Raw genomic sequence first — 57,671 nt, 5'->3', positions numbered from 1 at the left:
TGAAAAAGGAAAATTTATCACCAAAAAGTAGCTCATATTACATTCATTAATAAGAGCTACTCGTACTATTTATAAAGAGGGAAGTAAGCTTTTACCTGTGACTGGCTGAGTGTAAACGCCACTCTCATATTGTTGCCAGTTTGCGGCAGGTTTAATACCACACTTTTTTGAAACCATGTGCCATCCCGGTTGATTCTTATAACAAGCTGCCTGGATAGGTCCAACTGCCAGAATCATGGCAGTAGCGATTATTAATCCAGCTGCAGATGATTTTATCTTCATTTAAATCTCCTTATAACTTGTCACATTAAAAGACTCGATACGAGTCAATATGATTATATTATGCACAACGAAGATATGCAAATTGGTTCCATTTATTATCATATTATCCTGAATAGCCCTTTTAAGATTGATACAGTACCAATAAAGCAGAATCCGCCTTTAACACTTTGTTAAAGAGATTGGATTATGCTCTCTTTTTCTGGCGTTACAGCAGGCAGTGACGTTTGTACTTTTTTGAGGTATCTTTTGAATTTTTTAACATAAAAATAAGCCGAATTACTGGTTATATCAACAAGCATATAAATACCTGCAATGCCGCAAGGCGTCACTGATGTTGGGATGTAGTTAGGATGATTGCCTAGAGCAAAGTAATAAGACCACGCCAAAGACATAGTACCTAGAAACTCTAAATAGTATGTTACGGCAAACATAGTCAAATAAAATAAAGGTTTTTTTCGTTTTCTAAGAATAACAAGAAAAAACAGATAGCCTAAAAAACCGGCGACATCATTTAATAAAATTAGAGACATAAAACAGACAATAAAAGCAAATTTATGCAAAAATCTCTCAAAATCGACATGATACTTCCATATAAATGGCTGATGGGATATTTGAAATACTATGGCATAAGTGACTGCATGTCCTAGAGGAATAAAAGGAGGAATATTATCCAAATGATACCGATATAAGGTTAATATTTTTGACCCGATTACTTCCGCACAAAAGCTCGTAACGATCATAATTAACATCAACCAATGCAATCTACGGCCAGCAAAATAAAATATCCAACCATACATAAGGAACATGATTACATTATTTATATCTTGTCCCACAAAAAAATGATTAGCAAACCAAGGGCTATCCAAAAATACAAAAGTAGGAGCACCCAATAAAACTGCAGCAATTTGCATTTGAATGATGATATTTTTATTCATAATTTGACAAGCCCTCGTATGAATAATACAAACCCTAATTCACTTCACGGCGAAAAAAATATCCTATTATCACTAAGCGCATAATACAAATCAAAAGCGGATCAAATAGATTTGTCAAGGATCACGCATCAATATCCAGAAAAGATACTGTCTAGTATAGAACACCGCTTGAATTGAATAAAGCAAGAGAGTTCCTTCGATAAAGATTAGATTGTCAATAGTTATCATTATTGTTAAATTAACCTGAGTTTTGTATCAGCGAACGTGGCTTTACTTCGAACCATTCAGACTGAGGAACACTGCCATTGACTTAAGGGGTTTGTCATTTCCGCGAAAGCGGAAAACCATTTCTAAAGAGGCATTAAGCCTCCATCAACATGGCTCCCCCAGCTTTTGTGACGACGACTTTAAGTTCATTATATTAATGGCAGTGCTCCTCAGTCCAAATAGTTCGAGATAGGTACTGAATCTAAATAGATTCTTTAACTGAAACTCACGTTAAATTAATAACTTTAGAATGTATGGGATTTCTGGCTATCATGAACATGAGCATTAAAAATGGTTTTCTATTTCTTCTAAGTCTTTTGAAAAATCCTAATTTATATGTTGCAGCCGTCGTAGGCTCAGTTCCTGGAGGAATTACCGGGGGGGCAGTTGGTGCTTTATCTGGTGCTTTTATTACCCCTCTCTTTGGATTGTTTACCGGATATAAAGATTTACAGTTTGGCATTGATGTAAATTTCATTGTTGGGGGGGCTTTTGGTTTTATTATTGGAACATTCCTTGGAGGTGCTCTAACTGGAAGCATTGCAATTTTTAAAATCTATAAAAGCAAAAGTGATATTGAAACACTTTCTAAAGACAATATTGCAGATATTTTCCTTCCTGCGCTTGGAATTAGCATTGAACTATCCATTGGTATGGCTATAGGTGCAGTAATAGGTAGTTTAAAGTTACTCGGTATAGGGACTGCTGTCGGGGCAGCAACAGGTACTATATTGATTCTTATCACAACAGAAATAATAAAGATGAATGAAAAAAGAAAATTAAAAAAGCATTGAAGGTGAAATTCTTTTTCCAGGAAAATATCACGTTTGTGACATTAAATTTTTGGATTCAATGCAGCACAATGTTTGATTGTTAAAAGCCAAACCTAATGAGTAAGTTGTTTATATTTCTCAACATGTCATCGCTCTAATTATATTTTAAATGGAAGATACATTGTTAAAAGAGTATTTGTTGTAATTAAACGCTCACTCAGTACTTTTGCGATATTATAAGAAATCAATAATGCATCCAGTTCCTTTGAATAAATACGTATCCTGAAGTCCTCGCCTTCAATTTTTAATAACTGGGAATCAACCAACGCACGAACTGATGCGGAACGTTTTCTTTGACCAAATACACATAATTCCCCTATTAAATCTCCTCTTTCACGCGTACCAATCACATGCGGTATCTGGGGATCCGATTTTACTATGCCTTGATATAATACAACTTCTAATTTACCCTGTTCCACAATATACATTGCATCACCAATTTCATTTTGATGAAACAGAAACTCACCTTGACGAAGTTGAACAGGCTCACAACTTGCTAAAAATTCATCAATATATTTTTCATCTACTCCCCTAAATAAGGAACAATTATGTAAATCAAATTCTTCCATGTGACAATCCTTAATCTTTAGCTAATCCAATATTGACCGATTTTCAATTGGATTTAAAATTGATAATATGTGCCTAATGCAATCGTTCTATTGTAAGGTAAACGATAAAACTGAATATCAGGTACAGCATTGCGTATCATGAGAGAAAATAAGTGTTTTTGCCATAAGCACATACCCTTTAGTCTTTCTCTTGTCATTTCTACAAAAACAATCTCTATAAAATACATTAACTTATTTTTATTGATTTCAAACGGTAATTGAACCCTTTGAAACAATTCGTCTAGGATGTTAGGTAAATTAATATTTTCAGTAAATCCAAAACGAATATGGATGAGATAAAATCCTTTTGCTTTCGTAATGAGTTCAAATTTATTTTCGAAAGGTATATAAGGCTTATTTTCAATTTTGACACTTAAAAAAACCATATGCTCTGAAAAAATCCGGTTAAGTCGGAGATGATGTAAAAGACTTTCACCATCATAATCATAAGGATCAATAATATATAACCCTGTTCCAGGTTGTCTTGAAATTTTGTTTTGGTTTAATTCATCAATGATAAATGTATCCATTAAAGCATCCCTATGATGTAATTCACGTAGCTTCTCAAAGCCAAAATGCCATGTATACATCACAAGAATGCCAATTAATGCAATTAAAATTGGAATCCACCCCCCAGTCAAAAACTTGGAGCTATTTCCTGCCAAAAATCCAAGTTCAATAATCAAAATTAAAGGGAAAATGATTAACTTGAGCACATTCCAATGCCAGCAGCGATACGCAATAATCCCTACTAAAATAGTGGTGAGAAGCATATCTAAATTAACAGCAATACCATAAGCATCCGCCAGGCTTGATGATGATCTAAAAGTTATTACAAGTGCACATGTACCTGTAGCTAATATAAAATTTATAAAAGGCAAATACACTTGGCCTTTTTCAATTTTGGATGTATATACAATCTTAATCCTTGGAATGAGGTTAAGTAGTGCAGTTTGCTTTAAAATGGAAAATGCCGCAGAAATAATTGCTTGTGAAGCAACAATCGTTGCAGCCGTAGCCAAAATCACCATTATGGGCAGAAACCAATGCGGGGACAAACTGTAAAATGGATAGCTAATATCTTCTGGATGCATTAATACAAGAGCACCTTGGCCAAAATAACATAAAAATAATCCAGGAAGAACTATAGTAAACCATCCTATTCGAATAGACTTTTTGCCAAAATGTCCTAAATCAGCGAATAATGCTTCACCTCCAGTCATCACTAAAAATATTCCACCCAATATAAAAAGGGCAAAGTCCTTATGTAATATAAAAAAATGAATCGCATAATAAGGATTAACAGCCATAAGTACTTCTGGGTTCTGAATAATTTGTAAAAAACCCAAAGTTCCTATTGTGACAAACCAAATCAGCATAATAGGGGCAAAACAAACGCCAATTTTCCCAGTACCTACTCGTTGCAGCTTAAATAAAAGGACTAAAATAATTAAAGTGACTGGTAGAATATACTTGGCTAAATGTGGCGATAATGGCTCAAGCCCCTCTACCGCACTTAATATGGATATTGCTGGAGTTAATATTCCATCCCCTATAATAAGTCCTATTCCAATAAGGGTAATAAATAACAGCCAAGGCCCTGTTTTTTTCATTTTCTGCCTTAGGATGCCTGCTAAGGCCATAATGCCGCCTTCACCATCATTGTCTGCGCGAAAAACGATCATAAGGTATTTAAAACTGACAATAATGAACAAGGACCAAAAAATGAGTGATAAAATCCCGTAAACATTATAATCGCTAATCGGTAAATAGGTTATTACTTGGCTAAATGCATAAAGTGGGCTTGTCCCTATATCGCCAAAAACTACTCCCAGGGCCGCAAATGATAAACTGAATTGATTTGTTTTCTCTGGTGAGGATTCATCCATCATTTAGGCCTACTCCAATATTAATACCAGATCCTTTGTTATTAAATTGAGTATAGTACTATCTAAAGTAAAAAAGTAAATTTTCTTCACATATCATATACCTAGTGAATTATTTATTAATTTCTATGCCTTCGCCAAGGTTTGCATTCGGTGTTTGGTCGCAAGGATCGGGAGCTCTTTCTCCTTTTTTCATTTTAATCAGAGCTAATGTACTTAAAGACAGAACAGGTATAGCTAGAATTAATGGATGAGGAGTCCATTGAGTTATCAGAATACCAACTAAACCTGAGAGACCAAACTGACAAGCACCCAACAAAGCAGTAGCAATACCCGCTTGTTGCTTGTAGTCCTTTAATGCAAGAGCGGTTGCAGCCCCCATGCCAAGGCCAATACCAAAGGTCAAACAAAGCATTGGCATCATGAAGCGAATTGTGCTAACTTCATGAAAATTAAGAACTATCATCAACAAGCATGAAGTCATCATCAAAATGAGACCACAATAAACTGTCTTTTCTAAAGGAAAAGAATAAGTGAGTCGGGCAGCAAGAAGGTTTGTGAAAAATACCGTCATTGCATTTAGGCCAAACCATAAACCATATTGAGTTGCGCTAAGATGAAGTTGTGTCATGAGAATACCCGAAGATAGGGCACAAAATAAATACAGGCCAAGCAAGTTGACTGCGGCAATGAAAGTATAAAGCCGAAAATCAGGATGCTTAAAGATATTTTTTGTACTACTGACCAGAGAAAAGTTAGATAAATTCTGCTTACAATAGTCATAATCAGGTATGTAACGAAATGCAACCAGACTCATTAAAAGACCAAGTATGATTAAAAAATAAAACTCACTGTGCCAATCGTGAGTCTGATCCAGTAACAATCCACCAATGACTGGAGCAGAACTTGCAATCAATGAATTAGTTCCACATAAAACACTAAAGAGGCGTGCACAAACCGTAGTTGAGTAATTATCCCTTACTATAATAAAGCACAGTAAATAGGTACCACAGGCACCTGCTGCCTGGATGATTCTTGCAATAATCAGAAAGTGTATCGATAAGGCAAACACCGCAAGAACAGAACCGATCAAAAAAAGGAGTGCAGAACATAAAGCGGTTCGTCGACGTCCAAAACGATCGGCTAAAGGTCCTACAAACAATTGCACCAAAGCAACTGTAATCATAAATACATAAAGGCTTGCCTGCATCACGGCACTGTCTGCTTTAAAAAAATAACTCATTTCCGGGATTGCAGGAACAAAAACATCCATAGCAAAAGAGATACTAATAATCAACGGAAATAAGTGCAAAAGACATTGTCTTTCAGTCCAACGAATTGCATTCAATTAATGATAATCCTGTAGCATATTGTTTAATAACAAAATCAGAACAAATAGAATTTAATTATAACAGATTACATTATAATCTGAATACGCCTTAAACGAGTTACTTAAAACTCACAATTTTTATAGTTGTTCCATTTTTGACATAATAAGAGTAAAATTTAACCACTGTGATTCATGCAATGAAGTACTATGCCAACAAATATTAAAAAATTTAATTTAACCTATGATTTAATTCCCAAAGTATTTTCCTTGCCCAAACAACTCTATCTAAACTACGAAAGAATAGCTGCATCAACCCCCGAGGATGTTTTTAAGCAAACCTCAGAGCAAAAAGAATATATAGCTTCGACGATAAAACAACTCAATCTGGATGCAGATAGAACATGTTATGTAGATTTTACAGGCCTTAAAGCATCTCAATTAAAAGCAGAGTGGTTAACAAGAACCCTTGCTGATGAAACAAGAATAACACAAGGAGTTTTTCCAACATTCACTCAAGGGGATAACACGAGCGCGTGCATAAGTGAAATTCTCCATACAACACAAGTTATATCACCGCTTTTTATAAAAAAGAGCGACTCCCTGGCTCAATTAATGGCTTCCACTAAAAGAATTTGTTTTGCTTATCGAACTGATAATGGTGAATCCGCTGGTTTCTCATTAATTGCGTCTCCAGGTGGTGATGCGGATGGAAACCATAAGGGTTGGATCATCTCCACTATTCAAAATACCACTGGCCATTATAAAAATAGAAAAATCACTGTATTGGCATCCTCTAATTATGTGAGTAGTAAACCCCATAAGATGATCGCAATGGACAATCCTACGAGCATCGAAACTGAGTTAAACGATGCGATACATAATGATAAAGTAGTTAAATTAATCAAGCGCATTTTTAATGAAGACGGCTCTCTCAATGAAATTGAGATTAAACGATTAAAATCCAGGATTAAATCATCCATCATTATTGATGATCGCAACAGAAAAGAAGCTCAATTCAACTGCTTACATGAATGGTTACAACAACGAGGCAATACTGACTTACAAGTTGATGTCGCTATGCAGGATATTGATTTTTTTCAAGATGGAATATATGAATTCCATTTAAAGAAAAAATTAGGGGCTCTTGCTGCCGTACTACACCAAAATTCAAAGGCAACCAAAACGAATAGTGAACTGGCACTAATTCTAAACCGCATCTCTACGCGAGTTGCCAGCCTTGAAATGCTCGCAGAAGAATCTTATAGAAACATAGAGTTGGCTAATACTTACAAAGCACTTGCAAATCGTATTAAATTAGAAACAGCAAACTTAACATTTGATGGGACTCGCGCAGATGAAAATAAAATAATATGGCTCAGCCAACTGGATATTGACCAATTAGAAAACAAAATAAAAAAACTTTATGCCACAGATCCTGCCATAAAAAAATATTTCGAAGATAAAAAACAATTAAACCAAGAAATACAAGAACAACTCGCCCAAATCCCTAATCCAGAGAATTATAGTTTTCTTAAACGAAACAGTTTCTCGCTAGGGTTTGGCGCGTTAAGTGGATTATTCACTGCAGCGGCACTGGGGTTTATTTTCTTTGAGCTATTTCCCCCATTAACACTTGCAATAATTCTTGTTGGAGCAGCAGTAGTTATTGGTGGAGTCTTATCTGCTGTTGATATTTACATCAATGAAAAAGAACATGCTGAGAGCATCATTCAATATCATGATAAAGTTTCAAAAATCAAATTAGAACAGAATCAACAATTACAAATGGCGGAACAAAATCTTCAAAAAAGTATTAATTTTGATGAATTATTCGAGCCTGACAGACCTGAGTTTTTATCAATCATAAAGTTCTCTAAAAGAAAACCACTAACCCCTGAGAAAGTAGCCCATGCTTTATGGCTCAATGATAAAGATGCAAAAACCACTTCCATAGCAAAAAATAAATTCGCCCTATGGGCTGCAACGCATGAAGAACTTGGCTTTGGAATTGTAGAAGTAGATAGCGTGATTCAAAGGCAATATAAAATGCAATCTTAAATTAGCATCCCCTAACCCGGTACTATAATTTAAGGATCTGTATAGACTCTGCTTGCGGTAGTTAAAAATATCATCCTTATCCAAAAGCGGCGTTGTTACGTAGTTCAAATACGAATCGTGAACGCTCCTATTGCGTACTATCAGGCACACCTAATTTGGTAAATTTGTTAACAACTTTATCTCTAATAGCTAACTTAGTTAGTGAAACAATTGGATTTATCCATCACATTCCGACAATTCACACCTCCGTTTTAGATGGATTAATTATCTTTTTGATGATATAATGCTCAGTTCGTGCGTTTGTCTGTTTTTCCAAGGAGTACAGTAATGTGGTTTACCTTTGCAATTTCTGCTGCCATTTTATGGGGATTCAATTACGCATTAGCTGAAAAAGTATTACGCAGTATATCACCCGTTACATTATTAGCATTGGAAATGATCATTGGCGCATTATTCTTTACCGGTATTTCTTTTTTTACTACGATGAAAAAAGATGTTCAGGTTTTAGCTGCTGACTCCGGTCTTTTATGGTTAACGATCGCAGAGATCGCCGTATTGCTTCTTGCAAGTTTTTTTATTGCGACATCAATTAACCTAAAGAATGCTACGATTGCAGGTATACTAGAGTTAATCTATCCCTTATTTACCATCATTTTTACCTGGTTTTTATTTAATGAAACTCATGTAAATTCTTCAGTCATCATTGGCGGTTTTTTAATTTTTGCCGGAGTAATCGTAATAAGTCTGGCCTAAAAACGTAATCCGTCATAAATCATTTCGAAAGCGGATCCCTATGTTGATGGAGGAACGATCCTCCGATAGACATGGATTCCCGTTTTCGTGAAAATGACGGAACCATTAAGTAAATAGAACCAGATCCGCTTTTACTACATATAGGCACCTTAGTATGCTTGAGTTGGTGTTTCAAAACATCATAAACGCATCTAAATATTTTTCTAACTCCTTGCTAATGTTCTAAAGCAACAGTAACCGCTTGAGTAAGGATTTTAATCTAGCCGGGCTTGGGAACGCTACTTACATCCTCTACTTGTTTCACGGGCTTTCGCGAAAAAAAAGAACCCATATAATTCAAAATCGACGAGCGACTAGAGCTTGATTCGACTTTCTTTTCAAGTTCTGTTGGTTCTAATGGAGGATACACACTCTCCTGCACCATTTTAAATCCTGAAAAAATACTTTTTAGAACCAGAGGTAAAAGGCTCAACATAATGACCATACTACTTAAATTGGTAGACTCATTAAAGAAAACATAATTTGCCAATGATTGAAAAACAGCGATAGTCAAAGCAATTGCCATAGTATTGGAAATCAGCCTTGAGGCATTTATATTTCGATTATCCATAGGCAAATCAGCACTTTCATTAATTTCATAAAATGAAATCCACAACCATAGTAAATCAAATACAACGCTATACCAATGCTGATGATTCATTTCTGTAACATTTGCGCCTACAGTTTTAGCCAAATCGAAAGTCATTTTCCCACTTTTAAGCGCCAAAGCCATTGTTGGCTTTTCTTGTGAATTAGCTAAAGGAGCAAATTGTTGCACAAACAAACTTTTTGGAAGATTAATATCAAAAAGCTCATAGAAAGTTTTCTTGGAACCAAACAATCTTCTTAACTGCTCTTCGCTTATATTCGATAAAGAATCGACCCCAGGAGCAAAAGTCCCATCATCTGAATGATGTGCTATTACCATATTTGAATTTTTCATCATCATTACATCATTGGTACCATCGCCATTGGCAACAACAAAATAATTATGGTCCTTAAGATAACGAGCGAGTATCCCTTTACCCTCGGTACTCATTTCTGCAAAAATAATTACAGGCCGCTTTGTATGCTCCCTATCCATCAGTTTCTGAAATCGTCTCAGGATCGCTTCATTAATACCTGAAAATATCACCGTCGAATCTGCTGGATAATTTTCTTCGTTTAAAAACTCAAACTCTCCTTTTACTTCCTTTGCACGAATAGTAAGGATGTTTTTTGCATTTTTTGGGCATAATACCTTGGCAATATTTTCTGCAGCCTTGGCAGTATCACCAGTAGCTACAAATACAGGAACACATACTTCCCGGCATTGGGAAATAAATTTTTCCGCACCTTTTTTTATGGGATTATCAATAATAAAAGTACCGTAATACACCATACTCTTAAGTAACGCTGGCTTTTTTAAAATAAATTGTTCAATTTGCTCCTTATCATCCTTTTCCATTAATTCTTGTAAAGCAGAAAACTCATCGCCACTGATTTTACTTCTAGCAATACACCAATCACGGGATAATACCTCCGTACGGCTTTGCATCATTGTATAGGCTTGCAACACGGAAGATTCCTTGAATGAATCTTGATTAGGAACGCCGCAAAAGACTAGAAAATAATCCATCCCCTCCTTTGCCAAGGTAAAACGTCCACCAAACGTACGGTATAAACCTAAATGATATGTCTCAATCTCTTTCTTCTTGTCTTTAATTGTAAGTACTTTTTTAAAATGATTAGTACTAAAAGTAGTTACATCCAAGCATTGTCGATTGTCCAATAAAGATTTGAACAGCTCCAGGATGGCATGCTCTTCGGGCTCCAACTCTTTCTTGTTATTGGTAAATGCCTCGCAAAATACCTCCAGAGAGTCAAGCCATTGATTTTCTGGAGGTAGAAGCAAGCCATCCTTCTCTTTCAGCATCCGTTGCACATCAGGAGCCATATCCGCCGTCCATAAACCTAATACATCCATTCTAGTTGTAGTAAGCGTTCCTGTTTTATCAGAAATGACAGCGACACCATTTGGAAATCGGTCTCGATAATATCCACCCAACGCATTGCATAAATCCACTACACGAAGTGCATCTATAGTTTCTAAAGGTTGATCCCCTAAATTATTGTTTAATACTTTCATCAAACGGCTGTTTACTGTTTCCCTTAAAAAAGCCTCAGAAAATGGAATCATTGTTTGAAAGAGTGTAAACATTAGTTTTAATGTTTCCGCAGGCATTAAACTAATATCTCTTTGCAAAAAAGCGGCCATGATGATGGAACCTAAAATAGAATATAAAACACTCCTTTGCTTGCGTTCCGCAATAATTTCATTAATCACAGCCTTTTTCTCATAGTTACTACTTAATAAAAGCTCTTTTTCAGGTTTAATTTGAATAAAAATATTGTTATTGCCATATAAATTTAATTTATCTCCGACTAAAACCCCTGCCTGTTTGCCCTCTCTAACCGCATATAAATCTATTTTCTTATAGTTCGAAGTAAAATTTAGTTTGGTTTGATGTTCGATCCAAACATCCTCACCATTTTGCGCCTTAAGGTTTACACTAAATTTTTTCTTTTCTAATTCCTGGGTGAAATTATTTTTCCCATCTTGTTTTAAGGCAACAAGCTCCCCAGATACAGGCACACAAGCCAAATCAATGCTGCTGTCACAATAAACCAAATCTCCCGTACGTAATTGATATCGAGGAACGCTGACAAACATTGGGCCATTTGATGTAAATCTTAAAACTTGGTGTAACTTATGATTATATTCATAATCATGATCAAGCTTTTCTTGCTGCACCCCCATTTTTTTTAAGGTAGATGGCGTTAAATCAGCTAATAATGCAGGCAAATTACGGAATTTCTGGACTATTTTATCGGCATGGCGAATATTGTGAGAAATCAGTCCCAATTGAAAAGTACGAGAACTCACCATAAGCTCATTGGCAATAAAATGATTGATTTGAAAATACAAATTCGATATTGGAGTTAGTCCTGCAGAAATAAGTGCCGTATCTGAGCGTTGTGCCCCCCGATTGTATTGAAATCGAACAAGTAATTCCTGTAATTTTTGCGCCAGATAAGAAATTCCACTTGGAACAACCAAGGCACTTGTTCCAAGTGATGCTATTAATGAATATTCATCAGATAATGTGTTATTTAATAAGAACTTAGTCCCTTTAAATACGGAGCTATACATATAAGTTATTGCCGTAACCTCACTAGCTACAGCCAGGGACAATTCTGCCTGAGACGTAAATTTTTTATCTGTAATACGATTCAAAGCACAATAACCTAGTATGGCTGCTCCAAAAAGAAATTTATAGATAAAATCATATTCTGAGCTACCCATTTGGTATTCACTGATATTTTGAGTAAGATAATGACCAAGAACTAAGGCCGCTCCAGAAGAAATCGTAGGCCAAATATATTTTTTAAAACTACTCCAATCCATAGTGTCCAAAGAAAACGTCATAGCCAAAGTATGATACAACTCTTTCACTCGAGCAGAAAAAAAATTTCCTATCCCTTCCACTGTGCTTCTTAAATAAAAAGTGCGATCTGGCTCAATATGCTGCACCAATTGTAATGGTAAGGCTCTATTCCCTTTAGGATTTGTTTCTTGTGAATTTTGTGAGGTGGATTTTAATTTCTTCATGTTGTAAATCCCTTGATCGCGCATAAAATTTTATTGGATAGTTTAATTTCCCATTAAATTCGGGTAAAAGAGATCGCCTACCTTCTGCGGACAAGCCGCAAGACGAAGGAGGAAGTATCTGTCCGGACTTATTGAGAAATTGCTGGATATTTAGATATCATGTTGATAATTAACTTATCTGTATAAAAGGTTCAAGAGGATCTGAAAAATATTATACTTAGGATGAACTAATTATATGAAAAAATTTAGATTATTTGCTCTATATCTACTTATGTTTTGGGTATTAGGTGGCGTGCTTTGGCTCATTATCTTTGGATATAGGGCATCAGTATCTACACTTCTCGCATCACCATACTCAACCCTCAGTGGTATTTCAATTTTTATTTCTACCCTTATTGCTTCAGCTTTGTTGTTTGCATTCAAAAGCAAAACACTTGTAGACCTACCCTATCCCTACTTTATTTTTGGATTTCATATAGGCAACCTTTCATTATTAATACTCTTTATATTCGATGCTTTTATCCGCCAGCTGATTGCATGGAAGTTGCCCGAGTTTTTCCTTATTTTCTTAGCGCCGTTCATTGAGCTATTTTTCTCTTATTTATTTGGTTTTGCATTCTTAGCAATAATTCCAGCAATTACCAGTGCATTTATACTCTACTGGATTCAAAAAAAAACAACATAAGCTCCGCCAATAATTAAAATCAGAGTATTTTTCTGTTTGGAACTAAGGATGCTATTTTTTCATCCACATTAAGTATTCTATCAAACCCAGTATGTATATACTGCGCTCAGTTTACATAAAGTGTATTCTTTAATTGGTTTATGCACGTTTTGGTCTGGAGTAAAAATTGAACAACGATCTCATTAATTTAGCTAGGAGTATCCTTGAATTTAACAAAACAACAAATGCGGTAATCCAATCCGCTAAATCGATTAGTACCTGGGTAAAACATGCAATCGTACAACAACACATCAATGAGCTCACTATGCCCTTTAAAAAGCTTGTGGAGCATCAAATAACACAATATAACAAAATTGCAGAATGTACCCCGATTACCCTGGAGTTTAACGAAGAATACTTAAGTCGTTGTACAAATGAAAGCGAATTGCTAGACAAAATTAATGCGTTTATAGAACATTTAGTAACGAGAGTTCACTCAGAGTTTGGCGCATTATTTCTTGAGCCAAGTAAAATGGTCGCTGTGTATTACGAATCAACTATGAGGTTATTTCAGCCATCGCTACAAGAGTTTAAAAAAACAATGATATATAATGCACTATTAGATGGACTGATTCACCCAATGCAACATCTACTTAAAATGCCTTTATTAATTAAAGAATGGAAAAAAATAAATCACCCTGATGTACATTTACAAAAAATTAAGCAATTAGACAGCGAACTGAAAAAATATACTGAGGATGCAGATAAAAGCACCTTATTTTTCCATTCAATTTGCACCCTAATTCTTGAAGAAATATTTATCCAGAGACTTCATGAAGCTTGCTTTACACTGAACAAGTCACTACAAAAAAAAAGGGGGGGAGCCCTCAACAGGTATCACCAAAGCAGGATTAGTTATAGAAGGTAAAACCATTAAAAATTCTAATCAATTTACTGATGTACTTAATAAAATTATCAGTAATGATAATGATACTGTAGGGAATAAAGTAAATGATGTATGTGTCTTATTATTAAAGGTAATTAATAAACTATCAAAACGCATAACGCTACTGAAGCCAAGCAATACTTTGATCGAAACAAAAAGCGTCTTGGAGAATTTAATCAAAAAAATAAATGAAGACATCAAGAATATAGCGGATATTGATCCTTTATTTACCGAGTGCTCACTTAAATTAGAGCCTGTGAAAATATTCGCGCTTATAGGGTTGGAACAACTCGCGAACAAACTTCAACAAAATAACTTGTCAAGCCAAGTCGAGAATGTATGCTCACGTTATTCGTGATTTTATAGTTTATATTCCACTTGATGATGAAAATATTTGGTATTTTTATGCTTGATAAAAATGCTTTTCAATTTAAAATCAAGTAATTTTCTGCTGATGTTGCCTCTTTATACAAGAAAGAATTCTTTTTTTGCCAAAACTCCCTAATTATCAGTTATAATTATGAATAAATAAGGACAGTGGGAATAATAAGCATGGGCAGAAAAATTAAAGAAGAAGCATCATCAAAACATCATAAAAGCCCTTTATGCCGAATTAACAAGCCTACAGCCTCTTTAAAAAATACCAAACAAACTTACGAAAGAATTGCCTGTGTATTTCAGGGAGGTGGTGCATTAGGGGCATATCAGGTTGGGGCATTTTGTGCTATCCACAAAAAAGGCTACAATCCTAATTTTCTGGCAGGAGTTTCGATAGGTTCCATTAACAGTGCGATTATTGCCGGTAACCCAAGAAACAAGCAAATTGAAAAATTAACCACGTTTTGGGAGACCATTGTACCCAAAATATGGACAGATGTATTTTATGATGGGGACATTCCAAATTTTTTACATCATATGCACAATCAAATGGGTGCGATGCATGCGGTTCTCTATGGCCTCGATGGTTTTTTCAAACCCCGCCTTATTCCGCCAACCCCCATAACTTATGATACACCTGATAACCTCAGTTATTATGATACATCCATTCTCAAAAATACGTTGGAAAGTTTAATTGATTTTGATCGCATCAATGATAAAAAAGTTACCCTATGTCTAGGAGCAGTCAATTTATCATCCGGTGAAATGGAGTTTTTTAATAATCAAAAAATGACCATTACGCCAGAGCATGTTATGGCAAGCGGAGCACTTCCACCAGGCTTTCCAGCAATTAAGATTGGTGATGATTATTACTGGGATGGTGGTATTTATGCGAATACGCCTCTTGTAACCGTGTTGGATGCATTACCAGAACTTGATACATTATGTTTTGTAGTCGATTGCTTCAGTTTGCGTGGACGATTACCGCAAACTATGGATGAACTTGAGGAGAGACAAAAAGACATTCGTTATGCCAGCCATTCGCGGCGGCTCACAAATGTTTACACCAGTCGCCAAAATTTGCAGGCAGCCATACAGTTTTTAGGTGAAAAATTAAGCCCAGAAGCAAAAAAAGATCCTGAAGTTAAAAAAATACTGGGATTGGGACATAGCAAACATTTCAGCGTGGTACATATCATTTATCGTGGGACCCCTTTTGCCCATTCATTCAAAGATTACAACTTTGTTCGCTCAGCGATCAATTATCGCATGAAAACTGGCTATGAAAATGCAATGGAGGTTCTTAAAAATCCTGATTGGGAAAACAAATCCAGCAAGGCCTTGGCATGTTCCATTTACGGTGTACCGCCTGATTATTTTGAACAACATTAACCACTTTACAAATGAACTAAAAAGCCCCTTACTGATATGTCATAAATTTACAAAACGAGCTTTTTAGACTATTACTAAATGACAAGGCAACGGAATACAGTTAAATCATTATGAAAAAATGGATTGGGTATCTCCTATCTCTAGTAGTCCTGGTTCTTATTATTTACGATCTCATGGGGCTGATGGTGCAAAACACCCTGGGTAATATCATCAATAAGATCCCTAAAAACCCAATAATGACTACAAAGATTGATAAATTTCAACATGGTTGGTTCTCATCTAAAGCTCTATGGATATTCAAAATGCATATCCCAGCCCAAACGATTACGGATAAAAATGGCGTCCCCAAAACAGAACCACCTCTTGATTTTGAAATGACGTTACCTATTACTATCAAACATGGCCCTATCATTTTTACTAATGATGGAATACGTTTTGGAATTGGTACAATTACAACACAACCTGAAACTCATTATGGAGCATTCATCAATTATTTAAACCGGATCATTATAGAATACAACCTCCCATCTTTTGGGACGCATGTGAAGGAAGTATCCAATAATGAAGAATTTCAATTTAATTGGATGGGATTAAGTGCTTTACTGAGTATTTCTTCAAATATAGATAAATTAGACAGCTATTTAAAACTCTATGGAATTGATGGTTCTGGCAATAATTCTGTCTTTAAAATAGGCGAAATAACTTATTCATTTAATTCTAAACGCATACAAGAGTGGTTATGGATTGGGAAGTCCCATTTTAATATTTCTTCTATTTCCGTAACCTCAAACAACCAAAATATATTAGACTTGCAAGAATTCGACTTCATTTTAAGTTCTGACATCAAAAATGAAGCACTAAATTTTTATTGTAAACTTTCATTGCAAAAATTATTGGCTAACAATCAAAATTACAGTCCGGCCATCTTGAAATTGAGTCTAAAAAACTTAGATCCAGAAATTATGGCTAAACTGAATAAGCAAACTTTCAATATGTTGCAAACCAGTGATTCTCATCTTGTGGGATTAAGCCTAGCTACTGAATTACCGAAGCTTCTTAGCAAAGGCTCTGTATTGGAGCTTTCTGAAATGACTATCAATTTACCTGAAGGGAAAATTGTAGGTAATTTTAAAATATCACTTCCAAAAACGGAAATAAATGACTTATCTAAAGCGATGCAACAAGCTCATGGCCAAGGTTATTTTAAAGCACCAACAACAATAGTAAAAGAGCTGATGACTTCGTCCATTAAAAGTAATTTAAGCAACGTTAGCCAGCAAATAGAACAGACTTCTCCAACCCAAGACGTATCAGCTCAATCTCCTGCGAATCCAACATCAAGAACACCTGATTTAGATGAAGAAGCAAAAAAGCAAACCAATCAGATATTAAAAAAGTTGGTCGAAAAAGGCTTTTTAAAAATTAAAGACAAAGATTATGTCCTTCAATTTAAATTAGAAAACCAGCAGCTTATTGTGAATGGAAAATTATTTACTCCAGATATGTTGAGATAAGTTTCCTTTCTTTCTTGAACAACGGCTTTAAGATTATTAATTAAATTTCTAAGCTATAATTCTTAAAAGACATGCTTCAAGGAAGCAGCAATGAATATTACTCGAGACATCATTAATAAAGCTGTTGAAGCAAAGATCATCACCCAAAAGCAATCAGAAGAGCTTATCGCATTCATCAGAAAACAACCAGGTCAAAACAAAGGATTTGGGTTAACTAATGTTCTCTACTATTTAGGAGGGTTAATAGCAATTGGTGCTATGAGCCTATTTATGACCCTAGGTTGGGAGCTTTTTGGGGGGTGGGGTATATTATTTCTCTGTATCTGTTATGCCATATTAGGATTGTCATTATCCGATATTTTTAACAAAAAAGGATTTATTGTCCCTGCTGAAATATGTGCCACATTTGTTGTATTCCTTACCCCCTTAGCCATTTATGGATTGCAAAAGGGAATGGGATGGTGGCCACCAGATGATACTGTTTTCCGTGAATATAATTACTATATAAAATGGCATTGGATATTCATGGAATTAGGTACTCTTGCTGTTGGCATAATCATGGCCTGGATTTATCGCTATCCTTTTATGATAATGCCAATAGCAGTTACCTTATGGTATATGTCTATGGATTTTACTGCCATGCTTACAGGGGGAGAAAGTGATTTTGAATTAAGTGAGAAAGTGTCCATGTATTTTGGATTAATTATGCTACTCATTGGATTTTGGGTAGATTTTCGATCGAGACAATCTGAAGATTATGCTTATTGGCTTTATCTATTTGGCGTCCTTACATTCTGGTGTGGCTTAAGCGCACAACATTCAGATTACGAATTGTCTAAATTTATATATTTATGTATTAATTTAATACTCATATTAATTGGAATAATTCTTAGCAGAAAAGTATTTACTGTTTTTGGTGGAATTGGGGTTTGTTTATATTTAGGACATCTGGCTTATGATATCTTTAAAGACAGTTATTTTTTTCCCATAATTCTAACCCTTATTGGATTAGGTATCATTTATTTAGGTATCCTTTGGCAAAAACACGAACAAAAGATGACTATTGCAATACGAAAAATATTACCTAAATCACTACAAGAACTTTTACAAGCGAGAGATCAATTAATTTAATAGCCACCAAAGGTTACCGCCATTTTCTTAGAAAAATAATTTTTCTAATAACGATAGCTTTTTTCAAATGAGCAGTTTACATTAGAAATATATTCATCATTCTGGAGAATCATTTATCATGATTTCAATGACAGCATATTGGCAACAATTCAAGGAGTGTATTGAGAGCCTTCAAATGTCGACTGAAGATATAGAATACGCAAGGCAAATGTCTACAGCTAAAAATTTGATTGAAACTGGCTTAATCATAGAAAAACTTGGGCTCTTGGAAATTCAACAAGTGTCAGAACAATTACATGAAAAAGCAAAACTTTTTCAAAATGAAATTTGTTATACAACTGATAACCACGAACATAGATTTTATTTACCCAAAATAACCAATACACAAAGCTTTATTTTTGCTATCATTTATTATCAGCATTTGCTCAATTATCAGAATGTAAGTTATCAGGGAACCATTAATTGGTTTCGACCAAAAGTAATTGATGGCATTAATCAAAAAAAAATCACCACGGCCATCCAAGCACAAGCGTTACTTCAAGAAATTCGCCAATATTGCCAGAAGATAAGTTTAAATGTAGATGAACTCTTATTTTTAAAAAAAGAGGAAGAATCAATAATCGAGTATACTTCAAGACTCATAAAAACTTTTGGTTGCCAGGTTAAATCGCCTAAGACTGAAAGAAAAGCCCATTTACCACCGTTGGATGATATAACTACTCTCGAAAAATCACTTGAAAAGTTAAACCATAAATGGAATCAGTTAAAAATAAAAGCAGATTTAATTGATCAAAAATTATCTGCTTTTAAACATGCAAAACAAGACTACTTTCAATTAAAGAAAGAATGGAAAAACAAGTGGTTTTTTACCAAAGCATTTTATTGGTTCATTTCCTTATTTATTGAAGTATCAGAGATCAAAAATTTAAAAGCAGCACATGAGCATCTCACTCAAACCCAAAATGATTTGAAGCAAGAATTACAGAATCATACCTCAAAATCTTATTGTTCCAAATTACAAAAACAACTGCGAAAATTAGAGCATGAGCAAACCTGCCTTAAAGGTGAAATTACCCTTAAAAAAGAAATACAAAGACAAAAAGAACATAAACCGAAGTTTGAATTACTTACCGATAAAAAATTAGAAAAAGATATCGTGGCTACATCTGATTTTAAAGAGAACGAGTCCTCCTACTTTGAAACTTCGTCCAGCAATGATTATTATGGATTTTTTAAAAATAATCTACCTAGCAGATATACTCTACAGGCTGTTGCCGTGGGTGTTGCCGCCATTGCAATCCAGAATTTATTATAATTTAGCGTCATCCATTAAGCTCGAGACAAGATATGCAAGTAAACTGAGGAAAGGAAGTGTTCTAAAGAACATGACCGGGCTGAAAGAGCTTACAACGGTGTATAGAACTTAGTAGCGCAGTTAGTAAAAGAATTTAAGACTTTATGTACCATACTTATATGCAGGATATGGTACATAAATCTCTAAAAAACACGGTAGTTAATAGCTTAATTTTAGAATTCTTTTACTTACAAAATGAGGCTTTTGTATTCTCTAAAAGGATCGATGTATCAGATTCAGACGTACAAGACTGGCCATTTCCTTTCATAACGCCGTTAAGAATACTTACTAAAAAATTCACCTGATCTGAAGGAGAAAGATCGCTTGATAGTACCTCATGGGTAATTCCAGCAAACGCTTCGGATAAAATGGATGAACTTTTAGATTGGATCTTTCCATTTGAATGTTTACTAATAAGAGCTTTGCCTATTCCTTCAAGTGCTGAACCAAGCATTAATGCATTTGGATTAGATAACGGCAGATCCATTGTTACATTATCTTCCACTTGTTTATCAAGTACCCTAACTTTGGTTTTTTTCCTTGGAGAAGAAGAGAAGAAGCTCATTTTTTTCTCTACAGAAACTAGGGGTTGTTCTACAGAAGCAAAGGACTTGCCTACTGAAGTAACTTCATTTTCCACTGATACTCCAGCCTGTTTTGGTGGATGGCTTCTTTTAAAATTAACTTCTAGCCAATTTACTAAACGGTTAGGATTATCAGTATGAATGCTATATTCATTATGCTCACACTCTTCTATAATATTTTTTCCCTGGGAAATTCGCGGAACATGGTTTGGAACAACAAAGAACTCTTTTGTTGCTTCAAAAGGGGGTAAAATCTCGCCAGGGTAAACTATAAAATTGTATCCTAAAGAAGCTGCTAACCACATTACTGCAGGGCTTTCCTCAATAAGGTAATCATGGGAACGAAGTTTCCATAACTCTTCATCACCGTCTTTGCCGTGGCGCTTAACAAAATTATTTTGTGTTCTAATAACAGATTCTTTAAGCCCCTCTACTGAATCATAAAAACCCATCATTTTATTGATTTTTTCTTGACTATCATTTTGAGCCACCCAGGTTTTCCAGCGAACTATTTCGAAGTTTTTTCCTTGTTCATCAGCTAATTGATTGATAATAGTAATTATCTCATCAACCGATTTCTCAGGATACTTTTCATTAAACTGCTCGATAGTCATATCCAATGGAGTTAAAAAAGCTCCTAAATTAGTTAAAAAATAGTCAGCTCCTATTTTAATTGCCTCCTGCTTAAGTATCTCAACCTCTGATTCGCTAGATATCATCTGCTTAATATTATGCCAATAAATTTCATCAGCGATTAAGAAAGTTGCTTTTCCTTTCGCACCAGAATGATCAATAGGTGTTTGATGAGTGGCAACAGCTTGTTGCACAATTGCTCCTAGATATTCGCCTGTGCAATATTCATTTCCTCGAATACTCAGTAAAACTAAATCTTTTGTAGTCTTCAAGGAAGGAAAAAGACTTTTTTCTTTTCCATCAAAACTGGCGGTAATCAATTTACCGTCTCTAGGGCCTCTAACTTTTGGCATTATATAATCCTCTGCGCTTTTGATTCGCTACGCTCATAATTCATTATTTATGTTATATTTACTCAATTTATTATCTATTTGCTCGTTTTGAATAAATTCAAAAATCTAAGCATATATGAAATTTTAACAAGATTATTGCATAGTATAAATCAAATTGCAAAAAATATAGACATTCTTCCCATAAATTGGTTTATAATCACAATTATCTAAACATAGGGAGCTAAGAATATTTAACTTCTCTTGACTATACTCAATACGTAGGGTGTTCATTTATATGTTGTTTGCTCTTAATATGGGGCACTATTTACTTATAATGCAATACTCTAAAATACACTTTCCTAACATCCAACACGGTGAAAAATGGATTCAAAAGAAACAAATGAATTGCAAAAAATTATTGATGAAAAAAATAATGAAATTCATCAACTCACTCTAAGCTTAGAGGAAGAACGATCAAAATTTAAAAATGAATTACAAGCGATTCACGAATATTACGATAATATCATTGCTTTAATGCCAGGACATGTCTATTGGTTGGATAAAAATAATGTCTTTTTAGGATGCAATGATTTGCAAGCTAAAAATGCACAATTGAAATCAAGAAAAGATATTGTGGGAAAAACAAACTTTGATATGCCGTGGAGAGATCAAGCCGAAGAATTAAACAAAGTTAATCAATTAGTAATGGAGACAGGTATACCTCATACCGCAGAAGAGTATGCGGTCATGGCGAATGGAATGGGGATTTATTACTCACAAAAAGTCCCTTTACGCAATCAAAAAAATGAAGTCATTGGTGTGTTAGGGATTTCCCTGGACATTACTGAACGTAAAAAGATGGAAGTTGCCCTGCGTCGAGCCAAAGAAAATGCGGAAGTTGCCAACCAAGCAAAGAATGAGTTTATCGCCAATATGAGCCATGATATTCACACACCATTAAGTGGGATTGTAGGAATGTCAAAGCTTTTAGAAGAAAAGGAACAAAACCCAGAAAGAAAGCAATATGCACGTTGGATTCATGAAAGTGGTGAGCAATTACTGGAGTTACTCAATGGCGTCATGGATATTGTGGCTACTGATAGTCTAAGAGAAGACGATGTTCATGAAGAATTGTTTGAATTACGCAAAAATATTCAAGATATAGCTCATCTTGTGCAACCCACTTTGCAAATGAAAAAAATTAAATTAAACATTGAAATTGATGAGGCAGTCCCTAACACTATAATCACCGATGCTACAAAAATCCATAGGGTGTTATTAAATCTGGTGGGAAATGCCATTAAATTTACTGATAATGGTTCCGTCACCATCAAAGTGGAAGTACTTTCACTCGAAAATAATTACACACAGCTTCGGTTTAGCGTCATTGATACGGGAATTGGCATACCAGCTGAATTACAAAGTAAAATTTTTGACCGCTTTTTTCGTGCTATTCCCTCTTATAAAAGTACTCATAGCGGATATGGTGTTGGATTACATATCGCCCAAAAATACTTGAGCCTGTTAGGAGGGGAAATCAATCTGGAAAGCGAAATTGGCAAAGGTTCAACTTTCTATTTTACACTTACTTTGAAGATTGGCTATAATGATAAGCCAACATCCAATCCTATTACTGGGTCTGATTCTCAGAAAGCCGCCTCTCCTCTTTCACCTCTTGTTCTATTAGTTGAGGATAATATCCTTTCCTTGCATATGATAGAAAATGTCGTGGAACAAGCAGGTTATGAGTTTTATTCTGCAATTGATGGGGAACACGCACTGGAATTAATTGAAACTAATGATTTCGATCTAATCATTACTGATACAGATTTATCAAATCTTTCAGGAAAAAATCTTGTTCTATGCATTCGAGAACTGGAAAATCAATTACAAAAAAAGCCCATTCCGATAATTGGATTAACAACAAATACATCAATCGAAGCGGAAAAAAAGTATCTTCGCTCGGGTTTCAATAAAATACTCTCCAAGCCAATTCATTTAAAGGTGCTTCAATCTGTGGTTAATGACCTTTTTTCACCTAAAAGCAAATAAAATTAATTCTAAGCCGGCAACGTATATTGCAGCGAATTAGGGAAATAATCTTATTGGGTCATTTAATGATCCAGTTTTTAAGGTTGAAGAACTTACAGAATACTCCTGCTTTTCAATGTGTTCATTTATCGATTTTATCTATTAAAATAAAACCATTATCTGCTTTGTGGCATTATGGAGTTTCAAAGTAATTGGTATCATAAGGATAACAGATCCAGGTCATACTAGAACCCCTGTAATTTACGTCAATAGTTTTAGTATTTAACGCGGATAAAGCAGGTTGTTTTTCCATATAACAAACTTGTCTTTGTCCATCCAATATAACATAGTAATAAGAAGTGGTTACCGTGTAACGATTGGATAAATAATAAACACTTCCTTGTTTTTCCAGAATAACTGGATTGCCTATAATGACAACTTTACCCGCATAGGAGGCCATACTAAAAATCATAAACAAAGAAATAGCGAATAATAGTAATTTTTTCATAATAACTTCACTCCTTGAAATAATTTGGCAACTATGACAAGTATAGAACAATTATTTTTAGGTTAAATATTTCATTTAAATATGAGAAATATATGAATACAATAGATTGGCTTACAAAACTCATCGCTTTTGATACTACCTCTCGGAACTCGAATTTATCGCTTGTAGAGTTTCTGGCTAATGCTTTGAATGATTATCAAATAAAACCCATTATAATTCATGACAGAAAAGAGCCGAAAGCCAATTTATTAGCTACTATTCCTGCTTATAATGCTCGTTTTGATGGTGGAATTATCTTATCAGGACATACTGATGTTGTCCCTGTAGATGGACAAGACTGGGATAGCGATCCCTTTCAAGCCACCATTAAAGATGATCGCATTTACGGAAGAGGCGCTTGTGATATGAAGGGATTTATCGCTGTCATTATGAGCCTCATTCCTCAATTAAAGGCATTAAAGCTTGAGTTTCCTATACATCTTGCTTTTTCTTATGATGAAGAAATTGGTTGTCGTGGGGCACCACACATCATTGACAAAATAAATGCACTTAATTATAGACCCAAAGCATGTATTGTTGGTGAACCAACCTCTATGCAACCCGTTACAGGACATAAAGGAATACACTCTTATCGTTGCCAAATTCATGGGGTTGCTGCCCATTCATCACTTACTTCCCAAGGATGTAATGCCATAGAACATGCTGCATCTTTGATCCGTTTTCTTCGTGACTTAGCAAACCAATTTAAGTCCGAAGGACACAAAGACGAATCATATGACATCCCTTATACTACAATTTCAACGAATCTTATCCAGGGAGGAAATGCTTATAATACTATTCCAAACTTATGCGAATTTGTTTTCGAAATTAGAAATTTAGCACTAGATGATTCGGATAGGATTAATAAAAAAATAATGAATTTCATCGAAAATGAATTACTTCCCAGTATGCACCAAGAGCAACCAAGTGCCCAAATAATTTTAGAAAACATTGCTAATGCCCCTGGTCTTGAGATACAGCCTTCTGAAGCAATTGTCCAAGGAGCACAATCTATTTGCCAAAGTCAAAAACAATCAAAAGTAGCCTATGCAACAGAAGCGGGACTATTTCAAAATGCCCATATTCCGACTATTGTTTGTGGTCCTGGAAGCATCGAACAAGCTCATCGCGCCAATGAATTTATCGATCTTGAGCAATTATACCGTTGTGAACGATTTGTTATTGAAATGCTTAAATTGCCTTTTCTTAAATAATGACAATGAGGAATACAAAATGAATTATTTTTATCCTTTTTTTGAAAAAAGGACGCCCTAACTGTATAATCGCGACTCAAAGACTTAATTAAAGAATGTTTGTATGAAAATATTGTATATACCCTTCCATGAAGAAAACGATTTGTGTATTGCTGCGATCATGTGGAAAAGAACGCTTAGTGAGGAAAACATACTTATTATACAACATGGTCAGCCGATTAATTATAATGCGCTTAAAAATGCAGCGGGAACAATCACCCTTTATGTACTTGCGCACGGAATAGACAGCTTGAGCCAACCCTTTCATTTAGCAAGTCATTCTATTATTACCAGCAAAACAAGTCAGCTTGATATTGAAAAAATTGCTGATCGCTTCAATTCTGATTTTGTATATTTACATCATAAAATAAACCATATTAAGCTTTTTTTCTGTAACAATAAAGGAAATCAAGAACTCATCGCCAAACGATTCAATGATAATTTAATATTATTTAATTCACCCATCGATTATTATGCTGGCAATATAACCGCCCCATGGCAGAATAAAATAAAATACTCCTTTTTCCACGGTATATGGTATAAAACATCCAATGTTCGTAAGACCCTATATCAAAAAATAGAACCCATGGATTCAGATATTAAGCTTAGCGTAAAAGAACGGTCTATGCGTGAGTTTTTAGCGAATGCAAAACAAAAACGCATTGATGCTGTATTTCAAAGACAATGTAAAGCACGCCAGGAGCGTATCATAAAAAACAGACAAAAATACACAGACAAACTCAGATTAGATCTTAAAGATACAGTTGAAGAGGCAACTGATGAACTGTCAAATCCCAACCCCCAATATTTAGGATAAAGAAATTAAAGCTAAATAGTGTCCAAAGGTGAGTTTTTGTAAACAATATTTAATTTTTTTTCCTTCTTAATATTTCCTTAATAAATTTTATTTACCATTCCACAAAAAATTAGTAGAGGTATTTACCATGCAAGCAAAAACAGAAAATAACCCAGGTAATCAAGGGCTACCTTTTTCGCCAACACCTTATTTTTTGGCAAACTTAGGAGTTAAAACAGCAGCAATTTCTTTTTCTGTTTCAACGCTTACACAACCATTTCAAGCGATGCTCACTCGGCTTCAGCTAAATGCACCAAGTGGTTTTAATGGAGGGCTTTTTCGCAGCATGTATCGTGGTTTTGTACCTTACGCTATCGCTGGTCAAAAAAGAGGAGCTGTGTCCGTAACAGCAAAGCAAGCAAATAAAGAAGTAATTGAAGAAGAAGAAATCGAAATACCTGGTCGTCAACGTTGGTTGGGCACATTCGTTTTTTCTCAAGCAGATCTTCTCATAAGCAATGCCTTAGGTGGAAAATCAAAATTGGAAAATGCTGGTATTATTACTAAAACAAATTTCAAATGGTCTTTTGCAAATTATTGGAAATTAACCGGAGTTAACTGGGGATCGCGTTCTTTTGCAGGCTTTGTTAATTTTTCTGCTTTAGGTTTTGTGGGTGATTATATTAGTTCTTTTTATAAATTTGATAATGATTTTTATAATAAATTGGCTGGTGGCGCCACCGCTGGTGTGATCGCAACCATATTCACAACGATTCCTAACTCTTATGCTGACAGAAAAGTTCTAGCTACAAAAGTTGAAAATGGTCGCCTATTGACTGTATCACCCTTCACAATGTTTAGCCAAGCAAAATCTCATGTCAACTCAGTTGGCATGAAACAAGCCCTTTCTCACTTTGTGAAAGTTAACTTTCTAAAAGAAGTTGTGGTACGAAGCCCTATGTCTGCTTTAACTTTCGGCATTATTTTCGGCTTAGATGATTTAATGGGGCCTGAACCCTTGAAAAGGGTTTGGCCTAAATTTAAAGAAATTGACAGTGAAAAGACAGAAAATAATCCAGCAAAAAAAATGTAATTCAACAAAAACAAGGATGTTGTTGGAACACTTAATCAATTGTATATTTCTATTATTCCCATTAACTTCTATTAAAATATTAATACTATTTAATGAGATATAGTTGCATTCGCTAAAATTTCATTTAGAATTAGTGCCTTATATTTAACATGATTTGTTAATTATTAAACAGGACGGTATATATGATATCTTTTTTCTTAAAAAGTGGATGTAATGTAATTCAAACTGCAACTAAAAGATCATTAATTGATGCAACTAGAAGTATGTCAACAGCAGGAATCATATTTGGTGGCTATTATATCTACAACAAAGCAGCCTCTTTATTTACTCATCATCATTTTTTTAACAATAATTCTAATAAAATAGATGTAAAAGAGATTTCTGAATACAATAATAAATCCTCAATTTCAGGTTCATAATGCAAAAGGAATACCCTTTTTTGCCTTAAAAACCGTAAGCTCTAAGAACTATCTTTAACTCTTAAGACCCTCTTGTTCTATTCGTTCAGGGGAGCTCTCTTATTGAGAGTGCCTCAAAATCTTTTTCATATGATAAAATATGATCCTCAGTTATAAAAATATAAATTCTTTTAAATCAATACAGTTATTTAGATAAATGCTTCATAGAATATTTATTAATTGTCTCATGGAGAATCAGGATGAAGATATTTTTTGATTTTTCCAATTTTATAGACTAAAATCTTACGGCTATCATTGTTTTTTGAATATTTCTAATGTGGATGGAATCGCCGATTCTAAATGGACATTCAAATATTTGAAGAATCGTCAACGAAGTTTGAAGCGGCTGTTTTTGCAGCAAGCTCACCGCAACCGTAGCAATGCCTGCAGCACAAGACTAAATATCATGAGTAATTTTAATATTAAAGCGTCCTATTATTTTTTGTAATTAGGACTTTCAAATATTAGAAAAATTGTCAACGAAGTTTGAAGCGACTGTTTTACAGTAAGCTCAATGCAACCGTAGCAATGCCTGCAGCACAAGACTAAATATCATGAGTAATTTTAATATTAAAGGGTCCTATTATTTTTTGTAATTAGGAATTTATGTACTGGGAATAATAAAAAGAACGAGGGAAAGTACAAACAGAGAGATATTATAATGGAAAGCAAATTTGTCGAGTGCACAAAACAGTTTGACCAAGAGTTACAATTACCAAAGAGACAATTAATTATCCTAATTAATCCTAATAAGAATGGAGATATGGGGAATAGATTAAAATTATTTCTAGAACATGCTGTTGCTCGTGGCGGCGATGCTAGAATATCGGCTTTAGCTCTTGTTCAAGGTACAGATAAAATAGAAGCAATAGATGTGAAAACCCAAGCAATTTTGATATTTAAGGAGAAACAAGATAACGTATTTGAGCCTTTTGTAAATAAAATTGTGAAAAACAAAGCAACTTTGATATTTAAGGGTGAAGACAAAAAAGTATTTGACCCTTTTGTAAATAAAATTAAGGAATTTAACCTAGCTGATTCGAATTCTTTCGATAGCATTCTAATTATAGGCGCAGGAGTTCCAAACACGAAGAGATCTGCCTATAAAAGTATCAACGGTATTACTGAAGTTCAACGTTTGATTGAGCCTTTAGAAAGAATCATTTCTTCCTATTTAAAAGACAATGGCCTTGTTAGAGTGCAGATTTGTCATGCCAATACATGTAAAGTTTCTGATCAAGCTCCTACCTTTCAAGATTCTACCTTTCAAGATTCTACCTTTCAAGATTCTACCTTTGCTCAAAAAATTACAGCAGCAGCAATTAATAAAAAAAATGCTACATTAAGTGCTCCTGATTCTTTTAGTATAATATCTACGAATGATGCCAGAGTATTTGATGTATTCGCTGAAACCAATGCTTTTATGAAAATGCGCGGTCCTTGCAAGAAGATCTTAAATAAAAAACATGATGACTCAGAGATTCAAAGTAAGTTTATGCTGTACCTAAATCTTGCTGAAAAAAGTGATAAGACTATGTTTAATCAAGCCTTGCATTGTGTGAAATTAGTTAACCATAACATTAATATTCCGTTTAAAGAAGAAGATATAAAAAAAGCTCTTGCAGAAAAAGAATTTTTAACATGCAGCAAGATCACGGATAGGATAGAAGAAAAAAAGATGGGAATAGATAAATCTTCATATTTTTCATCATATTACTCTGCGCAATTCAATCAAAGTACGAAAGTAGGAAACTCTTACGATCCATCATTTTTTTCTAATAAAGAGATAGGAATGACTACAGAGGAAAAAACACATGAGATTAGTGAAAAAATAGCTCATGAGGATGCATCGAATAAGATAACCCCACAAGAAGATACATCAAATTTAGATAATTTCTTCCTTTGTGATTTCATAGATCGATTTTATTGTTTCTCCGAGGGGCGTAAAGCCCCTTCTGCTGGCAATATTGGTAACTATATGAGTAGATAACCAATTTTCAGAGCATTACTAAATTATCATTTAAAAGTGCGAATTTTACGAGAAAGAAGTACATCATCATTAACTATAAAACCCCTCATTTGTATTTTCAATGAAAAGACAACTAAGATCCAAGATTAATATTTTCCATTAAAAACATTCAAAGGTCGAATAGTTGACAGTATTTTGGGGGTTATTTATAGTAAGCGTTTTTTTATATGACAAATCATGTTATCTCGTATCGAAAAACCGATTAACCTCCAAAAACAGCTAATCATTTTAATTAATCCTACTAAAAATGATGCAATGGGTAGCAAATTAGGTCTTTTTCTAAATCATACTTTGGCTCGTGGCAAAGCTCTAAATGCGACTAACTCAGCGATCATGATCATTAAAAAAGAGGGAACCAATCAAGTTGAAGCATTAGATGTAAAAAATTATAATTTTTTTGACTCTGAACTATTTTCTAAAGATTCTCCTAGAGAAAAAAAGCTCTTGATCGACTTTCAAGATAAAATGCATCCTTTAGATGAAACAGCTTCTTATGATGAAATTGTTATTATAGGTTCGGGGGTTCCATTAAAAGGTAGCAATACTTATGCTTCTATCAATGGATTAAGAAATAATTTTTTCCCTTCATTAGTTACTTGTATTAAAAATATAATAGGCACTCATCTAAAAGATAATGGTCATGTAAGAGTCCAAATATGTCACGCTGCGACTAAATCTCCTATAGTAACATCAGATGAGATGATACAAGAACAAAGACCGCTTTCTGAATGTATTCAAGTTGAGAGAAAAAATTTTACAATTCATGCTCCATCAAGTTATAGCGTTATTTCTCCTAACGATGGAAGAGCCATAGATGTTGCATTTAAGGGAACTTCAAACCAATTTGATGAGTTTGCCAAACATGTTAAAAAGTTTTTAAATTATAAAAATAGTAACGATTATATTAGAAAAATGACCCAAATATTTGTATTGGAAAATGAAGATAAATATCATTATACTAAAATCATTAAAAATTTGAGTATAGTAAATCCCCAACAAGAAGAATTTTTAATTGAAACTGCTGAAGATAAAGTTTCTTTTAAGAAAAATAAATTTGGATTATTTGCCAAAAGTGCATCTTGTAAAAAATCCATTCCAGGGGAGCCAGAAGATGCGCATTCAGCTTCAGAGGAAATGTCACTTTCCAATTTCTTTGGAAATTGAAACCTCGATAAGAGAAATGGCTGAGGTTCAAACCAGCCATTCTCCGTCAGCGCTTTAGCACACAATATACTAAAAAACATTGCCAAAACGCTTAATTCAAAACGAAGAAGTGGTTAGAATGTGGCGGTTTACTAAAAACAATGGCATTACGGAAGGGTTTCATCGGAAGATGAAGCTGATTCAACGACGTGCTTATGGATTTAGAAATTTTGAAAATTATAGGTTAAGAGTTAAAGTTTTGTGTTCTTGATTAGTGCCCCCGGAAATGGGGATGAGCCGGATTCTATAAAACTATACTCTATTGATTTCATTGGTAGGCCGTATAGGGATCGAACCTATGACCAAGAGATTAAGAGTCTCCTGCTCTACCAGCTGAGCTAACGGCCCAAAATTGAGAAAACAATACATGAATAGTATATTAGATAATATACTGATTAAGATTCACTTTGTCATCTTCTAACTTAAAAAAATCATAATAAATCTATTCTTTAAACTCATATCAGGGACAAGATAATTATAGAACAACCATTGTGTTTAAACAGATGCTCTTATTGAAAATGCTGGATAATCATAATCCTTAAGATTTTTAATAATAACTGTATAATCAAAATATTGAGTATGCCTCTATTTACAGTATACCTTCAACAGTTCCCTGCTTGCGCAGAGGGTGGCATTTCGCTGTACCTAAACCTTCCTCTCAACCGTCACCTTCCACAACAGCGGGAAGTCTCAAAAAAAGAACAGGCCTTGCAAGACACTTCATCTTATAGCGTAGATTCCATAGACCCCCTGCTTGCTGCAGAGGGTGACGTTTCGCTGTACCTAAACCTTCCTCTAAACCGTCACCTTCCGCAACAGCGGGAGGTCTCAAAAAACAACAGGCCTTGCAAGACACTTCATCTTATAGCGTAGATTCCATAGACCCCCTGCTTGCGCAGAGGGTGACGTTTCGCTGTACCTAAAACTTCCTCTCAACCGTCACCTTTCACAACAGCGGAAGGTCTCAAAAAACGACAGGCCCTGCAAGACACTTCATCTTATAGCGTAGATTCCATAGACCCCCTGCTTGCGCAGAGGGTGACGTTTCGCTGTACCTAAACTTTCCTCTAAACCGTCACCTTCCGCAACAGCGGGAGGTCTCAAAAAACAACAGGCCTTGCAAGACACATCATCTTATAGCGTAGATTCCATAGACCCCCTGCTTGCGCAGAGGGTGACGTTTCGCTGTACCTAAAACTTCCTCTCAACCGTCACCTTTCACAACAGCGGAAGGTCTCAAAAAACGACAGGCCCTGCAAGACACTTCATCTTATAGCGTAGATTCCATAGACCCCCTGCTTGCGCAGAGGGTGACGTTTCGCTGTACCTAAACTTTCCTCTCAACCGTCACCTTCTACAACAGCGGAAGGTCTCAAAAAACGACAGGCCCTGCAAGACACTTCATCTTATAGCGTAGATTCCATAGACCCCCTGCTTGAGCAGAGGGTGACGTTTCGCTGTACTTAAACCTTCCTCTCAACCGTTTAAGCTTTACTTAGACGTTCTTTTATTACTGATCTTCTTGTACCAAATTTGTCCTGATAAGCCAATACAAGTATACCTGTAACACCTAAGGCCAATGTTATTGGAATAACTCCTATTCCGTAAATGAATGCATTTGCATCACGAATTCCACCATAGGCATTAACAACAACACCAATAACTGTATGAAAGCCATAGCCAAAAGTCATAATGATCATATTTGCAATCGCAGTAGTCAAACCAGCAAGATTATCAGGAACATAAGTGGATACTTTATAAATAGCCAAAATCTGATAAGCACAACACATACCTACTAACACAAAGCTGAGCGTTATAGTTGTTACAGTTAATGTACCTGCGACTAATGCAACAAAAACCAAGCACATAATTATTCCTGCAGTAATGATTGTACCTAGATAATATCCTGTTTTTTCTGCAATCAAGCTTAACACTGGTGATCCAAAACACATGCCTATGAAAATCATTGAAGGCAAGTAATTAGCCACTGAAGGCTCTAAACCATAGACATGTTTTAAAAAACCTGAGCCCCATACATCTGAAAATCCTTCTAAAGGTCCAAGCATTAAACCCGAAAAAAAACAAAGCAGCATGACTTTTTTATTGGAAAAAACGGTTTTCACATTAGTAAAAACTGAGGAATGGTAGGTTGGTTTTTCTTCTGGAACAATCAAATAGGTAACACATGCGAGTATTAACCCAAGGATAATAAAAATTTCAACAACCACTTTATAACCTAAGGTATGAGAGAGATAGCTTACTGGCCCTCCCCCATAAACAGCACCTATTAGGCCAATCATAACTGAAAAGCTAAGCATGCGTGAAAAATATTGTTCTTTAAACGACATTCTTATTATTTTAAACGTGCCTAAAATCGCAGCAGAAGACCCTATACCTATCAAAGCCCTACCTATAAGAGGATAAATCCAGTTGTCCGCAAAAATAAGCGGTAACAAACCGATAACAGGAAGCAAAATGCATACGGTCATCACTTTCCTGGGCCCAAATCTATCGAGCATAATACCAATAGGTAAATGCATTAAGGAATAACCTAAATAATAAATACCAGAAAATTGCCCAAATACCGTCGCATCAATGTGGAATTGAGAAGTTATATCATCCATCATAATGTTGGGCATAACTCTTAAGACATATTGATAAGCATAAAAAATCGAGGCAACAACCCAAACAAACCAGGCAACAACGCGGGAAGCAGACATAATATCCTCAAACTAGAAACAATACTTTATGTTCACGATGTACAATTAACCATCACCAACATATTTTAATTCAAATCCTTTGAAATTAAATTGCAAAATCATGTTTGAAAATTGCTTTTTTTAAATTTTTATTTTAATAAATTACATTTAATTGGAATAATATTCTATAATGTCAATTATTTATATAATTTTTTATTAATTATGGACCGCATTGACAAAAAAATACTTGATATTCTTCAAGCAAATTGCAAAATCAACAATCAAGAATTGGCAGACATGGTGGCTCTATCCCCTTCACCTTGTCTGCGCAGAGTCAAACTACTTGAAGATCATGGCTATATTAAAAAAGAGGTTGCTCTTCTTGATCCAGAAAAAATAGGATTAAAATTATCAGTGATAGTTTTAGTTGGATTAGATAATCACCAGCCTACCGTAATGAGTCATTTCGAAGAAGAGATTCGCTTTCTTCCTGAGGTGATTCAATGTTATATGATTACAGGGCAATCCGCGGATTATTTATTAAAAGTCATTGTGCCAGATCTGAACGCTTACCAAACATTTTTATTAGATAAACTAACTCGTATTAATGGTGTATCCAGCGTACAATCGAGTTTTATATTAAGAACTATTTGCGAAACAACGTCCCTACCACTTAATCATCTTGAGTAACATGGTTCATTCAATAAATAGGAATAAATATAGTCTTATCCACCTGTAATAATTTACAATATCAAAAATAATGTTCAAATAATGAATTATTCATGCTAAAAAGGATTTCCATCTTCCTATTATTGATTGAAATAGTAACAGGCTGCCATAGAAATGTTGAGCAACAAGTTTCTACACCCCTCAAAAAATTTCCTTCCAGTACAAAAGCATATAAACCAGTAAATAACTTGCCTTATACTGCTTGGTGGAAGCAATTTCATGATTTAGAATTGAATCAATTAATTGAAACTGGCTTAAAGAATAACATGGATATTCATATCGCCATAGGAAATGTCCAACAAGCTCAAGGAGAATTACAGCAAATCAAGCTCAGCTGGATTCCAACCCTAAAATTATTTGCTGGTTATTCCACTAACCCTGCCTTAGGTATTCCTGGTGCGTTTTATGGCGTATGGCCTTATTATGTTTTGAATATTATGCAACTTTACACCCAGCAAAAGCAGGCTACTTATAATCTACAAGTATATCAAGCCGCTGTTGATGGAATGCGCTTAGCCTTAATTGGCCAAATTACCACTGCTTACTTCACTTTAATCGCCCAAATGGAGCAGCTAAGGTTACTACAGCAACTTGATAATGATTTAAAATCCTTGATTGCATTGAGTCAACAAGATATCAAGATTGGATTGGTTAATGAGATTGATTTAGCTCAGTTGCAATCTGATGAACAAATAATTGCGGCACAAATAAAACCCATTTTGCATAATATTGTATTTAGTGAAAACGCCCTTCGCTTTTTAATTAATGAAATTCCCGGGAGAGTCAAAAATAACAATAATTTTGCCACATTAGATTTTACTCGTTTTAAACCGGGTAGCTTACCAGCTACAGTCTTAAATAATCGACCCGATATGAAAATGGCAGAATACGCGTTAAAAGCATCGCGCATAAAAATCTCTGTTGCCTATAGTAATTTCTTTCCAGCCTTGCAATTAGATGATTTCCTTGGTGAAGTAAGCTCACCACACAGTACTTTCGCACAATCAGTAGATACTTATGTAAATTGGACTATAGCCCCCAGTGTTCTGGGAAATGTCGCCGCAAGTAAAGGAGCGTATCATGCAAAAGTTGCTGAATTTGAGAAAACCGTTAAACGCATTTTAAAAGAAGTAGATACTGATTATTCTGCAAATAAACGAATGAATGAACAGTTTGTTGCATATGCACAGGCAGAAGAGGATTATCGTCGTAAATATAAATTACAACAAGGGTTGTTAAAAACAGGATTAATTTCTTATAAAGATTTATTACAAAGTAAGATATATTTGGATAATTTGGCGCTTACAACCAATCAAGCCAAATTGGAACTTGCAATGTCTTTAGTTGCTTTATACCAAGATTTGGCTGGGGGTTATGCTTATCATTTGAGGCCCAAAAAATTGCAAACAGATTCATCAACGTAAGGTCAGGACTCCTCTTCGAGGAGAAAAAAAATTTAAAACTAATTTGTTTTTATGAAAAATTTCATTCAATTTCGTACAAAAATTAAAAAAAGATATACTCGCTTAAAGCGTTCGATTACCTTAGTTAATACAATTATTTTTATAGGTATTTTAACGACTGTTATCTATATTTTTTCTTATTTATTTCCGTTCACCGATAATGCATTCGTTGTCAATAACGTACGGCCAGTCGCAGCCCTTACAAGTGGTTATATTACTGATCTTTATGTCCAAAATGGTGATGTTGTTAAAAAAGGACAAAAACTTTTTACTGTGTTTCAAAAACCCTATATTTATACAGTTGAGCAACTTACAGCCGATTTAGCCAGCGCCCAAGCACAATTAGCGGTATTAAAAACAACATATGATCGTGATCTTAAGCTCAGTGAAAACGAACAAAGAAATTATATTAAACTTTATCAAGATGATCAAAAATATCGCAAGGGTTATAGAATAAAATCCGTATCATTAATGACTCTCCAAAATTCTCAACAAGAAACACAAGCGGCAAAAGACAAATGGCAAGCTGCTTTAAAGCAATTAGAAATTGATAAAAATCAAATAGAAGTTCAAGGAAATGAAATTAAGTCCATTTATGCACGATTAAAAAATGCAAAAGTCAATTTAGAGTTGACGAATGTCTATGCACAAGGAAATGGAATTATTCAAAATTTATTCTTCACTATTGGAACACCAGTTAATATTAATCAACCACTTTTTTCTTTAGTAGATACCGATAATGTATACATACAGGCAAATTTTAATGAAACAGACTTACGCGATGTACGTAAAGGATCTAAAGTTTTAATATTCCCAAGGATGTATCTAAGTAGAAAAGTGTTTCATGGAGTGGTAGAGTCTGATTATTGGTCTGCTAATCGACAATTGGTAGACAATCGGACCCAACTACAAAATGTCGTTAATGAAAATCAATGGATTTTGTTACCTCAACGACTCCCCGTCATTATTCGAATTACAGATCTTGATCCTCATTATCCACTTCGAGTTGGAACCAGTGCTTATGTCTATATCAAAGTTTAAACAGTGGCTTGATGAAGTTGATCCTTATGCCATTCAACGAATTACACTTTATAAAAGCCTCTTTATTGCAACAGTTGAAGTATATGTTTATTGGTTATTTCAACCTGTGAGCTTTATGGCTTTTTTTATGCCATTTCTTTTAACATCACTTTATGAAGCACCAGTGCTCTCTACTTTTAAAGAAAAAGAACAATTACTGATTTTTATCACCATAGTCATAATTCTCATCAGCGTCACGTTCTATCTCGTTTATCCTTTTCGCGTGATTTTTTTCTTTTTTTCTGTTTTTGTTCTTTCAGTCACTTATTTTTGTGTATTAAGGTATTTTTACACCCTGAAAAATTTAACAATGTTACTTATTTCATCTGGCGCCCTCGTCCTAGGTATCGATCCTCCCGCCAATCTTGAAGTTGTATATGGTTTAATTTCGTCGATTGCATTGTCAATGACTTTTATTTTCATTTGCTTAAGAATTTTTCCGAATATGTATTTAATCGTTTGGAACAGGGCTTTACAAAAATTCATCCAATACCTTGAAAAGGATATCGATTACACCATAAATAAAAATGATAATAAGCCGACTTGGGAAGAAATTATGCATTTGGGGATCGTTAGAAATTATACAAAAATGCTTCCCAAAAAATACATGATGCCTGCCTATCGTATCTCAGTGAACATACGTAATATTCAACATTCTTTAGATAATCTTTATTATGAAACTATGAATGAAGCATTTTGGTATGGAATTAAAAATAACTTACTCTGGCTTAGGCTGCAAATGCACGCGAATTCCCCGTGCGGTTTACCTCAGTTTCCTATCAAACCTAACACAAGATTACAGCATCATGTTGCCATGTGTCTGGATCACGCCTTTAGCAGCTGGAATAAATTATGCTTACTCAAAATGCATTAAAAAGAAAGCTTGATTACGCGCGGTTTGTTCATTTGGCAATTATGTTTATGGTTGCCATGCTGATTTACTTATTTTCAAATATTCCTCATAAATGGTGGGTTTTGCTCACAGTCATCGTTATCAGCGCTGGAATTGAGCCTGGTTTAATTGTTAAAAGAGCTATTTATCGCATTGGCGGTACTTTTGCTGCTTTGTTGATTTTAATTCCATTACTTTATTTAACTCAGTTTAACTATCGATTAATCCCGGTTATATTCATCGTGGCCGTCATTGGATTTTCAGTATCATCAATTAACACAAACCGATATGATATTAGTGTTTTTTTTATTACCCTCATTGCGTTCTTTTTATTAGCCCAAACTACTGAAATCAACTCTCCTGAAGGCCCATTTGTGATGATGTTAAATCGGGGAATATGTACCTTGCTTGGTGTAGCTATAGTTTTAATTGGTGATTATTTTTTATTCCAGACCTTTCATTATTCACAGAAACTTTATCTATTCCATCAGATGATGGTTTATAATTTTTTTAATGATGTGGTGCAACAAATCACTCAAACCAGTCCCCATAGAATTAACTCTTCTATTTTTGTCGCAAAATTACGTACCCAGGTTATAAAAATCTGTTCACCTATAACCGTTAGTTCGCAAAATTTAAAATTAGAAGCGAAAGTAAGTCCGCAAACTATAAAGCGAATCGATGTCTTTCAAGAAACAATTTGGGAAATACGTAGAGTGCTTTTTGCATTATCTGTTTCTGAGTTTGTGTTGCATTCGCCCACAACAACCCAGAAACATTTACAACGATTTAATACTCTAATGAATAAGGCAAAAAATAATTTTATTTACATAGCTGAAGAATAAAATAATTTTATGGAGTTAATATCTGTGAACTACCTGGGGCACATTGTTTAACTGTTCTTTCTCTTCAATAATACTATTAAGAGTTTTCAATTCAGAAATGGCTTCTTTTTTCTTTTTTGTTAAATGTTCGAGTTTATTTGCCAAACGTTCGATCATTAAATTTGATTGTTGTATAGGATTTTCGAGGCATGATAACTGTTGATAATAAAGTTCGCTCGGAGATACACCAACCGATTTTCTTGCAAGAAATCGTTCTGAATGATCCATTATGTCATTCAAGGACTCAATGTTTTGCCTAAATTCTTGTTCGCTCAATACCACAGAATCATAAGAGAGCTCATGGGTACTCTTTTGATCCTTTAATGTTTGCCAATGTTTGCTTTCAGCTGCTAGATCCTGACTGCATTTATCAATCTTTTCTTCCAAATTTTCAAAATGCGGACCATAGGAACGATTTTGTTCTTTCAATTGCTCCAGGCTCAATTTTTTAAAATATTGACGAAGCTCATAGTGAGTTTTATTTGGAAATCTTGACATAATTACATCCTGTTGAATTAAAAAAAGAATCTTATCATCTTGATTTTATACAGATGAAACATTTGTAATGAAAAAAAAGAGTGTCTTGTTTTTTTGCTCTCTATGCCATAAACACAATATTTAGATGAGCATATTGCTATTTTATCGTTTTAAGTATATTACTGTAATATCCTGATGCTTACGAGATTGGCAATGTTTTTTAATCCTCTTGATAATCGGTATCTCTATAATATCTATGATTTTAATATGCGTTTACTGCAGCCATATTCCGATTATTGTGAAAATCTGGCAAGACGTTTTCGTAGAGTTTCCGATAATATTAACTTGCCTTATAAAATTCCTTATACATCAGATGATACACAAATTTCTTTCCGTAAAATATTAGAAGCAACTTCAAGTCATTATCGTAGAGTTGCAGGTTATGCCTATGTTTTTCATATGATTACTAATGTGTATGACAAGCCTAAATTTGATATTAATCAAATTAAAATTGACGATGAGTATTATGACATTCAAGAAGAAATTATTGACAAACAAAGCTTCTGTAACCTGATTCGTTTTAAAAAAACATATGCAGACCATTTGAATTTACCTAAAATGCTCCTAGTTGCCCCCATGTCTGGACATTATGCTACGCTGCTTCGTGATACAGTAATAAACTTACTACCTTTATATGATGTATATATTACCGATTGGAAAAATGCCCGTGATGTTCCCTTAACTGAAGGCTCATTTGATTTAGATGATTATATTGAATATATGATTTCCTACTTTAATTTGTTAGGGCCTAATTTAAATGTAATGGCAGTTTGTCAACCGACCGTTCCTGTTTTAGCTGCAGTTGCGTTAATGTCTACCAATCACTCAGCTAATTTACCTCGAACAGCGATATTGCTAGGGGGACCTATAGACACAAGCCAATCCCCTACTACGGTAAATGATCTAGCCGCATCCCGAGGAGATGATTGGTTTCAGCAAAATGTGATTTCTATCGTTCCTTCTCGTTTTCCAGGAGCTATGCGCCTTGTATATCCTGGATTTATGCAGCTCGCTGGATTTATGAGCATGAATTTGCAACGACATATGGAGTCCTTACAAAGAGCTGTCGATAGATATGCGGAAAATCAAAAAGAAGCGGCATTCAAAATTATAAAATTTTATCTTGAATATTTTTCAACCATGGATTTGACGGCTGAATTTTACATGCAAACCATTAACACCGTCTTTCAAGAAAAATTGTTAACAACAGGTCGCTACAAATCCCGAGGCCATAATGTACGCTTACAAGACATACAAAAAACAGCCATCTTAGCTATTGAAGGTGAACGAGATGATATAACAGGAGTTGGGCAAACACGATCAGTAATCAGTTTATGTAAAAACTTACCTGACTCTATGAAAAAATATTTTCTTGCCGAAGAAGTTGGACATTATGGATTATTTAACGGTAAGAAATTCCGCAATATTATCATTCCGGAAATTCATAAATTTACTCAAACATATGCAGATTCATAATCATTGAATCTACATTCATGATATAACAATAGGCTATGCCTGCTTATGTTAGGACTGCTAAGGCACAAAGTTAAAATAGAAATGGATTTTCGCTTTAGAGAAAATGGCCAGTACATTAATTCAACGCCAGTACCTTTACCTCGATACCTAACTTGTTTTGTAATCCCCTAAACCCTTTCTCAATTTTACAGAATAATTTTTGTTCATTTATTTTTAAGTCACTTAAGTTTTTTTTAAGGCTTGTAGTGTAGCATTTGCGCACTTCGAACTATTTTTAAAACCATATGCAATCTAAATACGTATCTGAAAGACCTTTAATTAAAACTCTATTCAAGCAAGGCTTAACTAAAAATAAAGAAACTCCTATTGAAACGGTTTCTTTTACTGACACATTGCAATCAGCAGATGAGCATGCACTTTCACCTGAACACTTAGCTCCTATTGGACCAGGAACTACCAATACATGGATTAAAAAGGAACTGATTTTAAGCGAAAAAACACGACTTAAATACAATGTAGCAACTTGTACTGCAGTCGATATTAATGATTTAGGTGCAAAGCGTCTAACGGATGCCTATCACCAAATTCGTGGCTTACCAGGATTTGTTCATCGTTTTTTACATGGCAGGCCTTCTTTGGAAAGAGCTTTGTTTGTACAGGCGCCAGAAATGTATCCAATTTTTGATACACCTTATGATGACTCAAAAACCATATTAATGACTAATCCAGCATACCTCGACATTAAGAAATTTTTATCTGATTGTGAAAAAGTATCTACTGGTTATGCATTGAAACAATTGAAAAATTCTGAGAATGGTCTGGCTCTAGTTACCTGGTACATTCATCCAGAAGCGTTACCTGCTAAATTTAGAAACACCCTTCCAGCTCACAAAGTTCTTGAATATCATAGAAATCAATTAATACATGAGGCAGATTTTGCCTGTAAAAGTAAAAAAGGGAAACAACCCTTTGACTATTATCGATATGGGCAAGAAATGACACCCTTACAATTATGCGGCAGTTTTTCAAAATTGCCACGTACTGTGAGCCAGGACTCAATCACCACATTAGAATCAAGAAGTGAAAGTATTTATTTAGCCTGCTTATTTGATTTGGATCAAGATAAAAAACAATCGCTGATTTATTTAACATCACTTAGAGATAATATATTGGCTAATCTTAGCACAGTATATGGTGTTACCCCACAAGACAAGATAAAAATATATCTGCATATGCCATATCTGGAAGCCACGACAACACTGCATGTCCATGTTCGAGTAAACCAAGCCGATCATGGTCTCGAGGATGCTAAAAGCTTCGGAATCAATGAAATTATCGACACCTTGGAAAAAGGTGGTTCAGTCACTGATATGATTCTTAGCCGTGGAACTATTTACTGTTCAGAATATCCAATTGGTGAAAATATAGAGGGAGTATGCGTAAAAACGGTGCCCAATATCCAACGAGATTGGAAGGATATCTTCAATTTATTAAAAGCAGATAAATTAACCATTGCTTATTTGCTCCAGGCACTTCAAGAAAATGCAGTAAAGAGCCGCATGCAATTGCTTGATCTGGATCAAATTGGAGAATTATTAAAAATTATTGAAGAAATTGATGAGTATCCAAGCATTGAGGAGTTAATCAATATACTCAAAAGAATGGAAGTCAATGCAGAATTGAAAAAACTTGGGTGGTCATTGGAAACAGGTACATGTATTAAACAGGAGTCCCATAAAAACCCTCCCCAAGCACTATTAGGTTAATCATCTAGAGTGAAGTGTGCAAAACCGCAGACACTTCATATTAAAGCTTGAATTTTAAAATGGAGGTATTTACTGTCGAGGAGTCATTTTAATGTTTCAATAAAGTCTCGAACAATCAGAGCAAATTGTTCTGGATATTCTAATTGAGGTAAATGACCGCACTCAGTAAAGCAATAAAACTGCGCTCCGGGAATATTATCTGCAAGATACTTGGAATCACTCTCACTAATAATTATATCTTGATCAGCGGTCACGACTAAAACAGGCACCTTTATCTTTCCTATCCAATTTTGTGAATCAAATTGTTGAAGAGCTCCATATTGCCCTTCATGTCCTTTAATCGTAAATGGAAAAGGATTATCCAGGCCAATCTGTATAAGTTGTTCAAGCACTCCAGGTTGAGAAAGAAATTGATATGAAAAACACCAACTGCATGAAGCTTTAAGGAGTGCATCAAGCGGGGCGCCAGCTTTCATGAACTCAAGTTGTGCTTGAAGATAAATATCAAAAGTTGTTTGGATCTTCGCACCAGAATTACCAATTACTGCAGATTTAACAAGGCTGGGATAGCGATAGGCTAATGATTGCAGTATAAACCCTCCCATTGAACTACTCACAAAATGTGCTTGTTGGATATTAAGGGCTGTGCATAGATCAGCTACGTCATTTGCCATTTGTTCAATACTATAGGAACCATCTGGGATATCAGTCTGACCAATGCCTCGATTATCTAACAAAATGACTTCATATTTTTCTTTAAAGTAATCAACGATTGCAGCCCAGGCTAGATGGTCAGCACTGAATCCAGCAATAAAAACAATAGGCTCTCCTTGACCATACCTTTCATAATACATGGAAATATCATTCACTTTAATACGGGGCATAATATCCTTCACCATCTATTAACTCTGAAAAAAATATACCACTTTCTTCGGTACAGGACAATTTTAATAGGACACATCAGGCTAAAGCCATATTTAGTTGAGTTGGCTTTCGTTTATCCTGGCATAAAGAGTACTAACTTTATTTACGTCCACATTGAATTGCCTCATTTTAGTCACACTTCTTTGATACAAGTAGTTTGAGGCAATTCATTTCCTCCGCCCCCTTTGCAATGTTTATTTAATAATCATTTGATATAATCTTTCGCCAATCATCGAGTAGAAAATAATGGAGCTGTAAATGAAATTAAAATATGAAAAAAAATACCTAAAAAGGGTATTCTTTTCAAAAATGATGATCACACCATAAATCAATCAATGCTTTGTGGAAAAAATCAAACAAAAAATATAATAAAAGAAAAGACAACAGCGAAAACAATTGAAACTGTAAAAAAACCTAAGAATGATAAGCTTAACTCTAACCAGTTTTTCAATAAGTGTCATGTAAAGGGTGAAGAGAATAAATCAAAAAATATTGGAACCCGCCAATACCATACGTCTCATAAATTGCAAAAGCCAGAGCAGGAAGTTATTGATTATCTGCATACCACAACAAAAGGTTTAGATAAGCAAGTAGCTCAAAAACAAAAAGACGGAGGATATCAGCCTGATGATTGGGGCATGGCTACTTTTGGACAAATTTTTAAGAAAAATGGGATAAAAATTGTTGTGCAATCTTTAGTAAATGGTTCCAATAGCTTAATTACTGCACTAAATAAACCACTAAATGAGATCACTATTGACGATTTACGATATCTCAACGCTTTATATATGAATGGTCAATTTCCTAAAGGAGCAAGTTTATATTTCGCATCACCTAATGCTCTCAAAACCGGCCTGATTCATCCAGAATATTTATCTAATAAAGATTGGAAGCATATGGGACAGGTATCCCCTGCTTTTTGTGAACATACAGGGAACATTAAACGAAATCTGAGAGAAACAGCCGGGATTTTTAGAATTCCAGATTGGTTAAATGAGGTTCCATTAGCAGTTTCTGAGGTCAAAGCAAACTCAAAGCTTAAAATGACGCTTACCAATGGTACTGACAAAGAATATGAAATTGGCCAAGGTGGGGAAATACAAATATATGTGAGTCCTGAGATAATGGGGGTTTTGCACCGAGAAGTTATCAAAGTTATTTATCAAACACAAAATCACCATGGAATTAAAAAAGCTGTCCGGGATAAGGACGGTGTAGTGGTTGAATTTGCATTTAGTGGACGTAATGAGCTAGATAATTATGCATATATTGATACAGGAACAGGCCTCAAGAAAGCTGAATCTACATTCATAGCAACAGAGACTGGTGAAATTCACCATAGTTTTAAATGATAACAAACAGATAAAAACTTTCTAAATTCGGCAGTGATGCTTACTGTCGAATTCTCAGTATTTCTGGATATTTTTCTGCAACTTCATTGAGTATTCCAATTATCAGTATCCAAAAAATACTTAAAACATCCATTGTGCTATTTTTATTTTAAGGATGGATTTTTAGGATATTCTAGGCATGCGCTATAAAGTTACCGAACAATTTGCTCGAGGCGAAGAAAAAGCGATTGCTGAATTTAGAGAATTAAGCGATGCAAAAATTTTTATTGACCAAAAACAAGAAAATACCAGAATTGAGACGCAAAAAATAATTTTTAGACTTTTCGATGACTTTGATTTATTACATGAATTCAATGAAAATAATAGTTCTGTTGCTTATGCAAAATATGCTGATGGCAATGGAGATCTAAACATTATCAAATTACCTTATCACGTCATGATAAAAGCACAGCATGCTACAGATAAAAAATGCATTGCAAATTTTATTGATAAAATAAATGCCAATTTATTTGTGATTAGCAAATGTGACAATGATGATGCGGTTGATGAAAATGATCTTTTTTTTATTTTTAAAGAACAAAATCTGATTGATACCTTAAATAAAATTCTCTGCATTCATCGTAAAATTAAATCTGATCGCAGCAAAGAAAACGAAAGAGGAGCAAAGTTCCATCCCACACCTTTATCAAGACGACCAACACCTCCAGGGGGGCCAAGCGATTGCTGGATTGAAGAAAATAATGAAAATGAATAATAATTGTATCCGATCCGCTATGTGATTACTTAATTCAATCTCAAAAAATGCGACAATTATTTCTCATTCAACTAAATTTATTTTTGTCCACCAGATTGAAGGAACAAAGTATGCCAAATTCTATTCAAAAAAAACTTCAAGAAATATTAAACAACCCCGAGGGAAGTAAAATTTATAAACGGCTCTCTGAGAATTTAAGAGAGAATCTCGGAACTATTTTAGACTTTTTATTACATACGGAGCTGCTCCATAAATATATTCAAAAGTTTGCTTATGATTACTAAAACTTTGATCCCCCAAATAATAAAAAGTTTTTCGCCTCTTCTTTACACAATGGGGTGCTAAAAATGTTTTTAATCAAGGAGATACCCGAGAAAATGGACAAGCTCCATTGAGATATGAACCTTCTGGCGAAATTTATAAACTAAGTCAGCTCCATTTACCTCAATAAATACCTTACTTAGCAGGCATACTTCCATCCACTCTCTTTACCCATTTTTTTGGGGTTTGGTTATTTGATTTGTGATCCAGGCTCCAGAGCTCATGAAAAATGGACTCATAGTTTGCAATTGTTTATGCTTGAGGAAGCGCGGAAAAACAATGAACTAAAGGTAACCAATTATGATTCTCTAGTCAATCTTATGAAAGAAATCAGTTGCTATGAACTGAGAGGCGATAAAATATTTGCTCACCTTTTTGACTCTCAAACACGAACGGATTACACAAGACCAGAAACATTAATGAAAGCTATTCATGATAAAAACTTGATTCAAAGTGACGAGATGGCAACTCTTCGTAATAAATTTTTCAAGCATCACAACAAAATAAAACAACTAGCGGGAAAAGAAAAAAAATACGAACAAAAATTTGTCAAAAATGCCACACATTATTACGGCTTTCAAACAGAAGAAAGGCCTTTAGGTTTTTTCTGGGGTAAATCAAAGACAAAAGGCAACAAACTCATAGAGCCTGTCATTGGCAAAAAAAATAATATTGAGAAATTTCAGATTTTCGACAATAAATTTTTACGCAATTAAAGAGTTCGTTTATAAAGAAGAAATATTAAAAGCATATTAAAATCACTTAAGACTAGAACTCACAAATGAACTTTAAAATAAGTTTTGCACTATACTGTATATATGATGAGAAATCGGAGATAGTCATGGGTTCATCGAATGAAAAAGATACCTATGAAGCAAGGATTTTGATGGAAAATAAGATTATCTTTAAAACCACCGGAAAAAACCTTGATAATTTGAAAATATGTTTAAGTGAAAAATGTGATCAGGAGCACTCAGGAGCAGAAGGATTAATTGTGGAACTTACTTCTGGTTCGGTAATATATAGATGCCATAAACAAACAATCATCGATCAATAAGTCCATGGTTTTAGAAATCGAAACCGAGGAAGGCATCTAAAAATATTCTCATGCAGCAAATGGAGTCTCATTTGTAAATTCTCAACACACTACATTACTTCCCTGCTACGAGACAAGCGATGATTCTCTACAATTATAAAATTTGCTGTTTTACTTACCGGCGTAGTCTGCCCAAAAACTCTATTAATCTCTTATTTTCCAAAGTGACATATACTGCACTTTTCGACTCATAAACATGTGTTTTTACCCGGATATAGTGGGAGTTTACAGAAACAGATGAATCGATTAATTGCAAAAGGCGCGTTAGCTGTAAAACCTACAGGCTGGGGTGAGCCTTGTACTGAGTCTTAGGAATAAACAACCACCTGATTATCTGAAATTGCTGAGCGCTAAATAAAACCGATGCTGGAGGTTGTGCTATTCTAAATCATAGTTTTCGGAAAAGCTCAGCCACACCAGCAATAGATTTAAGTATTAAGTTTTTTGGTTTAAATAAAAATTTAAAAAGTAGCGTTGTTTATGAAAAAGTCATAATGAATATCAAAACTATCTCCCATAACCGCATCGGTGTGTTTCATTTAATTGGTGGTCCAAATCAAGTTTTTTTAAGAGTATTTCTTCGAACTGATCAAATCCACTGCCTGTTTTTGCTGAGCAGGCAATCATATTATCAGGAAGGTCTGAATCGACTAATTTATCTTGTTTTGTACCAACATAGATTGTTTTAACACCTGGAAAATGATCTTCAATTATATTTGCCTGATGTATTATTTTTTCTTTCGCTTTATCAGAAGACAAATCGATGAGTGAAATAATCAGATCATAGCTAACAGATTTTTTCATAGAAGGGATCAACTCTTCATTAGTTTCATTTAGAGTAAATACTAAAGAAACCTGTTTGTTATCAAGCTTTTTTTTATAAATTAAATTATTAATTTCTGGTAAATGTAGATCTTGAGAGGCAATTTGTCCATCTTTATAATGCAATAAAAAAGATCGTTTTCCACATCCTGGCTCTCCTAATATAAGAATGTTTCGTTCTAATTGATTTTTTTTAAACAAATGACTAAACATGTCAGTGTCTCCAAATTAACAACTTGTTTAAATAAATGTTACATAATAGCATATAACTGTATCATTGTCGTATTCATCGCATTCATTATTTGCTCAAGGTTTTGCTAGAAGTTTCCTCATTTTGTTCTGATTGTCCAAGGGATCCAGTTCTTAAGCCTGATATTTGCTCTCTAAAATTAGTAGTCTTTGATGTCTCGTTCGAAACAAACTTCGAAACATTATCTGGAGCATCTACTTTAACCACAGATCCTTTTTCTTGTAACGCTGTTAACAAGCGTACAGGAGTCATTAAGTGCATTTTCTCATATTCACTAATAGGATTTTGTACTAAAACCTTAGGAATATCTTCAACTCCCTTTTCTTGTAATTCTTGTTTTAATTGATCATTTAGTTCTTGAAAAGTAGCAATAATAGTCATACCAATAAATTCAGAGCACAGCATTTTAGTTACATTTGACCTATTATAATCATCCCAATCCCCTTTACTCATCATTTTATCTCGAACATCTGAATCTATATGATCACGAATTAACTTGTTTTGATGTCCTCCTTGTAATAATGATGTTCCAATTTGAGCAAATCTATAAGTACCACCTTCAGCTGAAACATGAAAATGCTTTGTTTTTTCAGTATCATGCATATCTCGATCAATTTGATGGAACTTCTTTTCAACATATTCCTGCCAGTTGTCACCAAAATGGGTTTTTAAAAGCTCTTGCTGTTGTGGAGCAATCAGATTTTCAAGTTTAATTTGATATACATCACTATAAAGAAAATTACGTAAAGCAAATTTATCTTGTAAATAACCAGGATTTATATGTGACACCTTATTTTCTGTATCTCCAACCTCCCCAACTCTTATCCCCTTTGATGCATGTCCGTATTTGGTTATAGCATATGCTATGGTTGATTCAACTGAACTGAGAGTTTTACCGTATATGGTTGATTTTTTATATGTATCATCAAAAACAACTGATCCACTGGGCATAGTAAAGGTTTGATTAAAAGTATTGTCTAAATGGCTGATTATTTCTGCTGCTCTTTGAGTTTGTGTAAACAGTTTTTCTAATTGTTCATTGCCCTCTATCAATCCTGATTGATTAAAAGCAAGCAAGGTTGTGTTTAAATTCGCTAAATCATATAAAATACCGAATTGGCTTAAGGAAATTTTCTCATCTTCGTCTAATTCTCTATTCTCAGTTTGGGCTTCTTTAAAATTTGTCCAAATTTGATCAAAATCTGATTCAATCAAGTTTAAATTACGTGTTCTATAGGAAACATCTTTTAAGGATCCTATGACAAGACTTCCAATGCCTGTATCCATTGCAGATAATGGACCTAATTTGTCTAGTTCCTTATTAAACTCCATATTGCCAATCATACTCACAAGTAGTTCTTGTATGTTGGTTACTTGAGGTTGCTCTAAGTCTTGTGGTTGGTTTATTTTTTTATGTAAGTCTCGCAATGTCTGAAGAATTGATTCATCAATACTTGTTTCTTGCGCTAATTCTTCTAATGGCTGCATAATAAATCCTCCAGCACATATTTAATCTAAATGTAGTACCTAACACTAATATCTCTAATCAAGCTATTGATAAAACCTATAAGATGATATGCATAGTTTTCGTCATTTATATTTTCTTGTGCTTGGAAGAAGAAGATATTTTTACTAATAAATCCAAGCATGTCATAGAGCATAATCGAGTTTGCGTTGTAAAAATAACTATCAGGCAAGGCAATGATCACCTTTTTGACTATTTCATTAGCATCATTCTTTGATATATGGAGCACTTCCTCAATAGCGACATTTTTCTTGTTTTCTGTAGCTTTTTGACACATTAAATTCAGTAAATTCAATACTCCATTAGCGTATTGCTTTTTTAACGGATGCATTTTTACTCCAAATTAATACCCTATATGTATACTTTAGTACAAGATGAGCAAAATTTTTTATTATTAATATGGGAATAGATAAAATATGATGCATAGGGACTTCTTTTATTCTCTAAACAACTCTGAATAACCAATTAGGAATATATTGAGTAGGATCTGTTGCAAAACTTGCCTCTCGAAGATCTGGAGTTGGCTGTGAAGTGGGCAATGCTATACTTGTTTAAAACATTGCATTCATTCTCATAACCAATAATGTTTATTACAAATATATTGCAAGTACGTAAAGGTAATGTATTATTTAATTTTATCGGCAAGGACGTCTTATGTATAAGCAGATTATGATTGCTGTTGATGGGAGTAAAGCATCCTCTTTAGCATTAAAAGAAGCAATTGAACTTGCTAAAAATCAAAATTCTAAACTTTGTGTGATTCACATCGTAGACACCCTATATGAAGGTGATGTAGATCGAGAGGCTTTCGTCGAGTTAATAAGAAAGCAGGGACAAGAAGTTTTAAACTCCATAAAGAAAAAACTAAGCCGTGTAAAAATTGAGTTTGAAATGAAACTCACAGAACTCACTCCTTCTAAATCACAAATTGCTGAAAAACTTGTTGATGAGGCATCTGCATGGTCAGCTGACTTAATCATTATAGGTACTCATGGTCGACGTGGAATTCAACATATACTGACTGGAAGTGTCGCGGAAGAAGTCATTCGCATCTCTAAAATCCCTGTATTGTTAGTAAAAAAATAAACCGTATGTTTTTGGACGATCCTGCGTCATAATAATAAACCGAAAACGAATTAGCCCCTATGTTGAAAAACAAGTAGGCGCGTATGGCAAGAAAAAGTCGAGTATCCCGGGCTCAGAAGCTATTTTTAAACTGCAATCTCAAAAAGCATATTTTCCCCAATGTCGATATTGACCGATTAAAATTCAATACATATAATTAATTGCAAAATAGAGTCTTCTCTAAGGGCAGTTAGAGAACTGGCAATTGTCTGCTTAGTTTAATCCTCCATTAAACGGGTTCTTTCTGAAATAAATTTTATAATCGATGTATTTCAGGAGAGCGCCCCTATTCAATAGTAATACTTCGAGTTATCAATTCTTTCATTTTAAGTTTTAGGAAGTACAAAATTTAGATTTTAAGGAACAGTTATGCCACATATTCAAGAGAAACTTAAAGCAATTTTAAGCCCAACTGATGAAAATACAACCTATGCTCAACTTTCTGAGGACCTGAAAGAAAATCTTGGTGCTGTTTTAGAATTTTTCTTGAATGAAGAATTAGTCCATAAATATATTTCAAAATTCGCTGATGATTATGAGCAATTCAATTCCAAAGAAGAAAAAAAAACTTTGCGTCGTTTTTTTACTCAATGGGGTTCCGGAAATGGTTTTAATCAAGGAGACAATCGAGAAAATACACAATACCCATTGCAATACAAACATTCTGGTAAAATTTATAAATTAAGTCAGTTCCAATTACCTAAAGAAATACCTTCCTTAGTAGGTATACTTCCCTCTTCTCTTTTTACCCGTGTTTTTTTGGGTTTTGGTTATTTAATTTGCGATCCTGGTGCCGGAACTGTTCATGGAAAATGGACTCATAGTTTGCAATTGTTTATGCTTGAGGAAGCGCACAAAAATAACGAACTCAAGTTCATCAATTGTAATTCTATAGTCAATCTTATGAGAGAAATCAGTCGCCATGAACTTAGGGGCAACAAAATATTTGGTCAACTTTTAGACTCTCAAACACGAACTGATTACACAAGACCAGAAACATTGATGAATGCCATTCTTGATGAAAATTTGATTAAAAGTGATGCAATGACTAAGCTACGAGAGAAATTTTTAGCGCATAATAAAAGTATCAATCTGATTAATGAAACGAATGAGCAAAAAAAGACATCCAAATATGAGCGAAAATTCATCAAAAATGCCACTCATTATTATGGATTTCAACAAGGGGAGAAAACCATAGGTTTCTTTTGGGGTAAATCAAAGAATCATGATAAATTAATAGGGCCTGTTATTGAAAAACAGACTTATTTTGAAAAATACCAATCTCTAACCAATAAATTTTTCCCTAATTAATTTATAGGGTAGTTAGTTAAAGACAGTAAAATGCTCAGCCCCTTATTAAGGGGCCTGTTATTCGATAATGACCTCTTCTAATTTCTATACATTTTGCTCTTTGGATGGTAAGTACTTCGTATGTTGAGAAACCAGTATAGGCGTATGGCAAGATAAAAGTTGAGTATATTGTTTTTATGCCGGATCAGACGCTTATTTTTTACATTTCGAATTAATAACATGAGTATTACATCATATGTTCTTAAGCAAAATATGTTATATATATCACCCAAAGAAAAATTTTAAACCAAAATGACAAATACATACACAAGCAAATGCATTAATTTCGATTTCGTCAATAAGAATGAATTTCCACAATATGAATATCATCGTACACTACGTGGTGCCATAGAACTGTCTGCTACGAGCCATTCAAAACAACAATCAAAAAATGGCGTTATTTATCAATGGGACAATATTGCTCCAGAAATCGCCCTTGTCGTTTTGCAAGATGCAAAAAATGTGGGTATTGATATTCAAGATGAAGTACTTCAAATAATGGGTACCGAATCATTTCACCAGGAATGTCTAAAATCAGCCCTAGAAAAATTACAAAGTAATCCTCATTATTCCTTGTTCTTACAAAAACTGGCATTACATATTAGCCATAAGAAATCCCAAGAACTAACCGTTGAGCATTTAAAATCATTATCAATTAATACCATTGATAAATTTAATGAAGTCTTTACCCATTTTTTATCAATGCAACGCAAATTAGCTAATAGTTTTCCTAATTTTAACAAAATTAGAGATGAAGATGATTATGAGCAATTCATTACTTTTATGACTCATGAACCTTTATACGAATCATTTCTGTTGTCATTTACACAATATTTAGCTTCTGAATTTAACCAAGGCAGAATACAAAGCGAGCAAGTAAAAGCACCTAAAGAAATAAATCACAAGGCATTACTTAATTTTTTCCACGCAATTAGCTATGACCTGTGTCTTCAAACACCAAACAAAGAGTTGCTGAAAAAAAATACTTTATATGTAGAGCTGTTCGAGAATCAACTAAAATATACTGTAATTGATCCCGCTGGCAAAGAAATCAATGGAGTAATTCATTTCAGTGAGCTTGATTTTGCTTTGGACAATACCCTTTCTGAGGAAGACTTAAAAAAACACTTACCGGCTATTTTGCAAATTACTTTACAACGAGGACATACTGGAGATATTCCTTTTCATCAAACTGCATCGCTGAGAGATAAAGGATGCGCCTTTTTAGATAGCGAACTTGGTGCAAGCCAATTTCTATCGCATTTACCTGCGGTTGATTTAGTTAAAGATGAAGAAATAAAATTTTGCATTTATCAATGGCTAAACCAGGGTAATTTAGCCCGATTTAAAGAGCTATTAGCAGCAGGAGCATGCCAACGCTATAACCAAGAAATCGATAGCCAGATAGAACAAATAATAAAAATCGTTGGCACCAATGAAATATTTCAAAATGCAATCAAAACTGTAGCCCTTTTAATAAAAGAAATAGTTACCTTAGTCGCTACCTTAGAAGATAACCCTCACGCAAAAGATGAGGAATTGGATGATAAAATAATACAACTGATTAAGCATTTAAAAATTATTGATGAATTCTATAAAAGCACCCCGCTTTTAAAATTTAATGAAACGTTCCCATCAACTGCAGGAAACTTTGAAAACTTTATCAAAAAAGTCATCTTTAATTCCACGAATGACAAAATCACCCAATATATTTCAGACAACGAAGAAAAAGAAAAAATCTGGAAACTTAATTTAGTAGATTTAGTTGTTGGCTTAGTGAGCGATACAAATTTTGTTTCCGTACGTAATGTTAAAAATAAAAAAGACCGATCTGTTTTAACAGATAAATCAGGCTTGGTGATACCACCATCAAATGTGTTTCGAGAACAAATTAAAGAGAAAATCACATCATATTTAAAAAATGACATACATCACTACCACACAGTACGTAGTTATAAAAATGATAAATTAAATCTTACTCAAGCCCCTATTGTTTTTAGAGGGGGACATTTAACTGATTCACTGCCTGAAACTCAATTTTTTGCTAAAAAGGTGACTCGTATTGGTGAGTATGCTAGTGATAGCCAATTACTATCCGGCCAAGAAAATAACCTTAAAAAACATGAAGTTCGATCAGGAACTGCTGCTCCATTAACCGCTACTGGTGTGGGCACCCATACTGTGACTGATAAATTTGATCTTGCCCTTAAATCTGGTGGCATGAATGATATTAATATTCTCTACATTGTCCGCGGAAAAAAAGCTTTTCAGGCTCACCCTTTTGTAGAAATGATGGGCAAAACCAAATGGGCTGAAATTGCTTATACGCATCTAAAACCTCAAGATTATGTCATGACTATTATCTATAACCACAATCATGAAATACTTGATGTCATTCCTGGCAACCTAAACGATGAGATTCAAGGAGTTAACAATCAAGCCAAAAAGATTCTTGAAGCGGGTATTGATTTTTATAATAAACATCATGATCACTCTTTACTTTATAAACCTTCAGTAAAATTGCCTCATTTTCAACCACAAACACAAAGGCTAACAAATACATTACCTAAAAAGAAATCCTTATTTGAGCTCTTGCATATGCATCAAATAACATCAGATTCCTTAGGGAATAAAGTGCCTTCTTCAAAAATTCAAGACAGTGTAAGAATTAATCGCAGCACGCGTAATGGCTATAAAACTTTAGATATGGACATATTAAGACCGGAAGTAAAAGAAGTTAAACCTTTCAGTGAAGCATTGGTTCTTCCTGAACAACCATTCCCAAAACCATTAAATCGATTAAACGAGGTTAGAGAAACGGCCGTTGCTTATTTTAATATGAGGCATATTTTAACTCTAAAAGGTTTGAGTCGATGGAATACTCAAGAGAGAAAATTACACGAAACTTATAATCGCATACTACAACCCAATTTTATGGAAGGTGATATTCAAGATCAACTAATGCACGCTAGTATAGCTCATGAAGAATGGTTAACTGATGTTTTAGTTCCCAAAATGCAAACGACATTGATGCTTCATCTTGCTACGAGACTAATCACTGATTACCGAGTAGACATAGAAGACGTCAATGAATTATCACAACAATTATTTCATACTATCCTGAAATCAAATTCAAGAATCCAGAAACTTTTAGATGCCTGGTCAGAAATTTACATCTCACTTAAAAAGACAAACACAGAACAACTCTGCACTACAAAATCCCATGAACGAATGGAAAAACTATATCCCAAGCTGAACCACGGGAGTATTGCATATCAATCCAGATTTAACTCATGCTTCATCATGGAAATGAATAAGATACAAAAAAAGCTGGTTAATCAAACTATGGCTGCATTTTTAGATAATAACTTAGATTCCTTTACAGAGGAATTAAAGCTTGAGAAAAAACCAGTGTATCCACTAACTGATAATCATGATTTTGTTTTTTTAGGACCAGCAGCCAGTGGTAAAAGCACAATTTCCAACAGATACATAAAAAAAGAAGAAAAAAAAGATTACGTATCACTTGCGACGGATGATTATCGGGGCATATTTATGCCTTTCACTGAAGATTTTGAAAAAAAAGAAACAGAACAAGTTTTTATCCGTACACAAGATAGTGCTTATTTAATCAGTGAGCTTGTTGAAGAACGTATGCAAGAAAAAAATGATAAGCGACCCAATATTATTATTGACGGAGTGACCTATAAACCCTCACAAAAAGCTTTAGTTGCAAAAAATAATAACTCTTTGATCATTTGTGCTTGTCTTGATGATATGTCAGAAGTTGTCAAACGTTCTTATGAAAGAGCAAAGCAAGAAGAAAGCAGCTCAGCCGATAAAGGTCGTTATGTAAATACCACAAGTTTGATTCATATGCATAAAACAGCAAGTCTTAACTTATTAATTCATTGTGATCCTAATACAAGAATTGCGTTTTACAACACAAATGTCCCCCGCAATACTGCCCCCCCTTTAATCGCTACTGTAGATACACATGGAGAAAAAAAACTGACAATTAGCCATGATAAAGGCTCTTTGATGTGTTTAGCATCCTTTTTTAATAAAGCTCGAGTCAATACTGGAGCCAAAAGTGACAAACATCTTTTTTTGACGCGATTAAAACAACCTGAATTCCAGATTGACTCGCTATTTGCAGTAACAGATTATGGATTTAAAATTGTATTAAATGGGGAAAATAATAAGCCGTGCTTGACTGTTAAACAGGAAAATAATGGTAAAATGATTATGGAGATAATCGATCCTGAACAGATTAAAACAAAAATCAAAGAAAATAAAACTGAAAAATCTTTATTACAAATGCTTTTATTGTACGGAAAACTTGGTAATCTAAAGTCTGTTCAAAAAGAGTGTTTATTGCATGATGATATTGATTTTGTTGTTGATCAATTAATTGATACATACTCTACCCAGGACAATACTACTGAAAATTTTTTGCTTAAGGCAAATTCAAACTAAATTTAATATGATTAGTGCGTTATTTAGGTCAGGAGGTTATATAATGAATGCTGAGTTGCAGGTAAAAATTGCCTTACAGAAAAACAAAGTAGAGCAATTTATTAATCAAATGCGCCAAATAATTTCAAAAACCTCTGATGCAGCTGAAAAAGAAAACAGACTGGAAATATTTGATACTTTGCTGCTTTTGGCCACATATGCCGATTCTGAAGAACTTGAAAATGAGTTAAAAAGATCTTTGCCTCAATACGAAACTGATAGTACGATTAAATACATGTGCCGACAACTGCGGGAAATTAATGGTTTTTGCAAATGTACCTTGAGTGATGAACATGAGGTATATCAAGATTTATTCAGCTCCATGACACAGCCTTCAGCTAGAATAAAATCCTCCGCTCGCGAATTGCTTGGCGAAACAATTTCTAAAATGATCCTTGAAACAACAAATGCAGCTGATACATATCAAATATCACCTGCAAGATAATAACCTTCAAAAAATTTTGATAAATTTTATTAAGCCGTGTTGACAATTCATCCCCACTACCTACGTGGCGCGACTTGTTCCTGAGAGATGGTCACAAAAAGTGAGCATAACTTTTTGAAAAATATGATGAATATTTTTTGAAGTGCATGAAGACATGTGATCCAATAGTGTTTCCGACATGATAAGGTTCACCATCATGAACTTGATTGAATGATTACATACAACATTCGCAGAGCAACTCCCCCAAGTCCATAAAATAGATTACAGAGTTTAATGAGTGCCAGCGTCCTCATTATGGGTTAGGTCTTAAGAGCAGCAGCCTAACCCAATCCCCCCAAAGAAGGAATATCTTATTACTGGTAGCTGCTATTGCTACTTTTGCTGCCTGGCTTGCAGGGCTTCATATTAAATCAATAAGCAAAGCTTCTGATTTTCAAGCGCATTCGACTAAATCCACCTCCGCTTTATCCACCCACCATGTTCATCGGAAAACTAGGTTTTGAAAAAACGCTTCTTTTGACTCAAGAGAGCTTTCAGAATGTGTTAATGATGCTTTATCAATGCGCTATTCAAGCACAACATGCAGCCCCTCAGATGTGATTATATTTTGTGAGGATCTCTTAGGAGCAAGTCGCAGCACGCAGGTAGTGGGGATGAATTGTTAACACGCCTTAGTAACAAA

47 protein-coding genes, 1 tRNA gene and 1 pseudogene are annotated in these 57,671 nt (G+C 34.4%); 33 read left to right on the top strand and 16 right to left on the bottom strand.

Annotated elements, in window-relative coordinates:
• Window positions 1-69: 69 nt before the first annotated feature.
• A complete protein-coding gene (locus EKG34_RS03300) occupies window positions 70-282 on the bottom strand; it encodes a hypothetical protein (protein ID WP_003636005.1) in 213 nt (70 codons plus the stop codon).
• Window positions 283-452: 170 nt separating this feature from the next.
• Complete coding sequence (locus tag EKG34_RS03295; protein ID WP_003636003.1) at window positions 453-1,217, bottom strand: hypothetical protein; 765 nt, start codon at window positions 1,215-1,217, stop codon at window positions 453-455.
• Window positions 1,218-1,756: 539 nt separating this feature from the next.
• Here EKG34_RS03295 and EKG34_RS03290 point away from each other — a divergent pair.
• On the top strand, window positions 1,757-2,278 hold the full coding sequence (locus EKG34_RS03290) for a hypothetical protein (RefSeq protein WP_080619959.1): 522 nt from the start codon (window positions 1,757-1,759) through the stop codon (window positions 2,276-2,278).
• A gap of 137 nt (window positions 2,279-2,415) precedes the next feature.
• Here the strand turns inward: EKG34_RS03290 and EKG34_RS03285 are convergent, their stop codons facing one another.
• The 3 genes from EKG34_RS03285 to EKG34_RS03275 form a co-directional block, all read right to left on the bottom strand.
• Window positions 2,416-2,886 carry a cyclic nucleotide-binding domain-containing protein gene (locus tag EKG34_RS03285; RefSeq protein ID WP_003635996.1) on the bottom strand — a complete coding sequence of 157 codons (471 nt, stop codon included), beginning with the start codon at window positions 2,884-2,886 and terminating at the stop codon, window positions 2,416-2,418.
• 53 nt (window positions 2,887-2,939) lie between these two features.
• A complete protein-coding gene (locus EKG34_RS03280) occupies window positions 2,940-4,817 on the bottom strand; it encodes a potassium transporter Kup (protein ID WP_003635994.1) in 1,878 nt (625 codons plus the stop codon).
• A 106-nt stretch (window positions 4,818-4,923) separates the two neighbouring features.
• Complete coding sequence (locus tag EKG34_RS03275; RefSeq protein ID WP_003635992.1) at window positions 4,924-6,159, bottom strand: multidrug effflux MFS transporter; 1,236 nt, start codon at window positions 6,157-6,159, stop codon at window positions 4,924-4,926.
• Between the two features lie 189 nt (window positions 6,160-6,348).
• Here EKG34_RS03275 and EKG34_RS03270 point away from each other — a divergent pair, with 189 nt between their 5' ends.
• Entirely contained in the window at window positions 6,349-8,199 is a 1,851-nt protein-coding gene (locus EKG34_RS03270; protein WP_003635989.1) for a hypothetical protein, read from the top strand.
• A 327-nt stretch (window positions 8,200-8,526) separates the two neighbouring features.
• A complete protein-coding gene (locus EKG34_RS03265) occupies window positions 8,527-8,952 on the top strand; it encodes a DMT family transporter (protein ID WP_003635987.1) in 426 nt (141 codons plus the stop codon).
• A gap of 259 nt (window positions 8,953-9,211) precedes the next feature.
• Here EKG34_RS03265 and EKG34_RS03260 read toward each other — a convergent pair whose 3' ends face one another.
• Complete coding sequence (locus tag EKG34_RS03260) at window positions 9,212-12,643, bottom strand: HAD family hydrolase (protein WP_003635986.1); 3,432 nt, start codon at window positions 12,641-12,643, stop codon at window positions 9,212-9,214.
• A 235-nt stretch (window positions 12,644-12,878) separates the two neighbouring features.
• On the opposite strand from EKG34_RS03260, the gene EKG34_RS03255 reads away from it, so the two are divergent.
• From EKG34_RS03255 to EKG34_RS03225, 6 genes are all read left to right on the top strand, one after another.
• Complete coding sequence (locus EKG34_RS03255; protein WP_012979301.1) at window positions 12,879-13,328, top strand: hypothetical protein; 450 nt, start codon at window positions 12,879-12,881, stop codon at window positions 13,326-13,328.
• Window positions 13,329-13,494: 166 nt separating this feature from the next.
• Window positions 13,495-14,235, top strand: coding sequence for a molecular chaperone TorD family protein (locus EKG34_RS03250; RefSeq protein WP_003635981.1), 741 nt, complete (start codon window positions 13,495-13,497; stop codon window positions 14,233-14,235).
• A gap of 570 nt (window positions 14,236-14,805) precedes the next feature.
• The gene (locus tag EKG34_RS03240; protein WP_003635977.1) at window positions 14,806-16,023 is read left to right on the top strand and encodes a patatin-like phospholipase family protein; all 1,218 of its coding nucleotides are present in this window, start codon (window positions 14,806-14,808) and stop codon (window positions 16,021-16,023) included.
• A 110-nt stretch (window positions 16,024-16,133) separates the two neighbouring features.
• Window positions 16,134-17,537: a DUF945 family protein gene (locus EKG34_RS03235; protein ID WP_003635975.1), complete on the top strand. Its 1,404-nt coding sequence runs from the start codon at window positions 16,134-16,136 to the stop codon at window positions 17,535-17,537.
• 90 nt (window positions 17,538-17,627) lie between these two features.
• Window positions 17,628-18,668, top strand: coding sequence for a hypothetical protein (locus EKG34_RS03230; RefSeq protein ID WP_003635973.1), 1,041 nt, complete (start codon window positions 17,628-17,630; stop codon window positions 18,666-18,668).
• Window positions 18,669-18,786: 118 nt separating this feature from the next.
• Window positions 18,787-19,983, top strand: a complete 1,197-nt coding sequence (locus tag EKG34_RS03225) for a hypothetical protein (RefSeq protein WP_003635971.1) — start codon at window positions 18,787-18,789, stop codon at window positions 19,981-19,983.
• A 223-nt stretch (window positions 19,984-20,206) separates the two neighbouring features.
• Here the strand turns inward: EKG34_RS03225 and EKG34_RS03220 are convergent, their stop codons facing one another.
• Complete coding sequence (locus tag EKG34_RS03220; protein WP_003635969.1) at window positions 20,207-21,592, bottom strand: hypothetical protein; 1,386 nt, start codon at window positions 21,590-21,592, stop codon at window positions 20,207-20,209.
• 360 nt (window positions 21,593-21,952) lie between these two features.
• On the opposite strand from EKG34_RS03220, the gene EKG34_RS03215 reads away from it, so the two are divergent.
• Entirely contained in the window at window positions 21,953-23,623 is a 1,671-nt protein-coding gene (locus EKG34_RS03215; RefSeq protein WP_003635967.1) for an ATP-binding protein, read from the top strand.
• A 172-nt stretch (window positions 23,624-23,795) separates the two neighbouring features.
• Here EKG34_RS03215 and EKG34_RS03210 read toward each other — a convergent pair whose 3' ends face one another.
• Window positions 23,796-24,110, bottom strand: a complete 315-nt coding sequence (locus EKG34_RS03210) for a hypothetical protein (protein WP_003635963.1) — start codon at window positions 24,108-24,110, stop codon at window positions 23,796-23,798.
• A 92-nt stretch (window positions 24,111-24,202) separates the two neighbouring features.
• Here EKG34_RS03210 and argE point away from each other — a divergent pair, with 92 nt between their 5' ends.
• The 7 genes and pseudogenes from argE to EKG34_RS03175 form a co-directional block, all read left to right on the top strand.
• Window positions 24,203-25,363, top strand: a complete 1,161-nt coding sequence (argE, locus tag EKG34_RS03205) for an acetylornithine deacetylase (protein WP_003635961.1) — start codon at window positions 24,203-24,205, stop codon at window positions 25,361-25,363.
• A gap of 103 nt (window positions 25,364-25,466) precedes the next feature.
• On the top strand, window positions 25,467-26,219 hold the full coding sequence (locus tag EKG34_RS03200) for a hypothetical protein (RefSeq protein WP_003635959.1): 753 nt from the start codon (window positions 25,467-25,469) through the stop codon (window positions 26,217-26,219).
• A gap of 127 nt (window positions 26,220-26,346) precedes the next feature.
• A complete protein-coding gene (locus tag EKG34_RS03195) occupies window positions 26,347-27,291 on the top strand; it encodes a hypothetical protein (protein WP_003635957.1) in 945 nt (314 codons plus the stop codon).
• Between the two features lie 182 nt (window positions 27,292-27,473).
• Entirely contained in the window at window positions 27,474-27,710 is a 237-nt protein-coding gene (locus tag EKG34_RS03190) for a hypothetical protein (protein ID WP_003635954.1), read from the top strand.
• A gap of 700 nt (window positions 27,711-28,410) precedes the next feature.
• The gene (locus EKG34_RS03185) at window positions 28,411-29,739 is read left to right on the top strand and encodes a hypothetical protein (RefSeq protein WP_003635952.1); all 1,329 of its coding nucleotides are present in this window, start codon (window positions 28,411-28,413) and stop codon (window positions 29,737-29,739) included.
• Window positions 29,740-29,955: 216 nt separating this feature from the next.
• The gene (locus tag EKG34_RS03180) at window positions 29,956-30,942 is read left to right on the top strand and encodes a hypothetical protein (protein WP_003635951.1); all 987 of its coding nucleotides are present in this window, start codon (window positions 29,956-29,958) and stop codon (window positions 30,940-30,942) included.
• Between the two features lie 73 nt (window positions 30,943-31,015).
• A pseudogene (locus EKG34_RS03175) lies at window positions 31,016-31,192 on the top strand (transposase); the annotation flags it as partial.
• Window positions 31,193-31,253: 61 nt separating this feature from the next.
• Here EKG34_RS03175 and EKG34_RS03170 read toward each other — a convergent pair.
• The 3 genes from EKG34_RS03170 to EKG34_RS03165 form a co-directional block, all read right to left on the bottom strand.
• Window positions 31,254-31,329 (bottom strand) — tRNA-Lys (locus tag EKG34_RS03170).
• A gap of 310 nt (window positions 31,330-31,639) precedes the next feature.
• Complete coding sequence (locus EKG34_RS18140; RefSeq protein ID WP_158304182.1) at window positions 31,640-31,813, bottom strand: hypothetical protein; 174 nt, start codon at window positions 31,811-31,813, stop codon at window positions 31,640-31,642.
• A 652-nt stretch (window positions 31,814-32,465) separates the two neighbouring features.
• Window positions 32,466-33,701: an MFS transporter gene (locus EKG34_RS03165; protein WP_003635946.1), complete on the bottom strand. Its 1,236-nt coding sequence runs from the start codon at window positions 33,699-33,701 to the stop codon at window positions 32,466-32,468.
• A 201-nt stretch (window positions 33,702-33,902) separates the two neighbouring features.
• Between EKG34_RS03165 and EKG34_RS03160 the strand changes: the two genes are divergently transcribed.
• From EKG34_RS03160 to EKG34_RS03140, 5 genes are all read left to right on the top strand, one after another.
• The gene (locus tag EKG34_RS03160; protein WP_003635943.1) at window positions 33,903-34,370 is read left to right on the top strand and encodes an Lrp/AsnC family transcriptional regulator; all 468 of its coding nucleotides are present in this window, start codon (window positions 33,903-33,905) and stop codon (window positions 34,368-34,370) included.
• Window positions 34,371-34,462: 92 nt separating this feature from the next.
• Complete coding sequence (locus EKG34_RS03155; protein WP_003635941.1) at window positions 34,463-35,833, top strand: TolC family protein; 1,371 nt, start codon at window positions 34,463-34,465, stop codon at window positions 35,831-35,833.
• A gap of 51 nt (window positions 35,834-35,884) precedes the next feature.
• A complete protein-coding gene (locus EKG34_RS03150) occupies window positions 35,885-36,913 on the top strand; it encodes an HlyD family secretion protein (RefSeq protein WP_003635939.1) in 1,029 nt (342 codons plus the stop codon).
• Complete coding sequence (locus EKG34_RS03145) at window positions 36,894-37,826, top strand: hypothetical protein (protein WP_003635937.1); 933 nt, start codon at window positions 36,894-36,896, stop codon at window positions 37,824-37,826. The genes EKG34_RS03150 and EKG34_RS03145 overlap by 20 nt, the downstream gene beginning before the upstream one ends.
• Window positions 37,805-38,689 (top strand): FUSC family protein, encoded by an 885-nt coding sequence (locus EKG34_RS03140; protein ID WP_003635935.1) that lies wholly within the window; start codon window positions 37,805-37,807, stop codon window positions 38,687-38,689. Before EKG34_RS03145 ends, EKG34_RS03140 begins: the two co-directional genes overlap by 22 nt.
• Before the next feature lie 15 nt (window positions 38,690-38,704).
• On the opposite strand, the gene EKG34_RS03135 is transcribed toward EKG34_RS03140, so the two are convergent.
• The gene (locus EKG34_RS03135) at window positions 38,705-39,226 is read right to left on the bottom strand and encodes a hypothetical protein (protein WP_003635934.1); all 522 of its coding nucleotides are present in this window, start codon (window positions 39,224-39,226) and stop codon (window positions 38,705-38,707) included.
• 192 nt (window positions 39,227-39,418) lie between these two features.
• On the opposite strand from EKG34_RS03135, the gene phaZ reads away from it, so the two are divergent.
• Window positions 39,419-40,741 carry a polyhydroxyalkanoate depolymerase gene (gene phaZ, locus EKG34_RS03130; protein WP_003635933.1) on the top strand — a complete coding sequence of 441 codons (1,323 nt, stop codon included), beginning with the start codon at window positions 39,419-39,421 and terminating at the stop codon, window positions 40,739-40,741.
• A 284-nt stretch (window positions 40,742-41,025) separates the two neighbouring features.
• Complete coding sequence (locus tag EKG34_RS03125; RefSeq protein WP_003635931.1) at window positions 41,026-42,507, top strand: hypothetical protein; 1,482 nt, start codon at window positions 41,026-41,028, stop codon at window positions 42,505-42,507.
• An 83-nt stretch (window positions 42,508-42,590) separates the two neighbouring features.
• On the opposite strand, the gene EKG34_RS03120 is transcribed toward EKG34_RS03125, so the two are convergent.
• The gene (locus EKG34_RS03120; protein ID WP_003635929.1) at window positions 42,591-43,391 is read right to left on the bottom strand and encodes an alpha/beta fold hydrolase; all 801 of its coding nucleotides are present in this window, start codon (window positions 43,389-43,391) and stop codon (window positions 42,591-42,593) included.
• 375 nt (window positions 43,392-43,766) lie between these two features.
• On the opposite strand from EKG34_RS03120, the gene EKG34_RS03115 reads away from it, so the two are divergent.
• From EKG34_RS03115 to EKG34_RS03100, 5 genes are all read left to right on the top strand, one after another.
• A complete protein-coding gene (locus EKG34_RS03115) occupies window positions 43,767-44,783 on the top strand; it encodes a hypothetical protein (protein ID WP_012979306.1) in 1,017 nt (338 codons plus the stop codon).
• A gap of 178 nt (window positions 44,784-44,961) precedes the next feature.
• Window positions 44,962-45,537 (top strand): hypothetical protein, encoded by a 576-nt coding sequence (locus tag EKG34_RS03110; protein ID WP_003635923.1) that lies wholly within the window; start codon window positions 44,962-44,964, stop codon window positions 45,535-45,537.
• Window positions 45,538-45,647: 110 nt separating this feature from the next.
• Entirely contained in the window at window positions 45,648-45,821 is a 174-nt protein-coding gene (locus tag EKG34_RS18510) for a hypothetical protein (protein ID WP_012979307.1), read from the top strand.
• A gap of 216 nt (window positions 45,822-46,037) precedes the next feature.
• Window positions 46,038-46,574, top strand: a complete 537-nt coding sequence (locus EKG34_RS18505; protein ID WP_226910781.1) for a LirA/MavJ family T4SS effector — start codon at window positions 46,038-46,040, stop codon at window positions 46,572-46,574.
• A 125-nt stretch (window positions 46,575-46,699) separates the two neighbouring features.
• Window positions 46,700-46,915: a hypothetical protein gene (locus EKG34_RS03100; RefSeq protein ID WP_003635917.1), complete on the top strand. Its 216-nt coding sequence runs from the start codon at window positions 46,700-46,702 to the stop codon at window positions 46,913-46,915.
• 546 nt (window positions 46,916-47,461) lie between these two features.
• Here the strand turns inward: EKG34_RS03100 and EKG34_RS03090 are convergent.
• From EKG34_RS03090 to EKG34_RS03080, 3 genes are all read right to left on the bottom strand, one after another.
• A complete protein-coding gene (locus EKG34_RS03090) occupies window positions 47,462-47,989 on the bottom strand; it encodes a Rab family GTPase (RefSeq protein WP_003635913.1) in 528 nt (175 codons plus the stop codon).
• An 85-nt stretch (window positions 47,990-48,074) separates the two neighbouring features.
• On the bottom strand, window positions 48,075-49,514 hold the full coding sequence (locus tag EKG34_RS03085; protein ID WP_003635911.1) for a hypothetical protein: 1,440 nt from the start codon (window positions 49,512-49,514) through the stop codon (window positions 48,075-48,077).
• Between the two features lie 26 nt (window positions 49,515-49,540).
• Window positions 49,541-49,882 carry a hypothetical protein gene (locus EKG34_RS03080; RefSeq protein WP_003635908.1) on the bottom strand — a complete coding sequence of 114 codons (342 nt, stop codon included), beginning with the start codon at window positions 49,880-49,882 and terminating at the stop codon, window positions 49,541-49,543.
• A gap of 323 nt (window positions 49,883-50,205) precedes the next feature.
• Here EKG34_RS03080 and EKG34_RS03075 point away from each other — a divergent pair, with 323 nt between their 5' ends.
• The 4 genes from EKG34_RS03075 to EKG34_RS03060 all read left to right on the top strand — a co-directional run bounded on the left by EKG34_RS03075 (window position 50,206) and on the right by EKG34_RS03060 (window position 56,989).
• Window positions 50,206-50,637: a universal stress protein gene (locus tag EKG34_RS03075; protein WP_003635904.1), complete on the top strand. Its 432-nt coding sequence runs from the start codon at window positions 50,206-50,208 to the stop codon at window positions 50,635-50,637.
• 408 nt (window positions 50,638-51,045) lie between these two features.
• Window positions 51,046-51,987: a LirA/MavJ family T4SS effector gene (locus EKG34_RS03070; protein WP_003635902.1), complete on the top strand. Its 942-nt coding sequence runs from the start codon at window positions 51,046-51,048 to the stop codon at window positions 51,985-51,987.
• A gap of 291 nt (window positions 51,988-52,278) precedes the next feature.
• Window positions 52,279-56,505, top strand: coding sequence for a zeta toxin family protein (locus tag EKG34_RS03065; protein WP_003635901.1), 4,227 nt, complete (start codon window positions 52,279-52,281; stop codon window positions 56,503-56,505).
• A 43-nt stretch (window positions 56,506-56,548) separates the two neighbouring features.
• The gene (locus EKG34_RS03060) at window positions 56,549-56,989 is read left to right on the top strand and encodes a hypothetical protein (RefSeq protein ID WP_003635899.1); all 441 of its coding nucleotides are present in this window, start codon (window positions 56,549-56,551) and stop codon (window positions 56,987-56,989) included.
• The last annotated feature ends 682 nt before the right edge of the window (window positions 56,990-57,671 follow it).

Origin of the sequence: Legionella longbeachae (genome assembly GCF_004283175.1) — a bacterium.
GTDB lineage: Bacteria > Pseudomonadota > Gammaproteobacteria > Legionellales > Legionellaceae > Legionella > Legionella longbeachae.
Note: the sequence above shows the minus strand (reverse complement) of the source record. Positions and strands in the feature narration are given on the sequence as shown.

Coding starts and splice junctions, on each gene's coding strand:
- EKG34_RS03300 (WP_003636005.1), bottom strand. CDS start 282: ATGAAGATAAAATCATCTGCAGCTGGATTAATAATCGCTACTGCCATG.
- EKG34_RS03295 (WP_003636003.1), bottom strand. CDS start 1,217: ATGAATAAAAATATCATCATTCAAATGCAAATTGCTGCAGTTTTATTG.
- EKG34_RS03290 (WP_080619959.1), top strand. CDS start 1,757: ATGAACATGAGCATTAAAAATGGTTTTCTATTTCTTCTAAGTCTTTTG.
- EKG34_RS03285 (WP_003635996.1), bottom strand. CDS start 2,886: ATGGAAGAATTTGATTTACATAATTGTTCCTTATTTAGGGGAGTAGAT.
- EKG34_RS03280 (WP_003635994.1), bottom strand. CDS start 4,817: ATGATGGATGAATCCTCACCAGAGAAAACAAATCAATTCAGTTTATCA.
- EKG34_RS03270 (WP_003635989.1), top strand. CDS start 6,349: ATGCCAACAAATATTAAAAAATTTAATTTAACCTATGATTTAATTCCC.
- EKG34_RS03265 (WP_003635987.1), top strand. CDS start 8,527: ATGTGGTTTACCTTTGCAATTTCTGCTGCCATTTTATGGGGATTCAAT.
- EKG34_RS03260 (WP_003635986.1), bottom strand. CDS start 12,643: ATGAAGAAATTAAAATCCACCTCACAAAATTCACAAGAAACAAATCCT.
- EKG34_RS03255 (WP_012979301.1), top strand. CDS start 12,879: ATGAAAAAATTTAGATTATTTGCTCTATATCTACTTATGTTTTGGGTA.
- EKG34_RS03240 (WP_003635977.1), top strand. CDS start 14,806: ATGGGCAGAAAAATTAAAGAAGAAGCATCATCAAAACATCATAAAAGC.
- EKG34_RS03235 (WP_003635975.1), top strand. CDS start 16,134: ATGAAAAAATGGATTGGGTATCTCCTATCTCTAGTAGTCCTGGTTCTT.
- EKG34_RS03230 (WP_003635973.1), top strand. CDS start 17,628: ATGAATATTACTCGAGACATCATTAATAAAGCTGTTGAAGCAAAGATC.
- EKG34_RS03225 (WP_003635971.1), top strand. CDS start 18,787: ATGATTTCAATGACAGCATATTGGCAACAATTCAAGGAGTGTATTGAG.
- EKG34_RS03220 (WP_003635969.1), bottom strand. CDS start 21,592: ATGCCAAAAGTTAGAGGCCCTAGAGACGGTAAATTGATTACCGCCAGT.
- EKG34_RS03215 (WP_003635967.1), top strand. CDS start 21,953: ATGGATTCAAAAGAAACAAATGAATTGCAAAAAATTATTGATGAAAAA.
- EKG34_RS03210 (WP_003635963.1), bottom strand. CDS start 24,110: ATGAAAAAATTACTATTATTCGCTATTTCTTTGTTTATGATTTTTAGT.
- argE (WP_003635961.1), top strand. CDS start 24,203: ATGAATACAATAGATTGGCTTACAAAACTCATCGCTTTTGATACTACC.
- EKG34_RS03200 (WP_003635959.1), top strand. CDS start 25,467: ATGAAAATATTGTATATACCCTTCCATGAAGAAAACGATTTGTGTATT.
- EKG34_RS03195 (WP_003635957.1), top strand. CDS start 26,347: ATGCAAGCAAAAACAGAAAATAACCCAGGTAATCAAGGGCTACCTTTT.
- EKG34_RS03190 (WP_003635954.1), top strand. CDS start 27,474: ATGATATCTTTTTTCTTAAAAAGTGGATGTAATGTAATTCAAACTGCA.
- EKG34_RS03185 (WP_003635952.1), top strand. CDS start 28,411: ATGGAAAGCAAATTTGTCGAGTGCACAAAACAGTTTGACCAAGAGTTA.
- EKG34_RS03180 (WP_003635951.1), top strand. CDS start 29,956: ATGTTATCTCGTATCGAAAAACCGATTAACCTCCAAAAACAGCTAATC.
- EKG34_RS03165 (WP_003635946.1), bottom strand. CDS start 33,701: ATGTCTGCTTCCCGCGTTGTTGCCTGGTTTGTTTGGGTTGTTGCCTCG.
- EKG34_RS03160 (WP_003635943.1), top strand. CDS start 33,903: ATGGACCGCATTGACAAAAAAATACTTGATATTCTTCAAGCAAATTGC.
- EKG34_RS03155 (WP_003635941.1), top strand. CDS start 34,463: ATGCTAAAAAGGATTTCCATCTTCCTATTATTGATTGAAATAGTAACA.
- EKG34_RS03150 (WP_003635939.1), top strand. CDS start 35,885: ATGAAAAATTTCATTCAATTTCGTACAAAAATTAAAAAAAGATATACT.
- EKG34_RS03145 (WP_003635937.1), top strand. CDS start 36,894: ATGTCTATATCAAAGTTTAAACAGTGGCTTGATGAAGTTGATCCTTAT.
- EKG34_RS03140 (WP_003635935.1), top strand. CDS start 37,805: ATGCTTACTCAAAATGCATTAAAAAGAAAGCTTGATTACGCGCGGTTT.
- EKG34_RS03135 (WP_003635934.1), bottom strand. CDS start 39,226: ATGTCAAGATTTCCAAATAAAACTCACTATGAGCTTCGTCAATATTTT.
- phaZ (WP_003635933.1), top strand. CDS start 39,419: ATGTTTTTTAATCCTCTTGATAATCGGTATCTCTATAATATCTATGAT.
- EKG34_RS03125 (WP_003635931.1), top strand. CDS start 41,026: ATGCAATCTAAATACGTATCTGAAAGACCTTTAATTAAAACTCTATTC.
- EKG34_RS03120 (WP_003635929.1), bottom strand. CDS start 43,391: ATGCCCCGTATTAAAGTGAATGATATTTCCATGTATTATGAAAGGTAT.
- EKG34_RS03115 (WP_012979306.1), top strand. CDS start 43,767: ATGCTTTGTGGAAAAAATCAAACAAAAAATATAATAAAAGAAAAGACA.
- EKG34_RS03110 (WP_003635923.1), top strand. CDS start 44,962: ATGCGCTATAAAGTTACCGAACAATTTGCTCGAGGCGAAGAAAAAGCG.
- EKG34_RS18510 (WP_012979307.1), top strand. CDS start 45,648: ATGCCAAATTCTATTCAAAAAAAACTTCAAGAAATATTAAACAACCCC.
- EKG34_RS03100 (WP_003635917.1), top strand. CDS start 46,700: ATGGGTTCATCGAATGAAAAAGATACCTATGAAGCAAGGATTTTGATG.
- EKG34_RS03090 (WP_003635913.1), bottom strand. CDS start 47,989: ATGTTTAGTCATTTGTTTAAAAAAAATCAATTAGAACGAAACATTCTT.
- EKG34_RS03085 (WP_003635911.1), bottom strand. CDS start 49,514: ATGCAGCCATTAGAAGAATTAGCGCAAGAAACAAGTATTGATGAATCA.
- EKG34_RS03080 (WP_003635908.1), bottom strand. CDS start 49,882: ATGCATCCGTTAAAAAAGCAATACGCTAATGGAGTATTGAATTTACTG.
- EKG34_RS03075 (WP_003635904.1), top strand. CDS start 50,206: ATGTATAAGCAGATTATGATTGCTGTTGATGGGAGTAAAGCATCCTCT.
- EKG34_RS03070 (WP_003635902.1), top strand. CDS start 51,046: ATGCCACATATTCAAGAGAAACTTAAAGCAATTTTAAGCCCAACTGAT.
- EKG34_RS03065 (WP_003635901.1), top strand. CDS start 52,279: ATGACAAATACATACACAAGCAAATGCATTAATTTCGATTTCGTCAAT.
- EKG34_RS03060 (WP_003635899.1), top strand. CDS start 56,549: ATGAATGCTGAGTTGCAGGTAAAAATTGCCTTACAGAAAAACAAAGTA.